The organism is Virgibacillus alimentarius, assembly GCF_000709085.1.
In the GTDB taxonomy this organism is placed as follows: Bacteria; Bacillota; Bacilli; order Bacillales; family Amphibacillaceae; genus Virgibacillus_B; species Virgibacillus_B alimentarius.
This window is the reverse complement of the sequence record NZ_JFBD01000003.1, coordinates 1-42,956: the sequence shown is the minus strand read 5'-3', so window position 1 is coordinate 42,956 and position 42,956 is coordinate 1. Positions and strand designations below refer to the sequence as shown.

Below are 42,956 nucleotides of genomic sequence, written 5' to 3'. Positions count from 1 at the left end.
AGATTACTTTCATAGATAAAGGTTTAAAAATAAGCATAGATCTATGCTTATTTTTAACTTTTGAATGCTTGTCAATTAATTATAATAAATCTATAATTGGGATGACTATCTTAGTTCACGTGAATGAAATCCTTAAGGAGTGGAAGTTGAATGGCGTTAACAGCAGGAATAGTCGGTCTTCCTAATGTTGGGAAATCAACCTTATTTAATGCGATTACCCAAGCAGGAGCAGAATCGGCAAACTATCCATTTTGTACAATTGATCCAAACGTAGGTATTGTAGAAGTACCTGATGATCGTTTGAATAAATTAACAGAATTAGTAAAACCAAAAAAGACCATACCCACAGCATTTGAATTTACAGATATAGCAGGTATTGTAGAAGGAGCAAGCAAGGGTGAAGGGTTAGGGAACCAATTCCTATCGCATATTCGCCAAGTAGATGCAATTTGTCATGTTGTCCGCTGTTTTCAGGATGACAATATTACGCATGTTTCTGGAAAAATTAATCCAATTGATGACATTGAAATTATTAATTTGGAATTAATCTTAGCAGACTTAGAAACGGTTAACAAAAGGTATGAGCGTGTAGAAAAACTTGCACGTCAAAAGGATAAAGAAGCAGTAGCAGAGTTTAATGTAATGAAAAAGTTAAAAGAAGGTTTGGAAGCAGAAAAACCTGCACGTTCGCTGGAATTTACGGACGAGCAAATGAAATATGTGAAACAGCTTCATTTATTAACAAGCAAATCTGTATTGTACGTTGCAAATGTTAGTGAAGATGAAATAACAGACCCAGACGCTAATGAGAATGTGCAAAAAGTGAAAGCATATGCAGCTGAAGAAAACGCAGAAGTGATTGTTGTTTGTGCAAAAATTGAAGCAGAAATTGCAGAGTTGGATCAAGAAGAAAAGGAAATGTACCTTGAAGAGTTAGGAATCCCTGAATCTGGTTTAGATCAGCTAATTAAAGCAACATATGAGTTGTTAGGACTGGCAACGTATTTTACAGCTGGTGAACAAGAAGTGCGTGCATGGACTTTCCGTAAAGGAATTAAAGCACCACAAGCGGCAGGTATTATTCATTCTGATTTTGAACGTGGTTTTATTCGTGCAGAGACGGTATCCTATGAGGACCTTGCTCAGAATGGATCAATGGCTCAAGCACGTGAAAAAGGAAAAGTCCGTCTGGAAGGAAAAGATTATATTGTCGAAGACGGCGATGTTATTCACTTCCGCTTTAATGTATAAGTTTTTTAAAATTCGAATGATATAACGAAGAAAAGGATTCTCGAATAGTTGTTTTTTAGAAAAAAATTTAGTATACTTAATTCTTGTGAGTAATTAAATTTCAAGATTACTCCTTGCTCTGATGAAAATAGGCACATTCGTGTTGTTTATTTTTTTCAAAGGAGCCGCTAAGACCAAAAGGAGGTGTAACGGATGAGAAAATATGAAATCATGTACATCATCCGCCCAGATATCGAAGAGGAAGCTCAAACAGCTTTGATTGAGCGTTTTAACAAAGTTTTAACTGATAATGGCGCGGAAATTGAAAAAGTTGATGAAAAAGGCAAGAAACGTTTTGCTTATGAAATCAATGACTACCGTGATGGATACTATATACTTATTAACTTCAAAGGCAATACAGAAGCAGTTAATGAATTTGACCGCCTAGCGAAGTTTTCTGATGATATACTCCGTCATATGGCAATTCGAGAAGATGATCAATAATTAAGGAGTGGTTCTGATGTTAAATCGAGTCGTACTTGTCGGCAGGTTGACGAAGGATCCTGATCTACGTTATACACGTGCGCCACGTTCTGCATAACCGTTGATATGACGGGAAAAGCAGCGTGCTAGCAATTAATTAATGTTAGTAAAAAACTCTAACAATGAACTCCTCTGTGAAAGTCAGAGGTCACACAGAATCTAATATAACAGGGAACACCTCCTTAAGGATTTGAGCTAATAGCTCAATAGCGTTCGTAATGTTATATGTGTGCAGTCTAATACCCCTACATGCTATTTCAATCTGACAATTGGAATGGTATGAAGCTAGGTGAGGTCGTAACCCGAGTAACCTAAGTTTTCATTGTTGAAAATATGGTGAATGTGGTGCGGGATTCCTTAAAAACTTTTCTATGACTACCAACAGTAGTGGGAACTCATGCAGTCTCGTAACGTAGTATTATCCGTGAAAACGGGTAAAATGTAATTCGTGGTTTGTTGTTGTGTGTTCAACTTACTGCCCCATACCTTGAAACAGGATGGGAGATACAATACTAACTAAGATTCAGAGTTGTATCATGAATTACCGGGATAGGGTGAGAGTCTAAGGATAAGTAAATGAAGGGATAGTTGTTAGGGAACGTGGGAGAGCCTATCAAGAGGAGGATGTCAGTCTGTAGAGATTTGATAGGAAGTCAGGAGTTCCATAGTAGTGTGGAAGCAGGGTAATGCCTGTGGAGCGAAGGGAACTAGTCGTTTCTAAGAGATGGTTATTAAAACAAGAGATTATACAAAACGTCATTTGGTTAACGTTATAGGTACAGGCGTGTACTTATAATAATTGCTAATCCACTCTTGTAAGCTTTATATCTTTCTTACTAAGAAGAATGTGAGAACAAAGTGGAGGTTAATTACCAAATCGAGTCTGAAAAGGACTTGAAGCAGACTCTGGACAGATTATACCAACATTCCAGAGAGGGGAAATCCCTAAATGGTCTTTATGAAGTTATCATCAATGAACATACCATCATAACTGCTATTCATGACATCAAGTCAAATAAAGGCAGTATGACGGCGGGTATCGATAGAAAAACCATAAACCATTTTCTACAAATGCCAAGAGAGAAACTTATTCGCACGGTGTTAACGGCTTGTGGAAATTACAATCCGAAGCCAGCGAGAAGAAAGCATATACCGAAAGGAAATACGGGAAAAACCAGACCGCTGGGCATTCCTACTATGCTTGATAGAATTATCCAACAATGCGTAAAAACTGTTATTGAACCAATCATTGAGGCTAAGCTATACGAACATAGCTATGGATTCAGACCGTATAGGTCAACCCATGATGCTATTGCTAGGATAGCACACCTTATTAATATTGGAAGATACAGATACGTCATTGAAGGAGATATTAAAGGCTATTTTGATAATATAAACCATGCAGTACTAATGCGTAAGTTGCATAAAATAGGCATTATCGATAAAAGAGTTTTAGCGATTATCAAGAAAATGCTTAAATCTGGCATCATAGAAGAAGATTTCAAATTCTATGACATAGGTAAAGGTACTCCACAAGGTGGAATCATTAGCCCTATCTTAGCAAACGTCTATCTAAATGACTTTGACTGGATGGTTTCAAGCAGATATGAGAATCCATATTTCTCAGAGGAATTTGCTAATGTCAAAAATGCCCGTAGGAAATTTCGGAGGGTAGGCAGACAACCTGTTTTTCTTGTAAGGTATGCGCAGATGATTGGGTCATATTCACGAAAACCAAAGAAGAGGCTACAAGGTATCTAAAATATTTAAAGAAATATTTTAGTGCAAAGCTGAACTTAGAGTTATCGGAAGAAAAGACACTAATCACTGACTTACAGGAAAGTAGAATGAAGTTTCTTGGTTTCGAAATAGGACTTGCAAGACCTCGTAGGTCAATAGGAAGGACTGGAAACCAAAAGAAACATGAGTTATATGCCAAAATATTGCCTGATTCAAATAATATTAGGCCTAAATGGCGGAAATTCTCAAGGATATTAGACAGATTAGGAGAACACAATGCGATTATCAGAAAGCAGTAATCATTGAAAAAGTGAACTCCAAAATTATAGGTATGGCTGAATATTATAAAATAGCCGTCTGGACAAAAATATTCGATTCATTTGATAATAAAATCTTTACGACTTGTCATTACACTTGGAAAAAGCTTTATCGAAACCAAAATAATGGAAAAGATAAGGCGAACCTGAAAAAGTTTTCCCAGCTTTCCAACAGACAATCGAGACATGCAAAATATACTGCTGAAACTCATGCTGTTGAAGTAGAGGGGCAATGGATAGGAATTACAAAATTCTTACACACATCTTCTGAAGACCCAAAAAATTTTAATCAAAAGATGACACCTTTTACCGAAAAGGGAAGAGAACTCTACTATAAGAAGGCGAAAATGAAGGGAAGACTTAACAGACCACCATTGTATGACAAAAATGAAGATATTTTTAGATTGGCGAAACATAATCTAAATAGTTCTAACCGAGAGAATATCCGTAAATATAACTTCGAGTTCTACATGAACAGAGAGTATGCATTTAACAGAGACAGAGGGAAATGTAAAATATGTGTCGACGATATTTTACCGTCAGACCTGCATTGTCATCACGTTAACCCAAAACTACCCCTCGACAAAGTTAACAAAGTAAGCAATCTAGCTAGCCTGCACAAAGGGTGTCATGAGCTAATTCATGCTAATGACCTACCTAGTGACAGCAAAATAGCTGAGAGAGTCGAGAAATATAAAGCTAAACTCAAAAGTGGCATTTAGCTAAGTCGTATAGTATAACACTATCTCGTCAAATTACGGATCCAATTTGATTCTGTCATGGTAAAACATGACGGATTGGAAACGATGGCGTGCCGTATGCGATGAAAGTCGCACGTGCGGTACTAATGGGGGGAAAAGCTGGAGATAACTTCAAAGGCTTACCTATCCATATCAAATGGCGTTGCTGTAGCTAACTTTACAGTTGCAGTTAATCGGCCTTTTACAAACCAGCAAGGGAATCGTGATGCTGATTTTATTAATTGTGTTGTTTGGCGCAGGCCCGCAGAAAATCTTGCTAACTACATGAAAAAAGGTAGTATGGTAGGTGTCGACGGTCGTGTTCAAACACGTACTTTCGAAGGACAAGATGGAAAGACTGTATTTGTAACGGAGATCGTTGCAGATAGTGTACAATTCCTGGAATCAAAAGGTTCCTCTCAAACAAGAGGACAAGATCCATCAGGATTTCAGCCAAATCATAACCAGAACCAATTCCAGACTCAACATGAAGAGGACCCGTTTAAGAACAACGGAGAGCCTATCGATATATCAGATGATGATTTACCATTCTAAAATTTCATTTAAAGGAGGAGTTATAAATGGCAGTTCGTCGCGGACGTGCAAAGCGTCGTAAAGTGTGTTATTTCACATCAAATGGAATTACACATATTGATTATAAAGATATTGATTTGCTAAAACGTTTCGTTTCAGAACGTGGAAAAATTCTTCCTCGTCGTGTAACAGGAACATCTGCTAAATATCAGCGTAAACTTACAAAAGCAATCAAACGTGCTCGTACTATGGCATTATTACCTTTTGTAACGGATTGACCGCGTAAAAAACCTCTAAATCCAGCTCATACTGGATTTAGAGGTTTTTTATTTTTGTAATAACGAGTTGATTCTTAGCGTACTCTGCGTTTCGGGTAAACAGTAATCATCTTAACCAAGAAAATAAACGTATACAATAGAGCAAACCATAAAAAAGTATCATCAATTGGAAAGAGGATTGCAACGATGGTATATAGAATAAATGGTACAGTGGAAATATAAGCACACATTTTGAAGAGTAATGGGAACTTTAATTTTCGCTGCATGAATTTAGCTATCCATGTGCCAATATAGGCAACGAAGGAAAGCAATAGAAAAACGATGACTGTCATCGGTAAATAATAAAAAATAAAAAAGTAAATCAGTAAGAACAGTAAATTTAAATCCGAACCTGGTTGGCCGGTTGTTGTTAGCCGGTCGATCAGGGAAGGCACTGAAACCAGAAGCAAGAGCATAAACATATACAGGACAGCAATATCCATCCCTGTTCGATTTAATTTAAACATTGCATTTTTAGAAGGAAGCTGAAGGCTATGCAAAAATGTTTTCCAAAAGACCATGATATTCATCCTTTTTACCAAAAGCCACTAAAAAAATAAAGTTAAGATATTCGACTTTTAGAAGATATAATTGATAAAATTGATTCATCCTTTTATTATAATGGGAATCCTATAAAAAGAATAGTAAGTGCATGATATAGTAAGAAACTTTTCAAAAATGACGTGGAAATATTTTTTATCATTTCCAGGGCCAATTACGGTCAAAATCATGTTATCATATTAGAATGACAAACTTACCAATAAGCTAAAAAATATGTATTTTAAGTTATGTTATCAATTGTTGAGGTGCAAAAAATGAATCAGTCGAAACAAATGACAGATGGGGCTCTATTTACAGGGATCTTCATCTTACTTCTATTAATGGCAAGGTTTATTCCTGCCTTTATCGTTATTGCTATATTTTTACTGCCGATACCATTTGTTCTATATACGTTTAAATATAGCTGGAAGCCTTCTTTATTAATGTTGGCAGCTGCGATTCTTTTTACATTGTTTTTCGAAACTTCCGTGACATTACCTTTAACTGTCTTAGTAGGAATCGCAGGAATTTTGATTGGTACTGCAATCCATCAAGGATTATCCCCATATGAAACATGGGGAAGAGGAGCAATTGGCTTTATTGCAGGGTTATTATTTGTAGTTCTTTTTATACAGCTTGTGCTACAAATCAATTGGTTAGAAGAAATTGATATCATGGTTAATGACTCGATGGAAATGAGTCAAGAGATTATGGGGCAATACGGAATAACAGATCAAACGCAGGCTCAGGAACTTCTCAAGGATCAGATTGAACTCATGCAAGATTTGTTTCCAGTTGTACTCGCTCTTATAGCTATTGTATTCGCGTTTCTGACTCAATGGGTTAGTTATAAATTAATTAATCGGCTGGAAAATAGACAATTTCGTTTTCCGCCTTTCCGTTCATTACGGTTCCCAGTTGTAATAATTTGGGTTTACTTCGTAGCCTTACTATTTACGTTTATTGATTTGGATCCTAACAGTGTTTTTTACTTAGCCGTGATAAATATTTTCACATTAACAGGTGTGTTGATGACGATACAAGGGTTGTCATTTATCTTTTTCTATGCAAACTATAAAAATTGGTCAAAAGCAATTCCAATACTTAGCGTAGTTCTGACATTGCTTTTACCATTTCTTCTCCTTTATTTCGTACGGATCATAGGTATAATTGATTTAGGTTTTGGGCTTAGGGATCGGATAGCTCAACGTAAAAAATAAACGGTTGTTAAATAGTAGGAGTGAATTTTTCATGTCAGATGTAAAGAAAAAACCAACATTTAGCAGTCATTTATGGATGATCTATATACTTTCCATTATTTTATTGGGGCTAATTTGGTATTTCGAGTGGAAACTAGGAATCGTAATGACGATATTACTAGCTGTTTCTTTTTACTATAGTATCCGAACGGAGCAAACATTAATTAATGAAACAGAGAAATATATTTCAACCCTTTCTCATCGCATCAAAAAGGTTGGGGAAGAGGCATTATTGGAAATGCCAATTGGTATTCTCCTATTTAGTGAAGAGTATAAAATTGAATGGGCCAATCCCTATATGAATCGATTCGCTGCAGATGATACATTAGTCGGAAATTCTCTAAATACACTCGCAGAAGATTTAATTGCGCATATTAAAGAAAATAAAGATGAGTATTGGTTTGAACTAGAAGGATATAGATTTCAAGCAGTGATTAAGAAAGATGAACGGTTGCTTTATTTATTTGACCGCACAGCTCAGACGGAAATAGAAAATCTGTATCAAAATGAACAAACGGTTTTAGCCATTATTTATCTCGATAATTATGAAGAAATTACGCAAAACATGGATGATACAACGAAGAGTCAGCTTAATTCCAAAGTAACTTCCGTTTTAAATAATTGGTCACATGCTTATGGATTTTATTTAAAACGTACGTCTCAAGATCGTTTTCTAGCGGTGGGGACGAAAGAGATACTGAAGAAGCTCGAGGACTCCAAATTTGATATTCTGGATGAAGTACGTGAATTAAACGCGGATCAAGCCCAGAAGAATCCTGTTACGCTCAGTATTGGCATTGGTGTTGGCAATATGCCGTTGCCAACACTTGGAGAAACGGCTCAATCAGGTCTGGACTTAGCGTTAGGGCGCGGGGGAGACCAGGTAGCGATCAAAGATGAAACAGGAAAAGTTCGATTTTATGGCGGAAAAACAAATCCGATGGAAAAACGGACTCGCGTAAGAGCGCGTGTCATATCCCACGCATTAAAGGAGCTTATCAAAGAAAGTGATAATGTCATTATTATGGGGCATAAAGCCCCCGATATGGACGCTTTTGGTGCAGCTATCGGTATTTTAAACATTGCAAAATCAAATGATGTTGACGGTCATATTGTTTATGATCCAGATGATGTCAATACGGGGATACAGCGCTTGATGCGTGCCATTAAACAGGAGGAAGCGATTTGGCAGCATTTTGTGGAACCAGAAGAAGCTGAAGATATTCTAACGAGCCGCAGTTTAATTGTTGTCGTAGATACACATAAACCAGCGATGGTTTCCAATGAACGTTTGCTGCAGAAAGCTGAATTTAAAGTAGTCATTGACCACCATCGCCGGGGAGAAGATTTTATTGAAAATCCGACACTTGTTTATATGGAGCCATACGCATCATCCACAGCAGAATTAGTTACAGAGTTACTGGAATATCAACCAAAGAAATTAAAACTTAAAATGCTTGAGGCTACAGCCTTATTAGCTGGTATTATTGTTGATACGAAGAGCTTCACATTACGGACAGGGTCACGAACCTTTGATGCAGCTTCCTATTTACGTTCAAAGGGTGCTGATACAGTTTTAGTTCAAAGGCTGATGAAGGAAGACTTGGATGTTTATATTAAGCGAAGCAAATTAATCGAACGCGCAGAGATTTACCGTGAATCCATTGCCATTTCCAAGGCGAAAAAGGGAGAGCGATATGGGCAAATACTTATTGCTCAGGCAGCGGATACGCTTTTAACGATGAGTGGTGTCAATGCATATTTCGTTATTTGTGAGCGTGAAGATGATAAAATAGGAATTAGTGCCAGGTCTCTAGGTGATGTCAATGTCCAAATCATTATGGAAAAAATGAATGGAGGCGGACATTTAACAAACGCTGCTACACAGATAGAGGATACAACCATTGATGACGCGGAAGCATTTTTAAAAGATATACTTGAAGAATACTTTGAGGGGAGAGAATCATCATGAAGGTAATCTTTATAAAAGACGTAAAAGGTACAGGCAAAAAAGGAGAAGTAAAAGAAGTATCAACCGGATATGCTCGTAACTACCTGCTTAAGAAGGACCTGGCAATTGAAGCAACACCAGGTAATCTGAAAGCTTTAGAAGCAAAAGAACGTAAAGATGAACAATTAGAACAGGAAGAAAAAGAGGCAGCCATCGATTTAAAAGATAAACTAGCAGACCTCACTGTAAAAGTAAAAGCAAAATCAGGAAAAGGCGGACGTCTATTTGGTTCGATCACAAGTAAGCAAATCGCTGAAGCACTAAAAAAGGAACATGGTCATAAAATTGATAAACGGAAAATTGAATTAGATGAGCCAATTCGAGCATTAGGGCATACAATTGTCCCTGTAAAGCTTCATCCAGAGGTAACTGGATCGATTAATGTTCATGTTACAGAGGAAAAATAACATCATAGAAATCTCTCGGTTAAAGGGGGAAAAACAATGAGCGAACAGTGGAATGACCGAACGCCTCCACATAATATAGAAGCGGAACAAGCGGTAATAGGGGCAATATTTTTAGAACCAGAAGCATTTTCACAAGCGTCTGAATTGTTGATGCCCGATGATTTTTACCGAGCAGGACACCAACGTATTTTCCAAACAATGATGAAACTTTCAGATCGGGGAGAACCTATTGATCTAGTTACCGTAACAACATCTCTCTCAAACGAAAAAACATTAGATGAAGTCGGTGGGGTTTCCTATCTTACCGACTTAGCCAGTAGTGTACCAACAGCAGCAAATATCATTTACTATAGTAAAATAGTAGAGGAAAAAGCGTTGTTACGCCGCTTAATACGTACGGCTACAGATATCGTAACGACTACTTATGCGAAAGAAGACGAAGTAGAGGATGTCTTAAATGAAGCAGAAAAAAGTATACTAGAAGTTTCCAGCCGTAAAAATTCAGGCTCTTTTAAAGCGATAAAAGATGTCCTAATTGAAGTTTATGATAATATTGAACAACTTCATCAAAACGATGGTGATGTGACCGGCATACCAACGGGGTTTAGAGATTTGGATCGGATCACTTCTGGATTTCAGCGAAACGATTTAATCATTATCGCTGCTCGTCCATCTGTAGGTAAAACGGCATTTGCCCTTAACGTTGCTCAAAATGTAGCTATTAATACGGACGAAAGTGTTGCTATATTTAGCTTGGAAATGGGCGCAGATCAACTCGTTTCGCGTATGCTTTGTGCAGAAGGAAATATTGATGCACAGCGCTTACGAACAGGAAAACTGGAAGCAGAAGACTGGAGTAAATTAACGATGGCGATGGGGAGTCTTTCAAATGCTGGAATTTTCATTGATGACTCTCCAGGAATCCGTGTAAGTGAAATTCGTTCCAAGTGCCGCCGGTTAAAGCAGGAACACGGACTCGGAATGATTTTAATCGATTACTTGCAGTTAATCCAGGGAAGTGCAAATTCCAAGGAAAATAGACAGCAGGAAGTATCAGAAATATCGCGTTCCTTAAAAGGACTTGCCCGTGAATTAAATGTCCCGCTAATTGCTTTATCCCAGTTGTCCCGTGGTGTAGAGTCAAGGCAAGATAAACGTCCAATGATGTCTGACTTGCGGGAATCAGGAAGTATTGAGCAGGATGCGGATATTGTCGGATTTCTATATCGTGATGACTATTACGATTCCGAATCAGAAAAGCAAAATATTATCGAAATTATTATTTCTAAGCAGCGGAATGGTCCGGTTGGCAATGTCGAGTTAGCCTTCGTAAAGGAATATAATAAATTCGTTGATTTAGATCATCGTTATGATTCTAGTGATATTCCGCCAGTATCCATGCAACAAGCATAAAAGGGTGTTACGCAAGCTGTAACGCATCAACTATTTTGAATCAGAGAGACAGAGATGGATTCTACATGATAAGATGTATGAGTATCCGTCTCTTTTTGTTATTTGCTAAACGTCTAAAAGATCGCTACTACTTGAAAAGTTTATCTTTGAAAAAAGGAAGGAAATCAGTAGTTGAAAGATACGAAAACCCGCTTTCATTAATTTCAAAGTAAGACTTTTTATGGAAAGTACGATAAAATAGATCAAGAGTATGTTTGAAAATATAGACAACCCATAATGACATAGATTTTATTTTTTTCCTAAAGTGAGAAAGGGATGTGAATAGCATGGCATTAAAAATTCTAGTAGTAGATGATGAACAGCCAATTGCAGATATTTTAAAATTTAATTTAGAAAAAGAAGGTTATGAGGTAATTTGTGCCTATGATGGGGATAAAGCAATCGAACTTGCTGAGGATGAACAGCCTGATCTCGTCCTACTGGATATTATGCTTCCAGGCAAGGATGGAAATGAAGTGTGTCGGGAAATCAGGAAGACACAAACCATGCCAATTATTATGTTGACAGCAAAAGATTCAGAAATAGATAAAGTGTTAGGTCTTGAACTTGGTGCTGACGATTATGTAACCAAGCCTTTTAGCAACCGGGAGTTGATTGCACGTGTAAAAGCAAATTTACGCAGACAACAGCAAGCTCCTGACGATACAGTGAAGCCCTCAAAAAACATTATTATTGGCAAACTGGTTATTCATCCAGATGCATATTCTGTTTCGCGAGACGGAGAACATATTGATTTAACGCATCGTGAGTTTGAGTTATTGCATTATTTAGCCCGCCATATCGGACAAGTAATGACCCGCGAACATTTACTTGAAACCGTTTGGGGTTATGACTATTTTGGTGATGTACGTACCGTTGACGTTACGGTAAGAAGACTACGCGAAAAAATTGAGGAAAACCCAAGTAATCCAACTTGGATCGTTACCCGTCGCGGTGTTGGGTATTATTTGCGTAATCCTGAGCAGGAGTAGTTGTGCATGAAGAAGGTTGGTTTTTTCCGCTCCATCCAATTAAAATTTATTATTATATATATTTTATTATTACTTATAGCGGTACAAGTGATTGGTTCCTATGTCGCTAGAGAATTAGAATCAGAGCTCCTTGAAAATTTCAAGATGTCTGTGAACGATCGGGTGGAGCTCTTAAGTTATAATTTAGAACAGGCATTTAATAAAGATCGTACTGACGACGAAGGTGAAATGACGCTGGAGGAAGAAGTACAGACGATTGTCACGGATGTTGGAACGGATGCGATTACGAACATACAAGTGATCAATAGCCAAAGCCGTGTCATAGGCAGTAACGACTATAAAAACCGGGATATTATTGGAAAGAAAACAACGGAAGACATTGTACAAAAAACCCTTAAATTTGGATCTTCTTTAGATAATACATTACGAAATGCAAAAACAGGAAATCGGGTTTTTATAAAATCTGTTCCTATATATGATAAAGAAGAAAATGTGATTGGCTCTATATATTTAGAAGCCTCACTGGAAGGTGTCTATGACCAGCTGCAAAATATTAATGAGATTTTCTTAAAAGGCTCCATTTTGGCAATTATTGTATCTGCACTGCTAGGAATTTTAGTTGCCCGGACCATTACAAAGCCAATCGTAGAGATGCGTAGACAGGCGCAGACAATGGGGAAAGGTGACTTTTCACAAAAGGTTAATGTGTATGGTACCGATGAAATTGGCCAGCTTGCAGAGACCTTTAATGATCTCAATGACCGACTGCTCCTATCACGGGCTACAACGGAAAAGGAAAGAAGAAAGCTAAGTTCTGTCTTATCGAATATGACAGAAGGCGTCATTTCTACGGATAAGGCAGGGTACGTATCATTAGTAAACGAAGCTGCTGCAAGATTTATAGGACAAAGTCCCGATCAGATAGCGGGTAAATTTTTACTTGATATACTGCCACTAGAGGAAAAGAATGTCGACCTTACCGAATTGCAGGATAGTGGCTCCATTCTTATCGATTTAAGTGATGATCAGGAGTTTTACTTGCTTCGTGCAAATTTCTCCGCAATTTATGATGAAGAAGACGAAGTGACAGGTTTAATTACTGTTCTAAGTGATGTGACGGAACAAGAAAAGGTAGAGCAGGAAAGACGAGAATTTGTCTCAAATGTTTCCCATGAATTACGTACGCCATTAACAACCATGCGAAGTTATATGGAAGCATTAGCAGATGGCGCATGGGAAGATAAGGAAATTGCGCCTAAATTCTTAAGCGTAGCTCAAAATGAAACGGAGCGTATGATCCGGATGGTTAATGACTTATTGCAGCTTTCCAGGATGGATAATAAAGAATACTCCATTTATAAGGAAAAAATAGACTTTATCGCTTATTTTCATGAGGTCATTGATCGATTTGATATGAATATTCCGGAACATATAACACTTCAGAGGGAATTACCGAAAAAACACTATTTTGTGTGGATGGATAAAGATAAAATGACGCAGGTTTTGGATAACATTATATCGAATGCCATTAAGTATTCACCTGAGGGTGGCACAATTCGGCTGCGGGTAGAAAAACAAAGACACCGTTTACTAATCAGTATTCAAGACCAGGGGCTAGGAATAACGTATGATAAACTGGATAAAATATTTGACCGTTTCTATCGAGCAGATAAAGCAAGAACGAGAAAGCTTGGCGGTACTGGATTAGGTTTAGCTATTTCCAAAGAATTGGTGGAAGCACATTACGGGAAAATATGGGCGAAAAGTAAAGAAGGAAAAGGCACAACAGTGCTTTTTACACTTCCGCTAATGAATCAAAAGCGGGGAGATCGCAAATGAAATTGGAATCCGTTAAAACATTTATTTTATGTGTTCTAGTAGGATTAAGTTTACTGCTTACATTTGGGCTGTGGACTTATCAGCCAAATAATGAACTTACGTATGACACTTCCTATGTGAACGAAGTCGACATCGGAGGGATAGAAGAAACGAAAAAGAGTCTAATCGAGCCCAGATCGATTATTTTTCATAATAATGGACGTTACTTTTCATACACAGACCCATTAAACAGTCAAAATTTATATAAGGATATGCAGTCATGGGTGTTGTATGACTTAACTGTAAGTGACGCTTCTATTCCATCCAATAAATACATGGTAGAGCTCATTTTCCCTGACGCAATCCCGGTTAAGATGCTGCCAAGTCTATTTACATTGAACAAGGATGAACCTTTGCCCAACTGGTCGTTTAAACGTATATTCATTACCTTTGATCCATCGGCTACAACCTTACATGTAACATTTTTGTCAGTCGATGAAAGAAAACAAGCGACCGCTATGATTGATAATACTGGCAAATATGATCTTTTGTGGTCAGCCTTATCTCAATTCGACGATCTAAGTGAATATGTATTATTTGAGCCTGGCGATGAAAAAATTTATTTGCCAAAGAATGACGTACAAATGAAAAAACGCTCCATGGCAGTAAAAGGCACTGATCCGGATATGCTTGTAAACGCCTTGTTTAGTAACCCATCCCTGGTAAGTGCGAATGTTGGCGAAGCATATTTTACGGACGGACAGCGTGGTCTGAGCGTGATGCATGATGAGAAAAATATGGAGTTTATCAATCCGATCAACCCAAACTTTGACCCAATGGATCCAGCCGATTTATTAGATAGCAGCATCTCCAATGTTAATGAACATAAGGGTTGGACAAATACGTATAAACTGGAGAAAATCGACAGATCGGCAAATAGCCTTCGTTTTCGAATGCGTTATGACGGGTATCCAGTCTATAATAGAAATGATTTATCCGTTATTGAACAAGTATGGCGTGAGCAAGAACTGCATCAGTACCGGCGGCCCCTTTTCATCTTAAATAATAGCCTAGGGGAAGATCCGGTTACATTGCCATCAGGCAGTGACGTTATTTTCTTCCTTCAAAATGAGTCGGAGTATGAAATTGATAAAATTAGCGATATTCAAGTCGGCTATCAATTATCCTATTTAGACAATGCAACTTATAGCTTAATGCTTGAGCCCGCATGGTATGTAAATTATAAGGGCCACTGGCAAGAAATAAAGATGAATGATGACCGTGATAAAGGAGGGAATTGAGGATGCAATGGAGCCAAATAAAAACACTATTTATCCTCTGTTTCCTTGTCCTTGATGTGTATTTATTATTTCAGTTTTTTGATAAACAATCGCAGTCCAATATAGGAGTGCTAGAACGACAAGATTCACCAATTGAAGAACAGCTTGAATCAGAAGATATTAAAATAAATTCATTGCCAGAGAAGGTTTCTGATGAGTCATTTTTATCTGTGAAGCCAAAAAGTTTTTCAACAGACGACCTTAAGAAAGTAGAAGGGTTTAAAAATCAAGAACCTTTATCCGTTGATAAGAACTTTATTATTTCTGAATTTGAAGACCCTGTTCCGATATCACCAGGTGACTCGGAAGAAAAGATTGAGGAAACGGTTAAGAAATCCATCATTTACCCAAAGGAATATACATTTTGGGATTGGAATAAGGACTTGAATGTTCTTTTCTTCTTTCAAGAGAAAAAGGAAAGACCGATTTATTTTAATCAAAATGGAATGGTCTTAGTCTTTTTAAATGATGATAATGAAATGATTTATTATACGCAGACAATGCTTGGAGATGCAGAACCGCGTGCAGAGAAGAAAACCTTAATCAAACCGATTAAAGCCATTGAAACATTGTATAAAGCAAATACGTTAAATGCAGGGGATGAAATAACGAAAGTCAATATTGGATTTCATACGAGAGTCCCCTTAGCGAATGGTGTTCAAGTATTTGTACCAACATGGAAAGTGACGGTAAATGAGGAGAAAAATTATTTTGTCAATGCAATCGAAGGATTTGTATTTTCAAGTGATGAGAACAGCTTTATTAGCGACGTTCTTACCGAATATGTAAAAGGTATCCGTCAATTAAAAGGTGATCAAAAGGTAAAGGGCAGTATTTTAAATCAGCTTGAGAAAAAGCTTGAAATAATTCATCGGGGGGAGGAAGATGACGTTTCAGTTTAGTGTACTGGCATCAGGCAGTACAGGAAATGCATTTTATATTGAATCCGATCAAACAAAATTATTAGTTGATGCAGGTTTAAGCGGAAAGAAAATTGACCAGCTGTTAAATGAAGTCAATGTTGATCCAAAGACATTAAATGGGATTTTAGTAACACATGAACATGCTGATCATATAAAAGGACTCGGTATTGTTGCTAGAAAATACAATTTGCCAATCTTTGCTAATGAAAAAACATGGAAAGCGATGGAAAATTCAATCGGAAAGTTATCCGTAGATCAAAAATTCCATTTCGGTATGGAAACTGTAGAAACATTTGGTGATATGGACGTTGAATCATTTGGTGTCTCCCATGATGCAGCAGAGCCAATGTTTTATACATTCCATAAAAATAATAAAAAGGTAGCTCTCGTTACCGATTTAGGCTATGTATCAGAGCGAATTAAAAAGACGGTTGAAAATGCGGATGCCTACATATTTGAAGCAAATCACGACGTGAGCATGCTACGAATGGGACGTTATCCATGGAATGTAAAACGGCGTATTTTAGGGGATACAGGACATATTTCCAACGAAGATTCAGGATTGGCATTAAGTGACATTATCGGAAATCAAACAAAGCGTATTTATTTAGCACATTTAAGTCAAGATAATAATATGAAAGACCTGGCTCGAATGTCTGTTGATCAAATACTAAAAGAACGTGGCATCAACGTTGATTTATTCGATACAGATCCAAAAACACCAACAGCAATGTATAATGTAGCTACAGAAAAGTACTTATCCGTTTAATCTATTTGTAAATGAGGTAATACAGGAAAGTTCGGTTTTACGTTTTGCTGAGGTGTCATGAAAAAGGGGATGGTGTTAAATGGGTTATTATAACGATCACTACCCAAAAAGTCCACGGAAAAAAAATCGCCGTTGGTTAATTCCCATACTTCTTGGAATCATTATAGGAATTTTATTAGTGGTTGTTGTTATGCCAAATCTAATGAATTCTAACTTACCCGATAATAGAGAAGAAGTGCGTCAAAGTGATAATGGAAATAATGTCACAAATAAACAAGTTAATGTTGACGTATCTACTCAAATAACGGATGTTGTAGGAAAAGTGAGTCCAGCAGTTGTAGGTGTTACAAACATCCAACGCTCAGCGGATTTCTGGCAGCAGCAAGAAGTTAGTGAAGCCGGTTCGGGATCTGGAGTAATTTATAAAAAAGAAGATGGATATGCCTATGTCGTAACGAACCACCATGTTATTGAGGGAGCAGACGCCATCGAGGTGGTATTATTTGATGACACACATATTGAAGCAGATTTAATGGGTAGTGATTTATTTTCAGACTTAGCCGTTCTTCGAATGGACAGCAAGCATGTGGAAAAGGTAATTGAAATGGGGACTTCCGGTAGTGTAAAGGTTGGCGAACCAGCAATTGCGATCGGAAACCCATTAGGACAAATGTTTTCCGGCTCTGTCACCCAAGGTGTAATTAGTGGAAAACAACGTACAATTCCTCAGGATTTTAACCAGGACGGACGCGCAGATTGGCAAGCAGAAGTGATTCAGACAGACGCAGCCATTAATCCTGGTAACAGTGGAGGAGCACTGATTAATATTGACGGCAAACTGATAGGAATTAACTCCATGAAAATCCATCAGGAGGCTGTCGAGGGCATTGGGTTTGCTATTCCTATTGATACTGCAGGCCCCATCATTAATGAATTAGAAAAAGAAGGAACAGTAAAAAGAGCCTATTTAGGAGTGGAAATATACTCATTAGATGAAGTACCACAATCCGAGTGGAATCGAACATTGGATCTTCCTAAAGAAGTTGAAGGTGGTGTGTACATTTGGAGTGTCGATCCTTTATCACCTGCAGATAGAGCAGGCATGGAGCGCCTGGATGTTATCACCAAGCTAGATGGAAAAGAAGTGATGAACATGATTGATTTAAGAAAAATTCTCTATCAAGAAAAAGAAGTCGGAGATAAAGTGAAAATCACATTTTATCGAGATGGGAAACAACAGGAAAAAACATTGAAACTGACGGAGCAGGACTAACTAAGTATGACCATAAAAGGCTATTTCCTAGAAAAAGGAGATAGCCTTTTCTTATACACAACTTTCCTCTTTGTCCACAATTTTTAATTAGTTATGCACAAATGTGGAGAACAAGATAATGAAAATCTATATATAGTATAATTTCGACAAAAATCATCAAAATAGCAGGGAACACTTGTGCATATGTGGATAACTCTGTGGATTATTTATCAACATCAACTGGATAATTTTTACGCGTTTACTTCGCGGTACCTCAAAATAGGAATTAATAAAAGAAGCATAACAATATCGAGCCTCGCTTCAAAGGCGAATGACAAAAATCCTTCTGTTAAGAGTATTGGTACTTTGGTCACATAGATGGCCCCGAGCATGATTGTCATTAGTGCAATGCTCGCTATTTTCATATATCTTCTTCCTAAAATAAGCGTTCCCCCTGTGATTTCCACAATGGCAACAAGAAGCAACGTTATACTTGGAAAAGGAAGCCCTAAACCGACAAACATAACTTCAAAATCGGATACAAGTAATTTAAGAAGCCCTGACGTGATAAATACATAACCGATTGCATAATAGACCCACTTTGACATGATGCACCTCCATCCTAAAAGAGATCGAACCAGTACATATCTATGCAGCTTAGTGGACAAACTTTACAACTATTTTGCGAAATTTGCTTTTCTTATTGCTAAATGAGAGGAATAACCATATAATCTTGTTGGTACGCTAAAAAATAAACAGGACGATCTAACCTAAAGGAAGTGTAGGAATGATTCGACGCTTTTTCTCTTATTACAAGCCGCATCGGCGCCTATTTATAATTGATTTTACCTCTGCCGTGATCGTTGCATTGCTGGAGCTTGCTTTTCCAGTGGCGGTTCAGTGGTTTATTGATGACTTACTGCCTGGAGGCAACTGGAATGTAATCGTGACCGTCAGTATCCTACTATTTTTCGTTTACATCCTCAGCACATTTTTGCAATACGTGGTGGTTTACTGGGGGCATAAGTTAGGAATTAATATTGAGACAGATATGCGGCAGGAATTATTTAACCATGTGCAGCGTCAATCTTTTCGCTTTTTTGATAATACAAAGACAGGCCATATAATGAGCCGGATTACCAATGATCTATTTGATATTGGGGAACTAGCCCATCACGGACCGGAGGACTTTTTTATCGCAGCGATGACATTTATCGGCGCATTTTGGATCATGTTTACGGTTAATTTTCAATTAGCACTAATTATTTTGATCATCGTTCCCATTTTAATCGGTCTGATTGCATACAGTAATATAAAAATGAGTGCCGCGTGGCGGAAGATGTACTTTGATATTGCTGATGTAAATGCTCGAGTGGAGGATGCGGTAGCTGGCGTTCGTGTTGTTCAATCGTTTACGAACGAGCAATTTGAAATGGAGCGTTTTACGAAGGATAATTACAGCTTTCGGACGGCAAAACTGGGCGCATACCGGGTCATGGCATTCGTATCCGCTAATATCCATATGCTGATGCGCTTCGTTATTTTAATTGTGCTTGTCATTGGTGCTTGGCTGAGCTTTAATCATAAACTATCCTACGGTGAATTAGTCGCATTTGTTTTATATATGAATGTGCTCTTTAAACCGATTGAAAAAATTAGTGCTCTCCTTGAACTCTATCCGAAAGGGATGGCAGGCTTTAAACGATTTATTCATCTGTTGGATGTAGAACCAGAAGTAGAAAATCGTAAAGATGCCAAGCCTGTTGGGTCGCTAAAAGGAGATATTTCGTTTAACAATGTAACATTCAGCTATGAAAAAACGCAGAGCCCCGTCTTAACATCCATGAATTTTAATATTCATGCTGGAGAAACCATCGCATTTGTTGGTCCATCAGGTGCCGGAAAGACAACGATTTCCTCCCTCATTCCAAGATTCTATGATGTAGATAAAGGAAGCATTACCATAGACGGAATGGACATACGTGATATGACAAAGGAATCTTTGCGGCATCAAATCGGAATCGTCCAGCAAGATGTATTCTTATTTACGGGAACACTACGCGAAAATATTGCTTACGGTGACCTGAGTGCTTCCGACGTGGAAATAGAACGTGCAGCACGTAAAGCACATATGGAAGAATTTATTAAGGAACTTCCAGATGGTTACGAAACACAAGTCGGGGAGCGGGGATTGAAGCTTTCTGGCGGTCAGAAACAGCGGATTGCCATTGCAAGGATGTTTCTAAAAAATCCACCCATCTTAATTTTGGATGAAGCAACTTCAGCACTCGATACGGAAACGGAGATGATCATTCAAAAAGCATTAAATGAATTAGCGAAAGACCGGACAACCTTAATCATTGCTCACCGGCTCGCAACGATTAAAAATGCTGACCGAATCATGGTCGTTACAAAGGATGGGATTACGGAAGACGGAACACATGATGAACTGATCCAGCATAATGGGATATTTGCGCATCTGCACCGCGTACAAATGCAATAAAAAGTTTTGATTAGGAGTTCTGCAATATGGCAGAACTCTGTTTTTATTTCATTTGTCCACAACTGTGGATAAGTTGTGCATAAAAATTCAGAATTTTGCTTTAGAATAGGTTTTGACTTATAGTAAAAGGGAATACAAGGAAGACCGGAGAATGTTCAAAGTAGTTAATAAGGAGGATAAAATGGAACGTTTAAGTGAAGACCAAATCAGGAAAGAACTTGAACAAGTCCCAGATTGGAAACGGGTAGATGAAAAGTGGATAGAGCGAAGATACCGGTTTAAAAATTACTTGGCCGGAGTAAGGTTCGTGGATCAAATTGCTGAATATGCGGAATCGAAACAACATCATCCATTTATCTCGATTGATTATAAAATGGTCACGCTAAAAATTTCCTCTTGGCAAGCAAAAGGACTAACAGACGTAGATTTTGAAATGGTAAAGCACTTTGATGCATTGTATGAACAGGCTGAAAAATAAAAGAGAATAATGGGGAAATGATGTTAGATTATGTCGATATTTCCCGGGAAATGTTGAACATCCCTCTAGCCTATTTCCCGGTAGGAGGATGTTCCACTTTTGCCCATTCCCTTTTTAGCATGCCGTAAATAACATGGTCTACATAATGATCATAAAGCCATTCCCCTTGCCTTATTACCCCTTCTTCTGTAAACCCTAAGCGCTCAGGAATCGAACGACTGCGCTTATTTTCTTTCGCAGCCCGAATGTCAATCCGATTTAATTCCAGTTCATGAAATGCATAATCGACTAATGTATGCACCGTTTTTGTCATAATTCCATGTCCTTGATATGCACTCGCAAGCCAGTAACCAATATACCCGATACGATTTTTCCAATCATACTTATTAAAACCGGCAACCCCCACAAGCACCTCTTGATAGAATATTCCAGTTGTAAGCCCGGTTCCATCCGCATATAGCTGAAACGAATTTTTAATAAAACTGCGTGAATCCTCAACGGTTTTCGTTTCATCTACCCAGGGAAGCCACTGGCGCAAATGCTCCCGTGACTGATCGGTTATTTGAAACAGTGCTTCTGCATCTCGAATCGATAGTATTCTCAGGGAAATATCTTCATTAACGTCTTTGATAAACATGGCAAACACCTCTTTGTACTTACTTTTTACAATTATACCATGGTCCATCAGGAAGTTAAGGGGGATCTTTCGTTTCAACATATGCACTTGTCGTTTATGTTAGCCCAGATATTTTTGAATATGGTAAAATGATACATATAAAAATCTTATCTCATGGAGTGAATGATCTTGGATATCAATACCGAAGCACGTCAGGAAATATTGGATGCAGTCAGTGGTTTATCCGATGAAGTATTAAATAAGAAAGTGGAAGAAGATCGCTGGTCGATTATGCAGGTACTTGAGCATTTGTATTTAATCGAAAAGGCCGTTACCCATTCGATTGCTGATCAAATCGAGAATGGTGAAAACAAAGAGGTATCAAAGAAACCGATCGAAATGTCTGTGGATCGTTCTACGAAAGCAGAGGCTCCATCATTTGCTCAGCCATCTAATGAATTTATAACATTGAATGAAATGAAAGAAAAACTAGCGGCTTCCAGAGCGGATTTAACGAAGCTGGCTGAATCTGCAGAAGCGAAGATTTTAGAACAAAGAACGTATCCACACCCGGCATTTGGCGATTTAAGTTTGAAGCAGTGGATCCCCTTTATCGGTTATCACGAAAAAAGGCATCTTAAACAAATAGAAGAAGTAAAGCAAGAACTTGTAAGGTAAATAAGGTGAAAGGGGTTCTAACTTCTGCGTATGAAAAGGCATGGACTCTCTTTTAATAGAAGCATCAAATAAGCCCTCCCTAAACATGGAGGGCGAAAGAAGGGAAATATATTTTTAGTAACCAACTTCAACTGCCGCATTCACCATATACATTAAATCATTTTCATCCCCTTTATCATCCAAGATAATCCCGCTGCTTGTTGCCATCCCGCCATCTGTAACCTCAACATGAACAGAACCATACGGTATGACTTCTTTAATGTGATCAACATCTAATTTATTTCGATCAAGCGGAACAGCAACCTTTACATTCACTTTCATATTCTCCAAACGCTGTTCTGGAAGACTTTTCTCAATCCCAGGCATGGAATTTTTATAAATCGCATCCTCAACCGCTCTTCTGGCAGCCTTTGTAATATCCTGACCATGTACATCAATGCCCATCCCTGTTTGGATAAATAAAACTTGTTCCATTTTCATATGAACCGCTCCTTTCCATCCGTTATATGTTAAGCATATCCAGTTCTTCTTTATTTTCACTATATAAATACCTTTCCCAAGAGAAAATAGGATCAAACACATTATGGCAAATGAAAGATTTTTGGTAAACTAGGAAGTAATGAGAGAATGCGAAAAAAGGGAGTTTAGCCGTTGAAAATAACAATCGTATCTGTTGGAAAATTAAAAGAAAAATATCTAAAAGAAGGCATCAAAGAATATTTAAAACGCCTTGGTGCCTATGCCAAAGTAAATATCATTGAAGTAGCAGACGAAAAAGCTCCGGAAACGATGAGCGAATTAGAAATGCAGGAAGTGAAGCGAAAAGAAGGTGAACGCATTTTGTCTAATATTTCTCAAGATGCGTTTGTCATCACCCTGGAAATAAACGGGAAAATGTTAAGTTCTGAGCAACTCGCATCGAAATTGGACGGGCTTGCGACCTACGGAAAGAGCAAAATAGTATTTGTGATCGGCGGGTCACTCGGGATCAGCGAAGCGGTGCAGAAGCGGAGTGATCTTGCGTTGTCCTTTTCTAAAATGACATTTCCGCATCAATTGATGAGGCTGGTGTTGCTAGAGCAGGTGTACCGGGCTTTTCGGATTATGAGGGGGGAACCGTACATCTTTCAAGGGTAAAATATTAAGCGAATCCATAAATTCGCTCAACATTTTACTAGCCCTTTCTTCCAGCATCCAAGGTTTTATTGGTTCATCGAATTCAATATGAATTGTATTCACAACATCTAAAGCATTATGCTTTAATCCCTCTAGTGTGAAGTCAAAGTGTAAATTGATTCTTTCAATAAGTCTTTCAACCCCTTGCGTTGCCTCCATGGTTATTTGTATATCCTTAATAATCAAACGAAGAAGTTCTTTTTGTTTCTCAGGATTTGCATCCCTCATTACCTTTTCAAATTCACTTAAAAGGTTATGTAATGCTTGAGTATCAATAGGTGTTGTATCACACTCATCTAATTCGGTATTCAACACTTCAAGCTTGTTTTGGAGATTTGATTTCTCTTCTGTCAGTTCCGCTAGCTTCGGTTTAAAAATAGACACTAGAGATGGATCATCCATTAATTGTTCCGTGATGTTATTGATACGTACTTCTACTTTATTTAATTTAGACTCTAATATTCTGATTTCATCATTTATTGGAGTCATTGCTTGGCTACGTTTTTGATTAACATCGTCAATTATACGTTTTAATACATATGGTTCAGATACAATTCGTTTTAATTCTTCAAACACTTGCTGTTCAGCTCGATCTGCACGAATGGAATGGGCACTGCATGCTCGACTTCCTTTATTATGAAATAGTCCACATACATAATAACGGTACTTTTTACCTTTTGAACCTGTAGATAATCCAGAAACCATTCCGTATCCACATTTAGGGCATTTAATAAGTCCATTTAATATATATGGTTTGTTGGATTGTGCAGGTCTTGTAGTACGTTTTTTGCGCATCTGATGCACCTTATTCCATTGCTCTTCATCAATAATGGCTTCATGTTTTCCATCAACTAGGATGTAATTTTTGTTTTTGCCTTTCCGATGTTTCTCTGACCAATTTTCGTACATATTGAAGCGGATTTTCCCAATATAAAGTGGATTATGCAGTATCGTTTTAATTGTGCCGATTGAGAAATCGCATCCTCGTTTTGTTTTATATCCCTTAGCATTAATTCGGGAAACTATTGCCTTATAGCCTAAATCTTGTTCAGCATAATCAAAAATCAGGCGTATAACATGAGCTTCCTCTTCGTTTACTACCAATAGTTTGTTAACACTTTCATATCCAAAAACTCGTCCACCATTGTAATAACCTTGCTTAGCTCTTTGGTTCATACCCATTTTTAAGCGTTCAATGATTGAGTTTCTTTCGTATTCCGCAAAGTTACTTGAGATTTGAAACATCATTTTACCCATGGGTGTTGTTATATCCATATTCTCCATAAGACTGATTAAACTGATATTAGACTGCTGACAACGCTCTGCAATTTCCAAAGCATCTTTAGATTTTCGTGATATACGATCAATCTTATATACAATAACAGTATTGAATTGGTTGTTATTGATTTCCTTTAATAGTCTTTTCATTTCAGGACGGCCAGATATGTTCTTTCCGCTTACACCTTCATCCACATACCTTGAAACTATTTCCATATTGTTTCTTTTTGCATATGCTTCGATTTCTTCAATTTGTGCTTGAATACTGTACCCTTCTGTAGCCTGTTCTTCGGTACTAACACGAGCGTATAGTGCGGCAGGAATGGTATTAGTCATTTAAGTCACCTCTATTATTCATTATTGTTTCGTTTTCTTCTTCTAATTTCTGCATAAATCCGTTAACCCGATTTTTAGCAACGGGAATACCTTGGATCAAGGATGTTTTGTGCATCATTTCCATAAGCCTAATGGTATCTTCATACGTGAATGTATTGAACTGAGAATTTGAAATATAGTCGATGAATTCCAACTTTTTATTTAGTACTTGTTTGTTTGACTCGCTATAGAGTGGTTCGGCTATTTTAAAAGCAATATCGTGTAGTTTGGTTCTATCTTCGCTAATTGGTTGAATTGGTAAGTTGGAATTAACCCATTCTTTATAGGGGATGCTCACCTTGTATTCATCGCACGTTTTAATCAGTTCATATATTTGGTCACGAAACTGTGCTTGATATGTAGTGATTATTACATCTTGAGTATTAATGTCCAAGGCATTGGCCAACTTTATAGCCTTATCAAAGGAAGGGGTATACTTTCCATTTTCTATATCACGAATGTGACTATGTGATATTCCAGTTTCCTCTGAAAGCTTTCTGTAACTTAAACCTAATTTAGTTCTATTGTTCTTAACAGATTCCGCAAAGTTCATTTTCATCACCTCATTATTATTATAATTGTAAGGTTTTTAAAATACAACTGTTTACACAATACTATTTATGTAATATTATATTTTGTAAGGTTTATAATATACAAAAAAGAGAGGTTGATCTAATGATGGATAATAAGCGTAATTCTGATTGGATATCTTTAAAAGCTAAGAAGTCAGATAGAGTGGTAATTAAAATATCTGAGTATTATAAACAACAACAAAGGCAAAAAGAGCAATTTACACAAAGGTTGGCTGATGTGTTCATAGATTCATTGGATTCAATTAATAATAAAGAAATTGATTAAAAATTATGCACCCTATGACTATTCTTGCTATCTATCATAAGAAGTAGATTCATACCAGTTATACCAATGGTTGGAGGGATATAAATACGGGAGGTGTTGATGACGTGGTTATTATGTTTGATACGACAAAACTTAACAAGGTAATGGATCACTGTTACCCGTTAAATGAGATATTGAAGAGTTCATCATCAAAGAAGGGAGTGTGTCCCTACGACGGAATAAAGTTCTATACCGACAAAATCGTTAGAGCGGATTTTTGGAATATGGTAAAAGGTGCTTCTTATGTTGATAAATCAGCAAACACAAGCACACGATATAAATATATGCTTAACTATAAGTTATTTAAGGTAAAATGGGGAAAAGTCTATGCTCATTTACCTAATACAACAATCGAAATAAATCCATCTAGTCAAAACATTTCCCCATCTCAGTTGGTAGATATATTAAAATTTATCGTAGGAGATGTCGACGATATACAGGTTGGGATGTGGGATGACAAGGTAGATATAACACAATTCAGTCCAAATGAAGTAGCCAAACGCTTATATGTACCTAGTCAAAGATCTAAGTTACAAAATTATAAAGGGAAGCATCGAACCTATTATTATGGAAAGCGAAATGGACAACAAGTAAAGGTGTATGACAAGGCAAACGAGATGGGCATAGAAGGATATGTACTGACACGTATAGAGAAGACGAATAAGGTAAAACGTGCCAACCGTTTATCCGTCCGGGAGTTTTTATTAAATGATCGTAGTGATGTATTTCAAGGGATGAATATGGTAGACATTGATAAAATAGATGGACGGAAAAAGATAAAGAAAATCATCAACAAAGAGGACAATATGATTGAAGCTGTAATGAAGATGAGCGATAATGAAAAGCTACGATTGAAAAGAGAAAAGGGTTTTAAATATCCATGCCTAGATCTACAGAAAAAATTCCAAGACGATCTAAATGAGTGGATACAGTACTCTTCTCTACTTAAACTTAAGTTTATCGCCTTATCTCTAGTGCATAATTGGGGTGTAACAACTCCTTTAGAGAAAAGAACAGTAAATCCAATTGTAGATGGAAATACCTTGTCACAATTTCCTAAACTATGTGGATGGTTGACTAAGAAAAGAACAGATATACCATATGATTTAGAATCCAGTTTCTCTTTACCTATAGAGATCTAATAACTTAATGTAATAGTAAGATTACAAATTGAGGTGGAAAAATGCAGATTCAAATTGTAAGTGTAGGCAAAATCAAAGAAAAATACATCAAACAGGGAATCGCAGAATTTGAGAAGCGGTTGCGTCCATATTGTAAACTAACGATGGATGAAGTGAATGATGAGCAAGCACCTGAGCAAATGAGTGAGAAGGAGTTACTCCAAGTAAAGCAAAAAGAGGGAGAGCGGATATTAAGTAAAATAAAACCCAACCAATATGTCATTGTTCTGGACATCAAAGGAGCAAATTGGTCATCAGAACAGTTAGCAAAAGAAATGGATGAGCTTAGCATTCATGGTAAGAGCCAAATATCTTTTGTTATTGGTGGTTCAAATGGTTTAAGTGATGAGGTGTTACATCGTGCGGATCAAAAGCTGTCGTTCTCGAAAATGACATTTCCACATCAATTAATGAAGCTGATCTTGTTGGAACAAATATACCGATCATTCAAAATACAGAAAAATGAGCCATACCATAAGTAGATGAATAAAATTGTTAGATGGATCTGGGTATTTTTTATAGCTATTATGCAAAAAATTCAACTTCCAATGTTACAATTTCGGCTTGTGACCGATTAATATAAAGTGAACTGTTTTTTCAACCTGATCCTCAACAAACGTTAAATAATTGGTTAAAGCTGAAAGACTATCATATCAACATTATTACATTATTCGGTGTGGGTACTTAGCCAAAAACATTCAATAATCTCAAATGTCAGCCCATTAAGTCATTTTGAAAAAGAGAGTCAGCGAAATCACTGACTCTCATAATGGTTTTATAGATATCCTTTTTCCTTTAAGCTCACATATTTTTCATGACCAATAACTAAGTGATCTAAAATCTCAATCCCCATCATTTTCCCAGCTTCACCTAAGCGCTTTGTAACGTTAATATCCTCCATGCTTGGTGAAACGTCTCCACTAGGATGATTATGGGCGACGATAGCACTTGCACAACTACGACGAACTAAGTGCTTAAAGCATTCCCGGGGATGGACAACGCTAGCATTTAATGACCCAACAAATACTGTTTCGCGAAAGATTATTTGATTTTTAGTGTTTAGTCCAAGGACTACAAAATGTTCTTGATTTAGGTATTGCATATCCTTCAGATAGTCATACGCATCTTCAGGTGAACGAATCGTAAATCGTTGTTCAACTGGACATGGGTTCATGCGAGCAAGTTGTAGGGCAGCAATAATCTGCTTAGCTTTTACTTTCCCAATACCTTTGATTTGCAATAACTCTTCTTCCGTTACATCCAACAATTCTTGGATAGATGGGTAGCGGCTGAATAGTTCATTCACTACATAACTATCTTCCTTTTCACGAGTAGTTGTCGCCAATAAATTTCTAAAAGTAATTTTATCGATTGAATTGTTCATTATAAATTCCTCCATTATTGTTTGATTGAATTAAAAAAGGAGAGACAAAATACGTCCCTCCCAATTGAGTGAATAGCTGTTATGAGATACAATGTAATTAAGAGATTACACTTGCGTCCCATAGGAGATGAGTTCATTGGTGGATGAGCTCATCTTTTTTGTGCAATAAAAAAGCCATCGACTGCATCTGCAATCCATGAGCTTTTCATTGATGATTATTTTCCTGTAAATTCATTTACTCCCTCACCTCCTCATATGCTTCTTTCAAATGCAGCAAGTCTTGAATGAAATCGGATGCCTGTTTCTTTGTGAGTTGTGTACTACGCTCAACACCGAAAGTCATCTTCATCATTTCTTTTGCAACATCTGTCCGCATATCAATTTCGTTGACAATACGGAATATCGTTTGAAGCTGAGCTTTTGTTGCTAGATCATCACCTCCTTTATTGTTTGACTGCTTAGGAAAGTCCTCGATGTCCTGCGTAAACAATCCACTTGAACGTGTTGCAGATAATACTGCATCAATCAATGCACGTTTCTTCGCCATCTTCAAAATGGTGTTAACGATTGTATAAGGATCTTGTTGTTGGAATGATAATTCCTTACTGTTGCAAGACCCTAAACCTTCTGCCTCGACAACACCATTATCTTTGCGTATGAGTGTCGTCTTTACCTCGTATGCGAATATTCCAGGTTCCCATTGCTCGATACGGTTAACGACTTCTGCTGTTTTCGAGAAGCCGAATACATCACATAGCTTTTCTGCACCGGACTTAAGTAAAGTAGGTTTTGAAAAGCCGTGAACTAAACCATAATCAATTCCTTTAACCATCACTTCCTGAACAAACTTTTGTAGTTCTTCAATCCGTTGTTTGGATGCATCTGATGATAAGACGATATTTGGTAATGATGATGGATTTAACTCAGCATTACTTGAAAATGGTACGATGTTGTTTGCATGTTCATCTGTCCTCATTTGGTATTCACCTCCTTTCAATGGATAAAGATCATTGTTTATCGAATACATCTGCAAGTTTTGATAAACCCTTTGATGTCTTATCTACAAGAAACTTACCTACGCTATGATTAAGCTGATTCCCCTTACTTATTGTCTTAGTTGAGAGATCTAGTGTTTTAGATGCAATGCTATGTGCTGAATGGTTTACTTTCTCTAAGCTGTCGGTAATTTTTATCAAAGCATCTTCACCTTTTGATTCAGTCATTTCTGCGCTTGTCTTTAATACATTTGCAATTCGTTCTTTAGTTGATCGCTGTGTGATTAGCTCATCCTCATGTAGGGATTTAATATCATCCAATGCTGTTTGTAACTTCCTTCTTCTAGCTAGTAGATGAGAGAGTCTGACGTAGTCATTACCCTCAACTGAATCTACTATTTCGACTGATAAACCTTCATATTGCTCAATCAGTGATTGATAGATTGATTGAACCTCTGGAATAGAAATGCTTTTTCCGTTCAACATTTCATTTGTGTCTTCAAAATTGTTTCTCATAAATGATTCCTCCTATTAATTGATAAGTAGTTGCTAAAAGCTTTAGGACGACTAACTAAAGTAGTGATAACCTTTTAGTGTTAACTTCAGCATGAGTCCATTTGTCTTACTTCGATTAACCAGTAGTAAACCTTGATCTTCTAAATCTAAAAGATCCACATTACGTATGTCGTATTTGATCAAGTAATCTACTGGAACCCACTTGTTCATCTCTTTTGCACTAACAAGGATACGTACTAATGAATCATTCATCTTAATGCCTCCTTTCAAGAATGCGCTCCTCTCACCGCGCCTGTCGTCTCTGTAAATAAAAAAAGCCGTTATCTATCTCGGTGGATAAATAACGACTTATAAAATGGGGTGGGGCATGAAACGGTGGTATACCCCCTTTGTTCATATTGAATGGTGGTGGAGAGAAAAAATGTTGATATTTTTTAGTTGTAAAGGTTTTTAAGTAATCTGAACAAAAAAAATAGGCCTGTGACTTTCAAAGTCACAGGCCATATAAGTATGAAGACTAATCTTCTTTATTCTTGTCCATTGTGTTAAATATGTCTTCAGTTATTCTATGTATTAATTTAATCTCATCAACACTATGGGTTAATAAACTAGAGTTTAAGCTTTCTATAGCTATTCGTTTTGACAAAATTTCATTTTCATCATCAATTGTGGTGAACTGAAACAGTTCCACTGGAAGTATTTCCAATGCGTTTATGATTTTCGATAACGTTTCAACAGATATGTTCCTGTCACCACGTTCAATACCGCCAATATATGAATAATGAATATCTGCTTTTTCAGCAAGAGTTTCTTGAGTGAAACCTTTAGCTTTTCTTATTGAACGAATTCGTTCACCGATTATTTTCTTCAAATCAGGCATATTAATCACCTCTCTTTTAGAGTAGAGAAGTGATTCATTAACAAACAGATACACAAATTAGAAAAAACAATATGGAATTTTGGTTATGAGTACTATTAAACTTAAAAAACAGTACTTTTGCACCGATATTACATATTAGACATCCATTTAGTGTGTTAATTCTAAATCAAAGGGGGAATGAAACATTTACTGTTCAGAATGCGGATACAAACTTAATAAAGAAGCAAAATTTTGCTTTAAGTGTGGATCACTAGTGTCTGAAATATATGATGAAATGTCTGCCACACAAGAGGATAATTATCCAACTACATATAAAAGAAACAGACTAGAAATCCAAGAACAAAATGAACAACCTGATACAATGTATGCAGGCTTTTGGCAACGAGTGTCAGCTACTATAATAGACTGCATACTTTGGATTATATTCATCGTTGCCATAGTATTATTTTTGCCTATAGATGAAAGGGCATATGGCTTAATTGGACTCTTCTTGGCATGGATGTATTATGCATTACTTGATAGTTCTACATGGCAAGGAACAATAGGAAAAACAGCCATGAATATTATTGTATGTGATAAAAACGGTGACAGGATTTCTTTTCTAAGAGCTACAGCTCGTTACTATTTTCATCTTTTATCTAATCTAACAATGCTGATCGGATATCTGATGGTTGCGGTAACAGAGAAGAAACAAGCACTACATGATATGGCTAGTGGATGTGTTGTTCAAATAAAAAATACTAGATAACAGGAGTGAGGATAATGACTAGATTTATATTGTTTATAGTAATAGCCATCTCTACATTGTCCATAGCTGTATTGTTATCGAATAACAGTCATACATCGTATACAACAAGTATCTTGGGTGATCAGTTCAAAGATGATTCAGAAAAGATATTTGGGACAATAAATCATTACTTTGAACATGGTTACGAGCTAAATGAAAAAGATGTGCAATCGTTCGAAGAATATATATTAAAGTACAAAAGTGATGACAAAACAACTAAAGAATCAAATATATATGATCTTGTGGTAAACATCATATTGGATGCTAAAGACTCCTATGAAGCGAACCAACGTGAAGATGTATATGCTTTAAGGGATGCGTTAGAAATGTATTTAACACATCGACAAGAATTGAAAGGATATATAAGCCCAGATGTTAGTGGGTTAGACATGGTGGCGGACAATTCTTATCAACAAGATAATAAAAAAAGCGATTCACCAAAAATTAATGATACAGAATCTGATAACGGAAATACAGTCTCTGAGGATAATGTGAAAGATAAGGAACAAGTTGCAGAAGGACATGGTGATACGTCAAAGGAAAATTCTTCGGTAGAATTATCTAATGAGGAACTATTATATCTTGCTATTCCAGACAATGAAATTGATATGGTGGAGCGATTAATTAATAATGGTGTAAATGTAAATGTAGATATTAAAGGGACAAGACCATTAATTGTTGCTATTAGAGATGCGCGTCTTGAGATAGCAGAGATGTTGCTTGAAGCAGGTGCTGATCCAAACTTAACAAGTTCAGCGACCAATTATTCACCTTTAGAAGCGGCTTTTGATGTTTTTCCAGAAGGAGAAGCTAAAACTGAAGACGTTATATATGAGTTAGCTGGTCTATTATTAATGAATGGTGCAAATTCAAACACGGTATTTGTAAATGGAAGTTCAGCATTAGACGTTGCAGTAGATAGAAAATTAGATAGTGTTGTTGAGTTGCTGAAAAGCTTTGGTGCGAAATGATTTTATAAATATAAATAAAAGTGATGTGTTGTCATGAAAAAGAACATTATAATCGGATTGTTGTTATTAGTAATAGTTGGATGCAGTAATGAGGAAATTTCTACAGCCAGCACTGAGGAGGAAAATAGCCTAGATTGGGAGATTAGTAATGAAGTTGAAAAGACCGATTCTGCCAATTTAGGAGAAGAACTTTTATTAAAGGATTTAAGGATTAATGATTCGTCTGCAAAAGTAATAGAAGCATTAGGTAAGCCTATCAGTCAGGACGAACTAAGAAAAGTGGAATCATCAAACTTCAAAGAGATTGTATATGAGCAACAATACTTCTTGATTAAAGACGATAAAGTTGTTGGTTACGCAATAAAAGCTCCCGGTTTAAAAACAAAATCAGGAATAGCAATAAATGATACATTAAATAAGCTTGTTAATGCTTATGCTGATCGTAAAGTTTTGAAGACGGATAGTACGTATTATATGTATGATGAAAACTTTATTTTAAGCTTTGTAGTTGATGATAATGTTATTAATCAAATTGGCTTATTCGACTTGGAATCATACTTAAACATGAGTGATTGGACAATTGATGATTTGTTATTACAATCTGAACCAATTATCAACGAGAGGAAACGTGATAAGGATAATAATGAACTTGTTGACATATCTGAAGTCATTAATTATTTTGAAAACGTTGGCTATCATATACAAGTGAAAAATAGAATGATATCTGATACTATCGGAGCAATATATGCTTACAATGTTGTTGTTAATAATTCTGAGCATGAGGTTGAATTTTATGGTTTTGATCCAAAGAATGAAGATACAATAACAAAAGAAAGCATAGAAGAAGCCAAAAAAACGGGCATACTAAACCCTCATGGAGTTGGGATACCTGTAATATTTAATGGAAATATTGCTATTTTTATAGATGAAGAACACCCAGATAAAAACCAAATTGAGAAAGATTTTATTGAGTTCAATTCCCTTTCTAATTGAGAAAGGGCTCTTTTTATTTTATGGTGGATTAATTAATCGAACAAACACTAGTTTCTTTGGTACAATAGTAGATATATTAAAAGAGTTAAAAGGAGAATTACTAGAGTGTATAACATCATTGATCTATTTTGTGGTAGTGGTGGATTATCATATGGTTTTAATTTAGCAGGATACAAAACAATTTTAGGCATAGATAACGACAAGGCAGCTATCAAAACTTTTGAAGAAAATCATAAAGGCAGCAAAGGGATATGTGGAGATATTACAAAAATTTCTACTAATGAAATACTAGATGCAGTTGAAGGTAGAACAATTGATGTAATAGTCGGTGGCCCCCCCTGTCAGGGGATGTCAATTGCGGGGCCGAGGAAATTACATGACCCAAGAAATCGACTTTATCTGTCTTTTATAGAAAAAGTAAGAGATATACGACCAAAAGCCTTTGTAATTGAAAATGTTCCTGGATTAGTTAGTCTTTTTAAAGGAACAATAAAGGATAGTATTCTGAGTGAATTTGAAAAGTTAGGTTATACCGTTAACTATCAAATATTGAACTCGGCGGACTACGGCGTTCCTCAAACCCGTAAAAGAGTTTTCTTTGTTGGAATAAAAAGTGGAGAGAAGTTTTCTTTCCCAGAACAAAAAATACTTTTTGAAAATGATTGGATTACTTCAGAACAAGCCACAAGTGATTTACCACTTCTTATGGACGAACTGGGGGAAGAGAGACAGGATTATATAACTCCCCCACAAAATGATTATCAGAAATACTGTAGAACCAATTCCCAATCAGTATTTAATCATCTTGCAACAAATCATACTGAACAAACTAAGAAGATAATCAGTTTAGTGCCAGAGGGAGGGAATTATAAGGATCTACCTGAAGAATATAGAGAATCAAGGAAATTTAATGTTGCTTGGACTAGATATCATAGCAAGAGACCTACTCTAACAATAGACACTGGACACCGCCATCATTTTCATTATAAAGCTAACAGAGTTCCAACTGTTAGAGAAAATGCTCGATTTCAATCATTCCCAGACGACTTTATTTTTTATGGGAATAGGACTGAACAATATAGACAGGTTGGAAATGCTGTTCCACCGTTACTTGCTAAATCTATTGGAGAAAAGTTGCTTCAATCTTTGAATAAAGAGGTGTTTGCAGATAATGTCGGAGTACAATGTACCAGATAAGTATTTTTTTAGATTACATCATCCAAGACCTCGTTTTAAAAATGATATTGAAAATGTGTTAGTTTTTATTGCAAATGAGGTAACAAGAATAGGGCAAAAGCCAGTAAACGAATTTATTCGTGAATTTAATGCGGCAATCAGGAGATTTCCAGGTAACCTTCATAAGAAAGAGAAAACAATAAATAACTGGAGAACAGAAATAGATGCCTTGTTCTGCTTTGTTGAAGCGGATGGTTATGAACTAAAACCTAGTAGAAGAGCTGTAGAGTTAGCGTCAAATCAAGATCTTGTTAAGTTTTTTAAGCTTTTTTGCTACCACTTTCAATATCCTGGTGGTTTCTTAAAGCCACATATGAACCTTGAGTTCTTGCAGAATAGAATTGATTTTCGACCTGCTTTATATATCCTTCAAATGATGGATTATGCTGAAAAACAGGATGGAGTTAGAGCTGGAATTAAGAAAGCTGAAGCTACCCATTGCATATTCAATGATTTACGGGTAACAAGAGATGGAAGGTCTGTTGAAGATACATGGGCACTCATAGTAAATAACAGGAAGGATGACGTCGAGTACGATTGGACTGGTGATGTAGTTCGTTATGCCGGTGATATACTTGATTATATGACTCAAGCCAATCTGCTTGTTAGACGGCCTGATGGAAGATATTACATTAACCATGTTGAAGACATCGCTATTCAAAGGTTCATAAATCCAACCGACGATTTATTTGACTACTATACGGATCTGCCGGCACCAGAAAATATTCTACTTAGAGATGTTAAGAAACTGGAAGCAAAATGGATAGATTATTTTAATACTGAGCGTGAAGATAGCTTTTTCGATACAGATATAATCGCATTAATGACGGATACCTCTGAAGAGTACTATAAAGTCAAGGATTTGATAGATTTAGATAAGTTGATTGCTGAGGGTGCCTTGTCTACTACTGGAGGAATTGGTTCAGTTGGGGAAAGTTTAATCCTTAATCATGAAAAAAAGAGGATATCTATTGAAGGGCGTCCCGATCTTGAGTATTTAATAAGGTTAATTCCTGCAATGTATGCAGTTGGTTATGATATAAACTCTCGTGAGGTTGATGAAAGGCACAAACATATTGAGGTAAAAACAACAGCAAGCTCTACTCCAGTAAATTTTTTAAAGTTTCACTTAACACCAAATGAGTGGACAGCTGCGGAAAGTCATGAGGATCGATACTTTGTATATAGACTTATGGTGACTAAGCAAGCCACAAAACTTTTTGTAATACAAGATCCCGTCGGTGAATATAAGCGTGGCAATTTATCGGCTTCTCCTCGTAACGGCATGGATATAAATTTTAATCCTAACAAATGTGGTGAAGAGATAGAACTAATACTGTAAATAGATAGGAATGATGTGTATGTTTAAAGTTGCTTCCCTGTTTTCTGGATGTGGAGGGGGAGATATAGGAATTAAAGGTGGATTTGAATTCTTAGGAAAGAAGTATGATGAATTACCGTTTAAACATGTATATGCAAATGAATATGATCCTAAAATAGCCGAAATATTTAATGCTAATTTTGATATTGATGCAGATGTACGTGATATTAGGGAAGTATCAGAGGAGGATATTCCACAACATGATATATTGGTTGGGGGATTTCCGTGTGTATCCTTCTCTATTGTCGCTCAAAATCCAAAACGGTTAGGGATTAAGAATGATGAAGGTAAACTATTTTTTGAAATGGTAAGGACTATTAAGAAGTGGCAACCTAAAGCATTTATTGCAGAAAACGTAAAGGGGATATTATCAGCGAACAAAGGAGAAGCCTTTCCTTTAATACTAAGGGAATTTGAACAATGTGGTTATAAGGTAAAACATTGTGTTCTAAATGCTGCTGATTTCGGAGTTCCTCAAAATAGATATAGAGTATTTATTGTTGGAATTAGGGCTGATATTGAAGCTGACTTTGAATTTCCTTTCTTTACTCATGCTGATGATGATGGTTTGTTTGGACAACCTCATGTACCTCTCAAGGAAGTTATTTTTCCTGAGAGTGAAATAAATGAGAAATACTATTTTAGCGATAGAGCAGTACAGGGGATGCTTAAAGCTAAAAAAGACATGAATAAAGGTAGAGCTCAGGACGTTAACAAACCATGTAATACTGTTGGGGCACACCTTGCAAAAGTAAGTCTTAACAGTACTGATCCGGTATTGAAAATAAATAATCGTTATCGAAGATTTACTCCACGAGAAGTGGCTAGAATTCAATCATTTCCTGATTCATTTAAACTAGTTAGAGCGGAAGGAACGCAATATAGGGCTTTAGGGAATGCTATTCCTCCAGTCCTAATGTGGAATATAGCTAAGAATCTTGCTGTAGCACTCGAAAGTAAAAATAAAGATATACTTAATTACGAGGTAGCAGGTGCTTTATAGTATATCTCGTTTTACTCTGCAAAGAGCCTTAATGTTAGATTTCCAACTTCTTTATAGTTGTCTAATGTTAAGGCTTTTCAATATGAAAATATTGTGAATAATGTATAAAAATAAAAATCCCTCTTAATATTTTTAATATTTTTCCGATTCTAAGGTTATGTACCTGATGAAGAACAACTGATTAGACTATTAATTTGGTTCAAGAAAATTAATAAACGTAATGGATTTGAAGTGTTATACTAGGAACTAAGGAATTAAGCGTTTTTATTTATAAGGAGATAGTAAAATGACAAACTTATTTTATGAAACATCACTGGGGAAATATTATTTAGATAGAGTGGAAGATTTCATTAACTCAGAAGAGGGAAGGAAATTCCACGGAAGAGTACAACTTCTAATAACTTCGCCACCATTCCCTCTTAACAAAAAGAAAAAATATGGAAACCTAAAAGGGGAAGAATATAGAGAGTGGTTTAGTAATTTATCAGAGGCATTTAGTAAATTGTTAACAGATGATGGATCCATTGTGATTGAAATGGGAAATTCATGGGAAGCGGAAAGGCCAATATATTCCACACTTCATTTAGAATCCCTTCTTGGATTTTTAAAGAATGAAAAGGCAAACCTTAATTTATGCCAAGAATTTATATGCTATAACCCTTCAAGATTACCCAGCCCAGCACAGTGGGTTACAGTGAATAGAATTAGAACAATAGACAGTTATACTCATGTCTGGTGGATGTCAAAGAGTGATACTCCAAAAGCAGATAATGGTAAAGTACTCCGTCCTTATAGTGCGAGTATGAAAAGGTTACTAGAAAAGCAAGAATATAATTCTGGTAAGAGGCCCTCCGAACATAATATTGGAGAGAAAAGCTTCCTGAAGAATAACGGCGGAAGTATTATGCCTAATGTACTAGAAATTGAGCAAATTGATGAAACAAGAGAGAGAAGAGTACCTGAAAATGTATTTAGTATTTCTAATACCAAGTCATCTGACTTTTTTTTGAAGACTTGTAGAGAGAGAGGAATAACACCTCATCCAGCTAGAATGCCTTTAGAATTAGTTCAATTTTTTGTTGAATTTTTAACAGATAAAGGGGATTTAGTTTTTGACCCATTTGCAGGAAGCAATACTACTGGTTTTATAGCGGAAAAACTAGAGAGGGAATGGATAGCCACAGAAGCTATTGAAGAGTACGGAAATCAGTCCATGATAAGGTTTGAAGACCCGAAATTAGAAACCACATTATCAAAATTGTAATTATTTGAGGAGGAAAATATATGAAATTAACCGATCGAATCAAAAATGAAGCCCAGATAGATTTATTTTTGGAAGGTAATCGTAAAGAAAATTTCGTTGGACGTCCTTTTTATATAGATTACGACAAAGCGTTTATATTGATTAGTGATTCCAAAAAACACCGTGTGGGAGGAGTTCCACAAGGTTCATTTCTCTTAGCATATTATGATAATGAAGATGGTGTGTCAGAAGCTTTATTACTGCGCGCTATTCAAACCACAAAACTACCAACAGATAATGAAATAGTTAGTTCTATGATTGAATACTATAAGGATAATATTAATACAAGTGGAAGTGGCAATGAACTTGACGACTTTACTAGATATGAATTTAGTTTTTCGGGGTTAGAGTGTAGAATTTTAGGAAGTTTTTATAAAGAAAGCAATGGGAATGTATTATTTGGTGCAGATGTGGAGAACTTTTATAGTGCTCATAACTATAGCGTGTTTAAGCCAAAAGGTAAAGCATTAGATTTTATAGTTAATGGAAATGATGAAGGTATAATAAACGAAGAAATATATAAAAAGATAGGACAGGTAAGGTATAGTTCTACTAAAAGGTTTCAGGAGAAGGACGAGGAAGTTCCTGTATCTATATTACCAACAGATTTTTTAGGTAAACGGACAGCTTTATTCGGTATGACAAGAACAGGTAAATCTAATACCGTGAAAAAAGTCATACAACAAACGGTAGAAATGAGTAACCTAGCGAATCATACTCTTGAAGAGATTATTCAAAAGCAAAAACGGAATGAAGTTGACGCAAAATTCGTTTTAAATAATTTTAACGATGATGGGACTACGAAGTATCCTGTAGGTCAAATTATCTTTGATATTAATGGTGAGTATGCTAATGCAAATCTTCAGGACGAAGGGACAGCAATTTTTGAACTTTATAAAAATGATGTAATTCGTTATAGTGTTATTGAAAAAGAAGAACCAGGATTTAAAGTTATGAAGGTTAATTTTTATGAACAGTTATCTGCAGGGTTTAATCTAATTGAAAAGCATTTTAAAAATATAGGGGAAAGTTCTGATTATGTAAATGCCTTTCGAGTGGTTAGTTTAGAAAAACCTGAGGATTATGATCATGATTATAGTGTGAAAACTAGGTATGATAGAAAGAAAGCAGCATATTTATGTTGTTTATTCAAGGCTGGTTTCCCAACTAAAGCATTAAGAGTTAAATTTAAAGGAATTGATGAACTTAATGACAAAATAAATATCGACCCATCAAAAGGGGTTTCATTAGAAGATGCTTCAAACTGGTTTGAGCAACTTTGGGAAAATTATAAGGATATGAATTACACATCCCAATATCCAAAAAACAATAAAGGTAAAGAGTGGGCGGATGAAGAATTAAAAGCATTATTAGTATTCCTTACAATGAAAAAACAACCAGGAGCTAACCCAACTGTAAGTGGTTATAAAAAACTTACTCCACTGATTAAATTACACACCCGTTCTACTAATAATCCATTTGAGGAAGATATTTTAGAGCATTTGAGATCTGGAAAAATTGTTATTGTGGACTTGTCCCAAGGAGATCCGGAAATACAAGCGCTTTATTCTGAACAAATATGTAAAAGAATATTTGATGATGCAATGTCTAGGTTTATTGGTACAAAACCTAATAATTTTGTTCAGTTTTACTTTGAAGAAGCTCATAATCTGTTCCCTAAAAAAGAGGATAAGGATTTAAGCCAAATATATAATAGAATAGCCAAAGAAGGTGCGAAATTAAATTTAGGTTTAATTTATGCTACGCAAGAAGTTAGCTCTATTAGTTCAAATATATTAAAAAATACTCAAAATTGGTTTATAGCGCACCTGAATAATGAGGATGAGACAAAAGAATTAAGAAAATACTATGATTTTGCAGACTTTACTTCTAGTCTCATAAAATTTAGTTCTTCCAATGATAAAGGGTTTGTCAGAATGAAAACATATTCAAATTCATTTGTGGTACCAGTTCAAATTGATAAGTTTTCTGCTCAGGGGGATGAATAATGGCCTATGTATCAAAAAGAGGGAGGCGACCTATTGAGAAAGCAAGTAAATCTTCGCACTCCTATGTAATAAAAGACAGTGATGTACAGTACTTCTTAAGTAATTGCGATTTACCAAAAACAACTGAAGAAATAGATGCAAACCACTTTAACACCTTTGAAATAAACCAACTTGATTCCCGTGAGATTCAGAGAGTAATTGCGTTTGATGGAAGTTACAGGGAAATTTCAGTTAGGAACGACTTTCCTTCATCTAAAATTGCTTTTTTTCAACTGGGAGCATCCTTTTTTAAAGTAAGTGATCTAGACGAGATTCATGAATTATCATTTATTGATGAAGAAGACATGGAGTCATTACGACAAATAGAAAGATTAAAGTTTGTAATACCCATTAAAGGAATTTCGTTAGATGGAGAAACATCACTTACTAAGTCCGTTAGAAAAACAGTATACGATGTTTTTATGAATAAACCTGATGAAAGTAACTATTTTATCGATACATTAAAGTGGTTTATTTATAAGGAGTATAAAGGAAAAGAAAGAAGTGATACTGATCTTTCTTATCAGCTGGGTAGTTGCCCAAATATAAACTGTGAAAAACGAGCCATAAACTTAAGCTTCAAAGAAATGAGTTCAGATGGTATATTCAACTGTCCTGAGTGTAAAGGTGAAATATATTTAACTGATGTTTTTAGATTACATGAAGCTATTGATGAAGAGCTTGGTGCAGGTGGTATTTTAGGGTATGTGGTTACTCTAATGGAACAAATTTTTATTATTCATATAATAAAATTAATGCTACAGACGAAATCATCGTTATTGAACGAAACGATGTTTATAAAAGATGGCCCTCTAGCATTTTTTGGACAAACAGCTAATATGCATAAATTAATGAGAGAAATGATAAACTACCTTATAGATAAGAGAAATTTGTTCTTAATTGGGTTAGAAAAATCAGGTTCGTTTGTAGAACATGCAGATAAGATAAAGAATAAATTAAAAAAAGGAGAGGCCTTACTCTTAGATAATAATTATATTTATAAGTATATATTGCCAGGTAAGGCTGATCCCGAGAATCCGTATGCTTCGACATCCTATTATAGTGGAAAAGTAATCTATAAAGATAATAATGAGCGAATTTACGTTGCAACTCTTCCAACTAAAGACGCTAAAGTTATATTAAACCCGAAGAAAGAAGATTACAGGAATATAGATATTATATTAACAAATATTGAAAAATTGAAGTGTGATATGTATGATGATGCTTTATTACCAGTAGCTTTAGTAAATAAATTGATATCTTTAGCTGACCATCCTAGTTCAACAATATTAGAGAAATTTGCGAAGTCAAATATATAAATTTTTGAGGGGATCTTAGCATCCTTGTTATGAAACTGGTACCTTTAACAAGGTTATCTAAGGTTTATCATTTTCTTTATATTTAAAAAGTATCATAAATTAATTAAGAGGGAGGGTATTAGTACTCTCCCTCTTGATTATATTATTATTCAAGGTGATTCTTTGCTAAGTTAAATATAGTGGTTGCAACTTCAAGAAGGTGTCTTTCGGTGGGAATATCCTTGTATACAACCAAATTTCCCTCTTTTGTTAGTAGAACCTTTAAGACCTCATTTTCATCATCCATTAAATTAGGAATATCTAGTCTTAATGCGGAGATTATCCCTTCACTTTCCTCATATGTGTTCCAGTAATAACTTTCTGTCACTGTCCCTCCGCCTAAATAAGCTACTTCAACATCTGCAATTTGAAGTCCTCTCCACCAACCACCACGAATTCTACCTAAAGCACCATCTTGTATTTCTTCTTTCAGGGAACTTAAATTTATTGTTAACTTTTCTGTTTTAAAAATATTTCCTTCACCATGGTTATAAGTACCATCTGTCAAGCGTTTTATTCCATGTTCTATAATTGCTTTTTTAGCATCAGTAAAAAGTAAAAAATCATCCTGTGTTTTAAAAATGTTAAAAGATTCTTCTCTGGATACGGCAATTAACTCATGCTCACTTCCATCTTCTATAATTCCTTTTCCTTCAAATGAGTTACCTATTGGATGAAGAACTTGATATTTATTTATAGTTTCTTCTGTATATTCACTTAATCCAAGCTCCCTTA

The 42,956-nt window shown here is 36.1% G+C and carries 43 protein-coding genes and 3 pseudogenes; 34 read left to right on the top strand and 12 right to left on the bottom strand.

The window, feature by feature from the left end:
* Positions 1-150: 150 nt before the first annotated feature.
* The 7 genes and pseudogenes from ychF to rpsR all read left to right on the top strand — a co-directional run bounded on the left by ychF (position 151) and on the right by rpsR (position 5,382).
* Positions 151-1,251 (top strand): redox-regulated ATPase YchF, encoded by a 1,101-nt coding sequence (gene ychF / locus GZ63_RS0100650; RefSeq protein ID WP_029265868.1) that lies wholly within the window; start codon positions 151-153, stop codon positions 1,249-1,251.
* 192 nt (positions 1,252-1,443) lie between these two features.
* Positions 1,444-1,734 (top strand): 30S ribosomal protein S6, encoded by a 291-nt coding sequence (gene rpsF, locus GZ63_RS0100645; RefSeq protein WP_029265867.1) that lies wholly within the window; start codon positions 1,444-1,446, stop codon positions 1,732-1,734.
* A 16-nt stretch (positions 1,735-1,750) separates the two neighbouring features.
* Positions 1,751-1,816: pseudogene (locus GZ63_RS17760) on the top strand (single-stranded DNA-binding protein); the annotation flags it as partial.
* Between the two features lie 815 nt (positions 1,817-2,631).
* Positions 2,632-3,534, top strand: a complete 903-nt coding sequence (locus tag GZ63_RS17755) for a reverse transcriptase domain-containing protein (protein ID WP_051681338.1) — start codon at positions 2,632-2,634, stop codon at positions 3,532-3,534.
* A gap of 211 nt (positions 3,535-3,745) precedes the next feature.
* Positions 3,746-4,552: an HNH endonuclease gene (locus GZ63_RS17745; protein WP_051681337.1), complete on the top strand. Its 807-nt coding sequence runs from the start codon at positions 3,746-3,748 to the stop codon at positions 4,550-4,552.
* Between the two features lie 174 nt (positions 4,553-4,726).
* Positions 4,727-5,125: pseudogene (ssb, locus tag GZ63_RS0100635) on the top strand (single-stranded DNA-binding protein); the annotation flags it as partial.
* 26 nt (positions 5,126-5,151) lie between these two features.
* Positions 5,152-5,382: a 30S ribosomal protein S18 gene (rpsR, locus tag GZ63_RS0100630; RefSeq protein WP_029265865.1), complete on the top strand. Its 231-nt coding sequence runs from the start codon at positions 5,152-5,154 to the stop codon at positions 5,380-5,382.
* 74 nt (positions 5,383-5,456) lie between these two features.
* Here the strand turns inward: rpsR and GZ63_RS0100625 are convergent, their stop codons facing one another.
* Complete coding sequence (locus tag GZ63_RS0100625; protein WP_029265864.1) at positions 5,457-5,942, bottom strand: DUF1189 family protein; 486 nt, start codon at positions 5,940-5,942, stop codon at positions 5,457-5,459.
* A gap of 294 nt (positions 5,943-6,236) precedes the next feature.
* On the opposite strand from GZ63_RS0100625, the gene GZ63_RS0100620 reads away from it, so the two are divergent.
* From GZ63_RS0100620 to GZ63_RS0100575, 10 genes are all read left to right on the top strand, one after another.
* A complete protein-coding gene (locus GZ63_RS0100620; RefSeq protein WP_029265863.1) occupies positions 6,237-7,181 on the top strand; it encodes a YybS family protein in 945 nt (314 codons plus the stop codon).
* Between the two features lie 31 nt (positions 7,182-7,212).
* Positions 7,213-9,192, top strand: coding sequence for a DHH family phosphoesterase (locus tag GZ63_RS0100615; protein WP_029265862.1), 1,980 nt, complete (start codon positions 7,213-7,215; stop codon positions 9,190-9,192).
* The gene (gene rplI, locus GZ63_RS0100610; RefSeq protein WP_029265861.1) at positions 9,189-9,638 is read left to right on the top strand and encodes a 50S ribosomal protein L9; all 450 of its coding nucleotides are present in this window, start codon (positions 9,189-9,191) and stop codon (positions 9,636-9,638) included. The genes GZ63_RS0100615 and rplI overlap by 4 nt, the downstream gene beginning before the upstream one ends.
* 36 nt (positions 9,639-9,674) lie before the next feature.
* Complete coding sequence (gene dnaB / locus GZ63_RS0100605; RefSeq protein ID WP_029265859.1) at positions 9,675-11,051, top strand: replicative DNA helicase; 1,377 nt, start codon at positions 9,675-9,677, stop codon at positions 11,049-11,051.
* A 326-nt stretch (positions 11,052-11,377) separates the two neighbouring features.
* A complete protein-coding gene (gene yycF / locus GZ63_RS0100600; RefSeq protein WP_029265857.1) occupies positions 11,378-12,082 on the top strand; it encodes a response regulator YycF in 705 nt (234 codons plus the stop codon).
* A gap of 6 nt (positions 12,083-12,088) precedes the next feature.
* Positions 12,089-13,921, top strand: a complete 1,833-nt coding sequence (gene walK, locus GZ63_RS0100595; RefSeq protein WP_029265855.1) for a cell wall metabolism sensor histidine kinase WalK — start codon at positions 12,089-12,091, stop codon at positions 13,919-13,921.
* Positions 13,918-15,201, top strand: coding sequence for a YycH family regulatory protein (locus tag GZ63_RS0100590; protein ID WP_029265854.1), 1,284 nt, complete (start codon positions 13,918-13,920; stop codon positions 15,199-15,201). Before walK ends, GZ63_RS0100590 begins: the two co-directional genes overlap by 4 nt.
* Positions 15,202-15,203: 2 nt before the next feature.
* A complete protein-coding gene (locus tag GZ63_RS0100585) occupies positions 15,204-16,142 on the top strand; it encodes a two-component system regulatory protein YycI (RefSeq protein ID WP_051681335.1) in 939 nt (312 codons plus the stop codon).
* Positions 16,126-16,932, top strand: coding sequence for an MBL fold metallo-hydrolase (locus GZ63_RS0100580; RefSeq protein ID WP_029265850.1), 807 nt, complete (start codon positions 16,126-16,128; stop codon positions 16,930-16,932). The genes GZ63_RS0100585 and GZ63_RS0100580 overlap by 17 nt, the downstream gene beginning before the upstream one ends.
* A gap of 79 nt (positions 16,933-17,011) precedes the next feature.
* Positions 17,012-18,205, top strand: a complete 1,194-nt coding sequence (locus tag GZ63_RS0100575) for a S1C family serine protease (RefSeq protein WP_029265848.1) — start codon at positions 17,012-17,014, stop codon at positions 18,203-18,205.
* Positions 18,206-18,435: 230 nt separating this feature from the next.
* Here the strand turns inward: GZ63_RS0100575 and GZ63_RS0100570 are convergent, their stop codons facing one another.
* Positions 18,436-18,792: a DoxX family protein gene (locus tag GZ63_RS0100570; RefSeq protein WP_029265846.1), complete on the bottom strand. Its 357-nt coding sequence runs from the start codon at positions 18,790-18,792 to the stop codon at positions 18,436-18,438.
* A gap of 179 nt (positions 18,793-18,971) precedes the next feature.
* On the opposite strand from GZ63_RS0100570, the gene GZ63_RS0100565 reads away from it, so the two are divergent.
* Both GZ63_RS0100565 and GZ63_RS0100560 read left to right on the top strand, forming a co-directional pair.
* Entirely contained in the window at positions 18,972-20,687 is a 1,716-nt protein-coding gene (locus GZ63_RS0100565; protein ID WP_029265844.1) for an ABC transporter ATP-binding protein, read from the top strand.
* Between the two features lie 181 nt (positions 20,688-20,868).
* Positions 20,869-21,165, top strand: coding sequence for a 4a-hydroxytetrahydrobiopterin dehydratase (locus GZ63_RS0100560; RefSeq protein WP_029265843.1), 297 nt, complete (start codon positions 20,869-20,871; stop codon positions 21,163-21,165).
* A gap of 70 nt (positions 21,166-21,235) precedes the next feature.
* Here GZ63_RS0100560 and GZ63_RS0100555 read toward each other — a convergent pair whose 3' ends face one another.
* The gene (locus GZ63_RS0100555) at positions 21,236-21,802 is read right to left on the bottom strand and encodes a GNAT family N-acetyltransferase (RefSeq protein ID WP_029265841.1); all 567 of its coding nucleotides are present in this window, start codon (positions 21,800-21,802) and stop codon (positions 21,236-21,238) included.
* Positions 21,803-21,964: 162 nt separating this feature from the next.
* On the opposite strand from GZ63_RS0100555, the gene GZ63_RS0100550 reads away from it, so the two are divergent.
* On the top strand, positions 21,965-22,459 hold the full coding sequence (locus GZ63_RS0100550) for a DinB family protein (protein WP_226374284.1): 495 nt from the start codon (positions 21,965-21,967) through the stop codon (positions 22,457-22,459).
* Positions 22,460-22,573: 114 nt separating this feature from the next.
* Here the strand turns inward: GZ63_RS0100550 and GZ63_RS0100545 are convergent, their stop codons facing one another.
* Complete coding sequence (locus GZ63_RS0100545; protein ID WP_029265837.1) at positions 22,574-22,933, bottom strand: Lin0512 family protein; 360 nt, start codon at positions 22,931-22,933, stop codon at positions 22,574-22,576.
* A 177-nt stretch (positions 22,934-23,110) separates the two neighbouring features.
* On the opposite strand from GZ63_RS0100545, the gene rlmH (GZ63_RS0100540) reads away from it, so the two are divergent.
* Entirely contained in the window at positions 23,111-23,596 is a 486-nt protein-coding gene (gene rlmH, locus GZ63_RS0100540; RefSeq protein WP_029265835.1) for a 23S rRNA (pseudouridine(1915)-N(3))-methyltransferase RlmH, read from the top strand.
* Here rlmH (GZ63_RS0100540) and GZ63_RS0100535 read toward each other — a convergent pair.
* Together GZ63_RS0100535 and GZ63_RS17010 are read right to left on the bottom strand one after the other, a co-directional pair.
* Complete coding sequence (locus tag GZ63_RS0100535) at positions 23,534-25,249, bottom strand: recombinase family protein (protein WP_038220788.1); 1,716 nt, start codon at positions 25,247-25,249, stop codon at positions 23,534-23,536. The two genes, rlmH (GZ63_RS0100540) and GZ63_RS0100535, sit on opposite strands and share 63 nt — an antisense overlap.
* The gene (locus GZ63_RS17010) at positions 25,242-25,841 is read right to left on the bottom strand and encodes a helix-turn-helix domain-containing protein (protein WP_051681334.1); all 600 of its coding nucleotides are present in this window, start codon (positions 25,839-25,841) and stop codon (positions 25,242-25,244) included. Before GZ63_RS17010 ends, GZ63_RS0100535 begins: the two co-directional genes overlap by 8 nt.
* 122 nt (positions 25,842-25,963) lie before the next feature.
* On the opposite strand from GZ63_RS17010, the gene GZ63_RS0100525 reads away from it, so the two are divergent.
* The 3 genes from GZ63_RS0100525 to rlmH (GZ63_RS0100515) all read left to right on the top strand — a co-directional run bounded on the left by GZ63_RS0100525 (position 25,964) and on the right by rlmH (GZ63_RS0100515) (position 27,848).
* Positions 25,964-26,146 (top strand): hypothetical protein, encoded by a 183-nt coding sequence (locus GZ63_RS0100525; RefSeq protein WP_029265830.1) that lies wholly within the window; start codon positions 25,964-25,966, stop codon positions 26,144-26,146.
* 263 nt (positions 26,147-26,409) lie between these two features.
* Positions 26,410-27,327 carry a hypothetical protein gene (locus GZ63_RS0100520; RefSeq protein WP_198020892.1) on the top strand — a complete coding sequence of 306 codons (918 nt, stop codon included), beginning with the start codon at positions 26,410-26,412 and terminating at the stop codon, positions 27,325-27,327.
* A 41-nt stretch (positions 27,328-27,368) separates the two neighbouring features.
* Positions 27,369-27,848, top strand: coding sequence for a 23S rRNA (pseudouridine(1915)-N(3))-methyltransferase RlmH (rlmH, locus tag GZ63_RS0100515; RefSeq protein WP_029265826.1), 480 nt, complete (start codon positions 27,369-27,371; stop codon positions 27,846-27,848).
* A 293-nt stretch (positions 27,849-28,141) separates the two neighbouring features.
* Here rlmH (GZ63_RS0100515) and radC read toward each other — a convergent pair whose 3' ends face one another.
* From radC to GZ63_RS0100490, 5 genes are all read right to left on the bottom strand, one after another.
* A complete protein-coding gene (gene radC / locus GZ63_RS0100510) occupies positions 28,142-28,750 on the bottom strand; it encodes a RadC family protein (RefSeq protein WP_226374283.1) in 609 nt (202 codons plus the stop codon).
* A 235-nt stretch (positions 28,751-28,985) separates the two neighbouring features.
* On the bottom strand, positions 28,986-29,726 hold the full coding sequence (locus tag GZ63_RS16230) for a hypothetical protein (protein WP_051681332.1): 741 nt from the start codon (positions 29,724-29,726) through the stop codon (positions 28,986-28,988).
* Positions 29,727-29,757: 31 nt separating this feature from the next.
* Entirely contained in the window at positions 29,758-30,261 is a 504-nt protein-coding gene (locus GZ63_RS0100500) for a hypothetical protein (RefSeq protein ID WP_029265820.1), read from the bottom strand.
* A gap of 51 nt (positions 30,262-30,312) precedes the next feature.
* The gene (locus tag GZ63_RS0100495; protein ID WP_029265818.1) at positions 30,313-30,513 is read right to left on the bottom strand and encodes a hypothetical protein; all 201 of its coding nucleotides are present in this window, start codon (positions 30,511-30,513) and stop codon (positions 30,313-30,315) included.
* A gap of 265 nt (positions 30,514-30,778) precedes the next feature.
* On the bottom strand, positions 30,779-31,141 hold the full coding sequence (locus tag GZ63_RS0100490; protein ID WP_029265816.1) for a helix-turn-helix domain-containing protein: 363 nt from the start codon (positions 31,139-31,141) through the stop codon (positions 30,779-30,781).
* 184 nt (positions 31,142-31,325) lie between these two features.
* Between GZ63_RS0100490 and GZ63_RS18780 the strand changes: the two are divergent.
* The 10 genes and pseudogenes from GZ63_RS18780 to GZ63_RS0100445 form a co-directional block, all read left to right on the top strand.
* Positions 31,326-31,388: pseudogene (locus GZ63_RS18780) on the top strand (zinc-ribbon domain-containing protein); the annotation flags it as partial.
* A gap of 6 nt (positions 31,389-31,394) precedes the next feature.
* Entirely contained in the window at positions 31,395-31,889 is a 495-nt protein-coding gene (locus GZ63_RS0100485; RefSeq protein ID WP_051681331.1) for an RDD family protein, read from the top strand.
* A 14-nt stretch (positions 31,890-31,903) separates the two neighbouring features.
* Positions 31,904-32,899, top strand: a complete 996-nt coding sequence (locus GZ63_RS0100480; protein WP_029265813.1) for an ankyrin repeat domain-containing protein — start codon at positions 31,904-31,906, stop codon at positions 32,897-32,899.
* Between the two features lie 33 nt (positions 32,900-32,932).
* A complete protein-coding gene (locus tag GZ63_RS0100475) occupies positions 32,933-33,892 on the top strand; it encodes a hypothetical protein (RefSeq protein ID WP_029265811.1) in 960 nt (319 codons plus the stop codon).
* A 105-nt stretch (positions 33,893-33,997) separates the two neighbouring features.
* Complete coding sequence (locus GZ63_RS0100470; protein WP_226374282.1) at positions 33,998-35,089, top strand: DNA cytosine methyltransferase; 1,092 nt, start codon at positions 33,998-34,000, stop codon at positions 35,087-35,089.
* Complete coding sequence (locus GZ63_RS0100465; protein WP_029265806.1) at positions 35,064-36,470, top strand: protein NO VEIN domain-containing protein; 1,407 nt, start codon at positions 35,064-35,066, stop codon at positions 36,468-36,470. The genes GZ63_RS0100470 and GZ63_RS0100465 overlap by 26 nt, the downstream gene beginning before the upstream one ends.
* Before the next feature lie 19 nt (positions 36,471-36,489).
* Positions 36,490-37,512, top strand: a complete 1,023-nt coding sequence (gene dcm, locus GZ63_RS0100460; RefSeq protein WP_198020891.1) for a DNA (cytosine-5-)-methyltransferase — start codon at positions 36,490-36,492, stop codon at positions 37,510-37,512.
* A gap of 286 nt (positions 37,513-37,798) precedes the next feature.
* Entirely contained in the window at positions 37,799-38,776 is a 978-nt protein-coding gene (locus tag GZ63_RS0100455; RefSeq protein ID WP_029265803.1) for a DNA-methyltransferase, read from the top strand.
* Positions 38,777-38,796: 20 nt separating this feature from the next.
* Positions 38,797-40,824 carry an ATP-binding protein gene (locus GZ63_RS0100450; protein WP_038220786.1) on the top strand — a complete coding sequence of 676 codons (2,028 nt, stop codon included), beginning with the start codon at positions 38,797-38,799 and terminating at the stop codon, positions 40,822-40,824.
* Positions 40,824-42,182: a DNA double-strand break repair nuclease NurA gene (locus GZ63_RS0100445; protein ID WP_029265799.1), complete on the top strand. Its 1,359-nt coding sequence runs from the start codon at positions 40,824-40,826 to the stop codon at positions 42,180-42,182. Before GZ63_RS0100450 ends, GZ63_RS0100445 begins: the two co-directional genes overlap by 1 nt.
* 145 nt (positions 42,183-42,327) lie before the next feature.
* Here GZ63_RS0100445 and GZ63_RS18015 read toward each other — a convergent pair.
* The coding region (locus tag GZ63_RS18015; RefSeq protein ID WP_038220785.1) for a hypothetical protein at positions 42,328-42,956 on the bottom strand (629 nt) is incomplete at its 5' end.

Bases quoted from the DNA above. Each gene is read 5' to 3' on its own strand.
- GZ63_RS0100480 (WP_029265813.1), top strand. From the start codon at position 31,904: ATGACTAGATTTATATTGTTTATAGTAATAGCCATCTCTACATTGTCC.
- rpsR (WP_029265865.1), top strand. From the start codon at position 5,152: ATGGCAGTTCGTCGCGGACGTGCAAAGCGTCGTAAAGTGTGTTATTTC.
- GZ63_RS0100465 (WP_029265806.1), top strand. From the start codon at position 35,064: ATGTCGGAGTACAATGTACCAGATAAGTATTTTTTTAGATTACATCAT.
- GZ63_RS0100550 (WP_226374284.1), top strand. From the start codon at position 21,965: ATGATCTTGGATATCAATACCGAAGCACGTCAGGAAATATTGGATGCA.
- GZ63_RS0100445 (WP_029265799.1), top strand. From the start codon at position 40,824: ATGGCCTATGTATCAAAAAGAGGGAGGCGACCTATTGAGAAAGCAAGT.
- GZ63_RS0100475 (WP_029265811.1), top strand. From the start codon at position 32,933: ATGAAAAAGAACATTATAATCGGATTGTTGTTATTAGTAATAGTTGGA.
- rplI (WP_029265861.1), top strand. From the start codon at position 9,189: ATGAAGGTAATCTTTATAAAAGACGTAAAAGGTACAGGCAAAAAAGGA.
- walK (WP_029265855.1), top strand. From the start codon at position 12,089: ATGAAGAAGGTTGGTTTTTTCCGCTCCATCCAATTAAAATTTATTATT.
- GZ63_RS0100590 (WP_029265854.1), top strand. From the start codon at position 13,918: ATGAAATTGGAATCCGTTAAAACATTTATTTTATGTGTTCTAGTAGGA.
- GZ63_RS0100535 (WP_038220788.1), bottom strand. From the start codon at position 25,249: ATGACTAATACCATTCCTGCCGCACTATACGCTCGTGTTAGTACCGAA.
- radC (WP_226374283.1), bottom strand. From the start codon at position 28,750: ATGAACAATTCAATCGATAAAATTACTTTTAGAAATTTATTGGCGACA.
- GZ63_RS0100575 (WP_029265848.1), top strand. From the start codon at position 17,012: ATGGGTTATTATAACGATCACTACCCAAAAAGTCCACGGAAAAAAAAT.
- rpsF (WP_029265867.1), top strand. From the start codon at position 1,444: ATGAGAAAATATGAAATCATGTACATCATCCGCCCAGATATCGAAGAG.
- GZ63_RS0100565 (WP_029265844.1), top strand. From the start codon at position 18,972: ATGATTCGACGCTTTTTCTCTTATTACAAGCCGCATCGGCGCCTATTT.
- GZ63_RS0100625 (WP_029265864.1), bottom strand. From the start codon at position 5,942: ATGGTCTTTTGGAAAACATTTTTGCATAGCCTTCAGCTTCCTTCTAAA.
- GZ63_RS0100580 (WP_029265850.1), top strand. From the start codon at position 16,126: ATGACGTTTCAGTTTAGTGTACTGGCATCAGGCAGTACAGGAAATGCA.
- GZ63_RS0100520 (WP_198020892.1), top strand. From the start codon at position 26,410: ATGGTAAAAGGTGCTTCTTATGTTGATAAATCAGCAAACACAAGCACA.
- GZ63_RS0100615 (WP_029265862.1), top strand. From the start codon at position 7,213: ATGTCAGATGTAAAGAAAAAACCAACATTTAGCAGTCATTTATGGATG.
- GZ63_RS0100570 (WP_029265846.1), bottom strand. From the start codon at position 18,792: ATGTCAAAGTGGGTCTATTATGCAATCGGTTATGTATTTATCACGTCA.
- GZ63_RS17745 (WP_051681337.1), top strand. From the start codon at position 3,746: ATGGCGGAAATTCTCAAGGATATTAGACAGATTAGGAGAACACAATGC.
- ychF (WP_029265868.1), top strand. From the start codon at position 151: ATGGCGTTAACAGCAGGAATAGTCGGTCTTCCTAATGTTGGGAAATCA.
- GZ63_RS0100495 (WP_029265818.1), bottom strand. From the start codon at position 30,513: ATGAATGATTCATTAGTACGTATCCTTGTTAGTGCAAAAGAGATGAAC.
- GZ63_RS0100525 (WP_029265830.1), top strand. From the start codon at position 25,964: ATGATGGATAATAAGCGTAATTCTGATTGGATATCTTTAAAAGCTAAG.
- GZ63_RS0100545 (WP_029265837.1), bottom strand. From the start codon at position 22,933: ATGGAACAAGTTTTATTTATCCAAACAGGGATGGGCATTGATGTACAT.
- GZ63_RS0100450 (WP_038220786.1), top strand. From the start codon at position 38,797: ATGAAATTAACCGATCGAATCAAAAATGAAGCCCAGATAGATTTATTT.
- GZ63_RS0100585 (WP_051681335.1), top strand. From the start codon at position 15,204: ATGCAATGGAGCCAAATAAAAACACTATTTATCCTCTGTTTCCTTGTC.
- GZ63_RS0100555 (WP_029265841.1), bottom strand. From the start codon at position 21,802: ATGTTTATCAAAGACGTTAATGAAGATATTTCCCTGAGAATACTATCG.
- GZ63_RS16230 (WP_051681332.1), bottom strand. From the start codon at position 29,726: ATGAGGACAGATGAACATGCAAACAACATCGTACCATTTTCAAGTAAT.
- rlmH (WP_029265826.1), top strand. From the start codon at position 27,369: ATGCAGATTCAAATTGTAAGTGTAGGCAAAATCAAAGAAAAATACATC.
- dcm (WP_198020891.1), top strand. From the start codon at position 36,490: ATGTTTAAAGTTGCTTCCCTGTTTTCTGGATGTGGAGGGGGAGATATA.
- GZ63_RS17010 (WP_051681334.1), bottom strand. From the start codon at position 25,841: ATGAACTTTGCGGAATCTGTTAAGAACAATAGAACTAAATTAGGTTTA.
- GZ63_RS0100620 (WP_029265863.1), top strand. From the start codon at position 6,237: ATGAATCAGTCGAAACAAATGACAGATGGGGCTCTATTTACAGGGATC.
- yycF (WP_029265857.1), top strand. From the start codon at position 11,378: ATGGCATTAAAAATTCTAGTAGTAGATGATGAACAGCCAATTGCAGAT.
- GZ63_RS0100455 (WP_029265803.1), top strand. From the start codon at position 37,799: ATGACAAACTTATTTTATGAAACATCACTGGGGAAATATTATTTAGAT.
- dnaB (WP_029265859.1), top strand. From the start codon at position 9,675: ATGAGCGAACAGTGGAATGACCGAACGCCTCCACATAATATAGAAGCG.
- GZ63_RS0100500 (WP_029265820.1), bottom strand. From the start codon at position 30,261: ATGAGAAACAATTTTGAAGACACAAATGAAATGTTGAACGGAAAAAGC.
- GZ63_RS0100490 (WP_029265816.1), bottom strand. From the start codon at position 31,141: ATGCCTGATTTGAAGAAAATAATCGGTGAACGAATTCGTTCAATAAGA.
- GZ63_RS0100560 (WP_029265843.1), top strand. From the start codon at position 20,869: ATGGAACGTTTAAGTGAAGACCAAATCAGGAAAGAACTTGAACAAGTC.